General features: G+C 55.2%; 56 protein-coding genes (2 of these 56 running past the window's edge). 25 read left to right on the top strand and 31 right to left on the bottom strand.

Annotation, left to right across the window (positions count from 1 at the left end; translation table 11 throughout):
- A protein-coding gene (locus ACR0CE_RS13810) for a tripartite tricarboxylate transporter permease (protein WP_480546023.1) crosses the window boundary here: on the bottom strand, positions 1–428 show its beginning. 1084 nt of this gene lie to the left of the window's left edge; the window shows 428 of its 1512 coding nt (coding positions 1–428); its start codon is at positions 426–428; its stop codon lies beyond the left edge, outside the window.
- Positions 429–540: 112 nt separating this feature from the next.
- Between ACR0CE_RS13810 and ACR0CE_RS13815 the strand changes: the two genes are divergently transcribed.
- On the top strand, positions 541–1569 hold the full coding sequence (locus ACR0CE_RS13815) for a LacI family DNA-binding transcriptional regulator (protein WP_480559048.1): 1029 nt from the start codon (positions 541–543) through the stop codon (positions 1567–1569).
- A gap of 197 nt (positions 1570–1766) precedes the next feature.
- On the opposite strand, the gene ACR0CE_RS13820 is transcribed toward ACR0CE_RS13815, so the two are convergent.
- Positions 1767–2552 carry a DeoR/GlpR family DNA-binding transcription regulator gene (locus ACR0CE_RS13820; RefSeq protein ID WP_480483469.1) on the bottom strand — a complete coding sequence of 262 codons (786 nt, stop codon included), beginning with the start codon at positions 2550–2552 and terminating at the stop codon, positions 1767–1769.
- 203 nt (positions 2553–2755) lie between these two features.
- On the opposite strand from ACR0CE_RS13820, the gene ACR0CE_RS13825 reads away from it, so the two are divergent.
- The 5 genes from ACR0CE_RS13825 to ACR0CE_RS13845 all read left to right on the top strand — a co-directional run bounded on the left by ACR0CE_RS13825 (position 2756) and on the right by ACR0CE_RS13845 (position 10126).
- On the top strand, positions 2756–3703 hold the full coding sequence (locus tag ACR0CE_RS13825) for an ABC transporter substrate-binding protein (protein WP_480488010.1): 948 nt from the start codon (positions 2756–2758) through the stop codon (positions 3701–3703).
- Between the two features lie 76 nt (positions 3704–3779).
- Complete coding sequence (locus ACR0CE_RS13830; protein WP_480546022.1) at positions 3780–4802, top strand: quaternary amine ABC transporter ATP-binding protein; 1023 nt, start codon at positions 3780–3782, stop codon at positions 4800–4802.
- Entirely contained in the window at positions 4799–6790 is a 1992-nt protein-coding gene (locus tag ACR0CE_RS13835; RefSeq protein ID WP_480773824.1) for an ABC transporter permease, read from the top strand. Before ACR0CE_RS13830 ends, ACR0CE_RS13835 begins: the two co-directional genes overlap by 4 nt.
- Before the next feature lies 1 nt (position 6791).
- Positions 6792–7673 carry a phosphotransferase gene (locus ACR0CE_RS13840; protein WP_480832986.1) on the top strand — a complete coding sequence of 294 codons (882 nt, stop codon included), beginning with the start codon at positions 6792–6794 and terminating at the stop codon, positions 7671–7673.
- Between the two features lie 8 nt (positions 7674–7681).
- Entirely contained in the window at positions 7682–10126 is a 2445-nt protein-coding gene (locus ACR0CE_RS13845) for a GcvT family protein (RefSeq protein ID WP_480488003.1), read from the top strand.
- 225 nt (positions 10127–10351) lie between these two features.
- Here the strand turns inward: ACR0CE_RS13845 and ACR0CE_RS13850 are convergent, their stop codons facing one another.
- Complete coding sequence (locus ACR0CE_RS13850; protein WP_480488002.1) at positions 10352–10846, bottom strand: Lrp/AsnC family transcriptional regulator; 495 nt, start codon at positions 10844–10846, stop codon at positions 10352–10354.
- Between the two features lie 84 nt (positions 10847–10930).
- On the opposite strand from ACR0CE_RS13850, the gene ACR0CE_RS13855 reads away from it, so the two are divergent.
- On the top strand, positions 10931–12118 hold the full coding sequence (locus tag ACR0CE_RS13855; RefSeq protein WP_480833016.1) for a diaminopropionate ammonia-lyase: 1188 nt from the start codon (positions 10931–10933) through the stop codon (positions 12116–12118).
- A 135-nt stretch (positions 12119–12253) separates the two neighbouring features.
- Here the strand turns inward: ACR0CE_RS13855 and ACR0CE_RS13860 are convergent, their stop codons facing one another.
- Entirely contained in the window at positions 12254–13207 is a 954-nt protein-coding gene (locus ACR0CE_RS13860) for a VOC family protein (RefSeq protein WP_480832987.1), read from the bottom strand.
- A 17-nt stretch (positions 13208–13224) separates the two neighbouring features.
- Complete coding sequence (locus ACR0CE_RS13865) at positions 13225–14241, bottom strand: nuclear transport factor 2 family protein (protein WP_480832988.1); 1017 nt, start codon at positions 14239–14241, stop codon at positions 13225–13227.
- Between ACR0CE_RS13865 and ACR0CE_RS13870 the strand changes: the two genes are divergently transcribed.
- On the top strand, positions 14240–15100 hold the full coding sequence (locus tag ACR0CE_RS13870; RefSeq protein ID WP_480616762.1) for a LysR family transcriptional regulator: 861 nt from the start codon (positions 14240–14242) through the stop codon (positions 15098–15100). The genes ACR0CE_RS13865 and ACR0CE_RS13870 overlap by 2 nt on opposite strands.
- A 245-nt stretch (positions 15101–15345) precedes the next feature.
- On the opposite strand, the gene ACR0CE_RS13875 is transcribed toward ACR0CE_RS13870, so the two are convergent.
- Together ACR0CE_RS13875 and ACR0CE_RS13880 are read right to left on the bottom strand one after the other, a co-directional pair.
- On the bottom strand, positions 15346–16056 hold the full coding sequence (locus tag ACR0CE_RS13875) for an MOSC domain-containing protein (RefSeq protein ID WP_480832989.1): 711 nt from the start codon (positions 16054–16056) through the stop codon (positions 15346–15348).
- Positions 16057–16599 carry a MarR family winged helix-turn-helix transcriptional regulator gene (locus ACR0CE_RS13880; RefSeq protein WP_480588122.1) on the bottom strand — a complete coding sequence of 181 codons (543 nt, stop codon included), beginning with the start codon at positions 16597–16599 and terminating at the stop codon, positions 16057–16059.
- An 86-nt stretch (positions 16600–16685) separates the two neighbouring features.
- Here ACR0CE_RS13880 and ACR0CE_RS13885 point away from each other — a divergent pair, with 86 nt between their 5' ends.
- The 4 genes from ACR0CE_RS13885 (at position 16686) to ACR0CE_RS13900 (ending at position 20018) form a co-directional block, all read left to right on the top strand.
- Positions 16686–17435, top strand: coding sequence for a hypothetical protein (locus ACR0CE_RS13885; RefSeq protein WP_480483495.1), 750 nt, complete (start codon positions 16686–16688; stop codon positions 17433–17435).
- Between the two features lie 56 nt (positions 17436–17491).
- Positions 17492–18016 carry a redoxin domain-containing protein gene (locus ACR0CE_RS13890; protein WP_480832990.1) on the top strand — a complete coding sequence of 175 codons (525 nt, stop codon included), beginning with the start codon at positions 17492–17494 and terminating at the stop codon, positions 18014–18016.
- A 343-nt stretch (positions 18017–18359) separates the two neighbouring features.
- Complete coding sequence (locus ACR0CE_RS13895; RefSeq protein ID WP_480832991.1) at positions 18360–19145, top strand: phosphodiesterase; 786 nt, start codon at positions 18360–18362, stop codon at positions 19143–19145.
- Between the two features lie 3 nt (positions 19146–19148).
- Entirely contained in the window at positions 19149–20018 is an 870-nt protein-coding gene (locus ACR0CE_RS13900; protein ID WP_480487995.1) for an EamA family transporter, read from the top strand.
- A gap of 292 nt (positions 20019–20310) precedes the next feature.
- Here the strand turns inward: ACR0CE_RS13900 and ACR0CE_RS13905 are convergent, their stop codons facing one another.
- From ACR0CE_RS13905 to ACR0CE_RS13935, 7 genes are read right to left on the bottom strand one after another with little or no spacing between them, the layout of a single operon-like run.
- Positions 20311–21675 carry an aminotransferase gene (locus ACR0CE_RS13905; RefSeq protein WP_480832992.1) on the bottom strand — a complete coding sequence of 455 codons (1365 nt, stop codon included), beginning with the start codon at positions 21673–21675 and terminating at the stop codon, positions 20311–20313.
- Positions 21668–23242: a trimethylamine methyltransferase family protein gene (locus ACR0CE_RS13910; RefSeq protein WP_480832993.1), complete on the bottom strand. Its 1575-nt coding sequence runs from the start codon at positions 23240–23242 to the stop codon at positions 21668–21670. Before ACR0CE_RS13910 ends, ACR0CE_RS13905 begins: the two co-directional genes overlap by 8 nt.
- Positions 23239–25305, bottom strand: coding sequence for an FAD-dependent oxidoreductase (locus ACR0CE_RS13915; RefSeq protein WP_480832994.1), 2067 nt, complete (start codon positions 25303–25305; stop codon positions 23239–23241). Before ACR0CE_RS13915 ends, ACR0CE_RS13910 begins: the two co-directional genes overlap by 4 nt.
- Before the next feature lie 60 nt (positions 25306–25365).
- Complete coding sequence (locus ACR0CE_RS13920; protein WP_480483509.1) at positions 25366–26427, bottom strand: ABC transporter substrate-binding protein; 1062 nt, start codon at positions 26425–26427, stop codon at positions 25366–25368.
- Between the two features lie 17 nt (positions 26428–26444).
- Complete coding sequence (locus tag ACR0CE_RS13925) at positions 26445–27542, bottom strand: ABC transporter ATP-binding protein (protein ID WP_480483511.1); 1098 nt, start codon at positions 27540–27542, stop codon at positions 26445–26447.
- On the bottom strand, positions 27539–28327 hold the full coding sequence (locus tag ACR0CE_RS13930; RefSeq protein ID WP_480483513.1) for an ABC transporter permease: 789 nt from the start codon (positions 28325–28327) through the stop codon (positions 27539–27541). Before ACR0CE_RS13930 ends, ACR0CE_RS13925 begins: the two co-directional genes overlap by 4 nt.
- Entirely contained in the window at positions 28324–29181 is an 858-nt protein-coding gene (locus tag ACR0CE_RS13935; protein ID WP_480483515.1) for an ABC transporter permease, read from the bottom strand. The genes ACR0CE_RS13930 and ACR0CE_RS13935 overlap by 4 nt, the downstream gene beginning before the upstream one ends.
- A gap of 130 nt (positions 29182–29311) precedes the next feature.
- Here ACR0CE_RS13935 and ACR0CE_RS13940 point away from each other — a divergent pair, with 130 nt between their 5' ends.
- The 4 genes from ACR0CE_RS13940 (at position 29312) to ACR0CE_RS13955 (ending at position 32045) form a co-directional block, all read left to right on the top strand.
- A complete protein-coding gene (locus ACR0CE_RS13940; protein ID WP_480483517.1) occupies positions 29312–29950 on the top strand; it encodes a TetR family transcriptional regulator C-terminal domain-containing protein in 639 nt (212 codons plus the stop codon).
- Positions 29951–30357: 407 nt separating this feature from the next.
- Positions 30358–30750, top strand: coding sequence for a COG4315 family predicted lipoprotein (locus ACR0CE_RS13945; protein ID WP_480832995.1), 393 nt, complete (start codon positions 30358–30360; stop codon positions 30748–30750).
- A gap of 6 nt (positions 30751–30756) precedes the next feature.
- Positions 30757–31302 carry an RNA polymerase sigma factor gene (locus ACR0CE_RS13950; protein WP_480833017.1) on the top strand — a complete coding sequence of 182 codons (546 nt, stop codon included), beginning with the start codon at positions 30757–30759 and terminating at the stop codon, positions 31300–31302.
- Positions 31299–32045 carry an anti-sigma factor family protein gene (locus tag ACR0CE_RS13955; protein WP_480832996.1) on the top strand — a complete coding sequence of 249 codons (747 nt, stop codon included), beginning with the start codon at positions 31299–31301 and terminating at the stop codon, positions 32043–32045. The genes ACR0CE_RS13950 and ACR0CE_RS13955 overlap by 4 nt, the downstream gene beginning before the upstream one ends.
- A 55-nt stretch (positions 32046–32100) precedes the next feature.
- On the opposite strand, the gene ACR0CE_RS13960 is transcribed toward ACR0CE_RS13955, so the two are convergent.
- The 12 genes from ACR0CE_RS13960 to ACR0CE_RS14015 form a co-directional block, all read right to left on the bottom strand.
- Positions 32101–34041 (bottom strand): vWA domain-containing protein, encoded by a 1941-nt coding sequence (locus ACR0CE_RS13960; RefSeq protein WP_480832997.1) that lies wholly within the window; start codon positions 34039–34041, stop codon positions 32101–32103.
- A 13-nt stretch (positions 34042–34054) separates the two neighbouring features.
- The gene (locus tag ACR0CE_RS13965) at positions 34055–35386 is read right to left on the bottom strand and encodes a serine/threonine-protein kinase (RefSeq protein ID WP_480483528.1); all 1332 of its coding nucleotides are present in this window, start codon (positions 35384–35386) and stop codon (positions 34055–34057) included.
- A 286-nt stretch (positions 35387–35672) separates the two neighbouring features.
- On the bottom strand, positions 35673–37307 hold the full coding sequence (locus tag ACR0CE_RS13970) for a formylglycine-generating enzyme family protein (protein WP_480832998.1): 1635 nt from the start codon (positions 37305–37307) through the stop codon (positions 35673–35675).
- Positions 37300–38490: an ABC transporter permease family protein gene (locus ACR0CE_RS13975; protein ID WP_480487982.1), complete on the bottom strand. Its 1191-nt coding sequence runs from the start codon at positions 38488–38490 to the stop codon at positions 37300–37302. The genes ACR0CE_RS13970 and ACR0CE_RS13975 overlap by 8 nt, the downstream gene beginning before the upstream one ends.
- Positions 38490–39221 (bottom strand): ATP-binding cassette domain-containing protein, encoded by a 732-nt coding sequence (locus ACR0CE_RS13980; protein ID WP_480509028.1) that lies wholly within the window; start codon positions 39219–39221, stop codon positions 38490–38492. Before ACR0CE_RS13980 ends, ACR0CE_RS13975 begins: the two co-directional genes overlap by 1 nt.
- A complete protein-coding gene (locus ACR0CE_RS13985) occupies positions 39202–40437 on the bottom strand; it encodes a trypsin-like peptidase domain-containing protein (protein ID WP_480832999.1) in 1236 nt (411 codons plus the stop codon). The genes ACR0CE_RS13980 and ACR0CE_RS13985 overlap by 20 nt, the downstream gene beginning before the upstream one ends.
- Before the next feature lie 23 nt (positions 40438–40460).
- Positions 40461–41555, bottom strand: coding sequence for a serine/threonine protein kinase (locus ACR0CE_RS13990; RefSeq protein ID WP_480483538.1), 1095 nt, complete (start codon positions 41553–41555; stop codon positions 40461–40463).
- Positions 41556–41563: 8 nt separating this feature from the next.
- On the bottom strand, positions 41564–42754 hold the full coding sequence (locus ACR0CE_RS13995) for a PP2C family protein-serine/threonine phosphatase (RefSeq protein WP_480559010.1): 1191 nt from the start codon (positions 42752–42754) through the stop codon (positions 41564–41566).
- A gap of 5 nt (positions 42755–42759) precedes the next feature.
- Positions 42760–43374, bottom strand: coding sequence for an FHA domain-containing protein (locus ACR0CE_RS14000; protein WP_480483542.1), 615 nt, complete (start codon positions 43372–43374; stop codon positions 42760–42762).
- 35 nt (positions 43375–43409) lie between these two features.
- Positions 43410–44882: an FHA domain-containing protein gene (locus ACR0CE_RS14005; protein WP_480833000.1), complete on the bottom strand. Its 1473-nt coding sequence runs from the start codon at positions 44880–44882 to the stop codon at positions 43410–43412.
- Between the two features lie 121 nt (positions 44883–45003).
- Positions 45004–45471 carry a hypothetical protein gene (locus tag ACR0CE_RS14010; RefSeq protein WP_480833001.1) on the bottom strand — a complete coding sequence of 156 codons (468 nt, stop codon included), beginning with the start codon at positions 45469–45471 and terminating at the stop codon, positions 45004–45006.
- Positions 45472–45528: 57 nt separating this feature from the next.
- The gene (locus ACR0CE_RS14015) at positions 45529–46233 is read right to left on the bottom strand and encodes a hypothetical protein (protein ID WP_480483548.1); all 705 of its coding nucleotides are present in this window, start codon (positions 46231–46233) and stop codon (positions 45529–45531) included.
- A gap of 159 nt (positions 46234–46392) precedes the next feature.
- Between ACR0CE_RS14015 and ACR0CE_RS14020 the strand changes: the two genes are divergently transcribed.
- The 5 genes from ACR0CE_RS14020 to ACR0CE_RS14040 all read left to right on the top strand — a co-directional run bounded on the left by ACR0CE_RS14020 (position 46393) and on the right by ACR0CE_RS14040 (position 50684).
- Complete coding sequence (locus ACR0CE_RS14020) at positions 46393–46944, top strand: hypothetical protein (RefSeq protein WP_480483550.1); 552 nt, start codon at positions 46393–46395, stop codon at positions 46942–46944.
- A complete protein-coding gene (locus ACR0CE_RS14025) occupies positions 46941–47684 on the top strand; it encodes an FHA domain-containing protein (RefSeq protein WP_480833002.1) in 744 nt (247 codons plus the stop codon). Before ACR0CE_RS14020 ends, ACR0CE_RS14025 begins: the two co-directional genes overlap by 4 nt.
- Before the next feature lie 235 nt (positions 47685–47919).
- Positions 47920–48483 carry a GbsR/MarR family transcriptional regulator gene (locus ACR0CE_RS14030; RefSeq protein ID WP_480833003.1) on the top strand — a complete coding sequence of 188 codons (564 nt, stop codon included), beginning with the start codon at positions 47920–47922 and terminating at the stop codon, positions 48481–48483.
- A gap of 99 nt (positions 48484–48582) precedes the next feature.
- Complete coding sequence (locus ACR0CE_RS14035) at positions 48583–49200, top strand: DUF4166 domain-containing protein (RefSeq protein WP_480833004.1); 618 nt, start codon at positions 48583–48585, stop codon at positions 49198–49200.
- Positions 49197–50684 carry a TIGR01777 family oxidoreductase gene (locus tag ACR0CE_RS14040; RefSeq protein ID WP_480833005.1) on the top strand — a complete coding sequence of 496 codons (1488 nt, stop codon included), beginning with the start codon at positions 49197–49199 and terminating at the stop codon, positions 50682–50684. The genes ACR0CE_RS14035 and ACR0CE_RS14040 overlap by 4 nt, the downstream gene beginning before the upstream one ends.
- Before the next feature lie 69 nt (positions 50685–50753).
- Here ACR0CE_RS14040 and ACR0CE_RS14045 read toward each other — a convergent pair whose 3' ends face one another.
- From ACR0CE_RS14045 to ACR0CE_RS14055, 3 genes are all read right to left on the bottom strand, one after another.
- Positions 50754–50954, bottom strand: a complete 201-nt coding sequence (locus ACR0CE_RS14045) for a YgaP family membrane protein (protein ID WP_480483558.1) — start codon at positions 50952–50954, stop codon at positions 50754–50756.
- Positions 50955–51019: 65 nt separating this feature from the next.
- Positions 51020–51661: a Crp/Fnr family transcriptional regulator gene (locus ACR0CE_RS14050; RefSeq protein ID WP_480833006.1), complete on the bottom strand. Its 642-nt coding sequence runs from the start codon at positions 51659–51661 to the stop codon at positions 51020–51022.
- Positions 51662–52165: 504 nt separating this feature from the next.
- Complete coding sequence (locus ACR0CE_RS14055) at positions 52166–52498, bottom strand: YegP family protein (protein ID WP_480539187.1); 333 nt, start codon at positions 52496–52498, stop codon at positions 52166–52168.
- Between the two features lie 78 nt (positions 52499–52576).
- On the opposite strand from ACR0CE_RS14055, the gene ACR0CE_RS14060 reads away from it, so the two are divergent.
- A complete protein-coding gene (locus tag ACR0CE_RS14060) occupies positions 52577–52738 on the top strand; it encodes a hypothetical protein (RefSeq protein ID WP_480483561.1) in 162 nt (53 codons plus the stop codon).
- Between the two features lie 9 nt (positions 52739–52747).
- Here ACR0CE_RS14060 and ACR0CE_RS14065 read toward each other — a convergent pair whose 3' ends face one another.
- A complete protein-coding gene (locus ACR0CE_RS14065) occupies positions 52748–54379 on the bottom strand; it encodes an arylsulfatase (RefSeq protein ID WP_480833007.1) in 1632 nt (543 codons plus the stop codon).
- A gap of 19 nt (positions 54380–54398) precedes the next feature.
- Positions 54399–55235, bottom strand: a complete 837-nt coding sequence (locus ACR0CE_RS14070; RefSeq protein ID WP_480833008.1) for a TauD/TfdA dioxygenase family protein — start codon at positions 55233–55235, stop codon at positions 54399–54401.
- A gap of 90 nt (positions 55236–55325) precedes the next feature.
- Here ACR0CE_RS14070 and ACR0CE_RS14075 point away from each other — a divergent pair, with 90 nt between their 5' ends.
- The 3 genes from ACR0CE_RS14075 to ACR0CE_RS14085 form a co-directional block, all read left to right on the top strand.
- Entirely contained in the window at positions 55326–56276 is a 951-nt protein-coding gene (locus tag ACR0CE_RS14075) for a LysR family transcriptional regulator (RefSeq protein WP_480483564.1), read from the top strand.
- 163 nt (positions 56277–56439) lie between these two features.
- Positions 56440–57387 carry a DMT family transporter gene (locus tag ACR0CE_RS14080; RefSeq protein WP_480483617.1) on the top strand — a complete coding sequence of 316 codons (948 nt, stop codon included), beginning with the start codon at positions 56440–56442 and terminating at the stop codon, positions 57385–57387.
- 266 nt (positions 57388–57653) lie between these two features.
- Positions 57654–57671: the 5' portion of an oxidoreductase gene (locus ACR0CE_RS14085; protein ID WP_480833009.1), read on the top strand. The gene runs 2010 nt beyond the window's last position; 18 of the gene's 2028 nt are visible here — the first part of the coding sequence; the start codon lies at positions 57654–57656; its stop codon lies off the right edge, out of view.

Here is a 57671-nt window from a genome sequence, read left to right on the forward strand (position 1 = left end):
AGGTGTGAGGGGCCAAACGCCAGCGCCCATTTGGCCAAAACCGGTGTCAGAAAGATCAATAGGAGCACACCGAAGATGCCGCCAACCGCCGAGGCCAGAAACGACAGTTGCAGCGCCCGCGCCCCTTGTCCCTGCTTGGCCATGGTGTGGCCGTCCAGAGTGGTGGCAATATTGGCTGGAGCGCCTGGGATTTTCAGTAAAATTGCACTCACCGCGCCACCAGCAACGGTCGAGGTATAGGCGGCTCCCAGCAAGATCAGCCCCTGTGCGGCCTCAAGCTGGAAGGTGAACGGAATCAAAAGGGCAACCGCCATCGTTGGTGACAAGCCTGGTGTCGCGCCCAGGATCAGCCCTCCGATCGTGCCGCCCAAAAGCAGCAAGAACGACATCGGTGTGAACACATCCCCGAAGTAGTAAATGAATTCCATCCAGTGCCTCCCAACCCGTTTGTCTGCACTTTTGGTTTGTTGACAAATCAGGTTAGGGGATGAAAATAGTATTGCAAATGTTTTCATAAAATCGACCGGACAGGACGAAATTATGTCTAATTTTCAGCATGGTAAAGTCGATATCGTGGCAGTCGCAAAGGCCGCGAAGGTTTCACCGTCTACGGTTTCTCGTACCTTCAATCACCCTGATCTGGTCAGCCCTGCGACTCGCAAAAAGATCAACAGGGCAGTGCAGCGGCTCGGGTATATCCGCAATCGTGCCGCTCAAACAATGCATGGCAAACGGTCAGGAACGATTGGCCTGGTCGTACCAACTATCAACCATGCCATCTTCGCTGAGGTCATTCAGGCTTTTTCCGACTCTATCGACAAGGCAGGATTCAGCCTTCTACTGGCGTCGCACGGGTATGATCTAGATCGGGAATACGCGATGGTGCGCAAGTTTCTTGAACATCGCGTGGACGGCGTGGCATTGGTTGGCTTGGAGCATTCCGATGCCACCAATCGCTTGATCACGCAGCAGAAAATACCTGCACTTGCGATTTGGAACTACTCAAAGGATTCGGATCTTCCTTGTGTCGGGGCCGACAACCAGTTGGCCGGCCGTCTCGCAACAGAGCATCTGCTGGCCCTAGGGCATCGTGACATTGGGCTGATCTTTCCAAAGACCAATGGTAATGACCGCGCGCAACATCGACTTTCCGCTGTGCACGAAGCGCTACAAAATATGGGTGTCTCCGTTCCGGGCGAGCACGAATCTGAAGCTCCTTACAGCGTTTCGCAGGCCAAGCAGGCTGCGCTGAACCTTTTGGCGGAAACATCTCGACTTACGGCTTTGTTATGTGGAAATGACGTCATAGCGCAGGGCGCTTTGTTTGCGGCCCAGAAACTGGGGTTGAACGTTCCCGGCGATCTTTCAATAATGGGCATCGGAGATTTCAAGGGATCAGCTGATGTTGAGCCGGGGCTCACCACCATTCGAATCCCCGCCGAAGCCATCGGTAAACTCGCAGGTGACAAGTTCACCGATTACATTACGTCAGATGAGTCGGAACATTTTAAAATTTGCTGCGAGCTGGAGTGTGTTGTTAGAGGAACAACAGGTCCAGTGTCAGTATAATAGTCGGCATTGCCAACTTGTTTGCACATTCTGAACGGGGGTGTCGCAAACTATGAGGCCCGGTTGACGAACATGCGCGATTTGACGTTTTTCCTGTCGAATAGTTCGTTAACAGATTTCTACATGATCTCATTAAAAGGCTGCCATCTCCTCAAAGATGCAGTTTTGTACGCTGGGTACATCTATCAGTTCTGACACTAGTCCGACCCTGCGATAACAACTTCGATTTCATTTTTGTCGAGCATGGCCAGGATGTTGGCAGGAGGAACGCGGTCCGTATACAAAACATCAATTCCGGCCATGTTATGGAGAGATATCGGGGCCCGCTTGTTGAATTTTCCGCTGTCGGCTACGACGATGCGCACCTGCGCATTTTCAGCCGCAGCACGCGCGATATTGGCCTCTTCAAGATCATGAAGCATGAAGCCCAAATCGCCATTCACGGCTCCAACTGAGAACACTGCCAGCTGTACGTTGAAACGCTTCACAAGATCTAATGCCTCTGCACCGAAAGCGCCCCCATCATGGGCGCGCAGTTCTCCGCCCGCCAGAAACACCCGGTTGTTGTTGTGCTTTGACAACGTGTAAGCGACGAAAACCGAATTTGTAACTACAAACAGGTCTTTGTGTTTCCGTAGCGCGAGCGCGACGTAGGCGGTCGTCGAACCGATATCCAGAAATAGGGAATCCCCGTCGCTAATTGTATTTGCGACTGCCCGGGCTATTGCTTCTTTCGCATGTGCTTGCGTTCCCAAACGGTTTTCAAAGGGTGGCTCTATGGCGTCTTCGCTAAGATGTACGCCGCCATGCACCTTCCGCACGATCTTGCGCTCTTCCAGCGCCTTGACGTTGCGCCGGATCGTTTCATTGGAAACATTCAGTTTTTGAGCCAGGAGGCTGACCCTGCACGACCCGCCCGCATGTTGCAGCTCGCGAAGGATTTCTTCTTCGCGCTGATTTGTGGTTTTTCGTGGCTTTAACATGCGACCTCCTGAAAGGGGGATACGGCAGTCATCCCAATAAAACAATATTACGTCCAATACAGTGCCGTTCGGGGCTTTTTGTGTGAATTATAACGAATATTCGTGGCGAAGTGTGGTTTTTATTGACGTAGTTGTCAGATTGGCGCAGCATGGAAGTGTAATAAACGAAAAACACTCAAAAAGCCACATTCAGGGAGCACAACATGATCAGGAAATTCAATGCACTACACGCAATGGCATTAGTCGCTGGCGTAACTGCTTCGGCTTCTTGGGCCGCCGAATCGACGGACCCAATCAAACTGACGTTGCATGATTGGTCAGGGCAGCTGATCAACACCAAGATAATGGGATCAATCCTGCAAGAGGCCGGATACAACGTTGAGTATGTACAGGCAGACTATATCGCTCAGTTTGCGGGCCTGAAGACAGGTGATCTACATCTGGCAATGGAAATCTGGGAAACCACCGGGCGTGAAGCGCTGGACGAAGCCACCGCCTCTGGCAATGTGGTGAACGTTGGTGAAACCGGTCTGATGGCGATCGAAGAATGGTGGTACCCGACTTACATGAAAGACCGCTGCCCCGGCTTGCCAAACTGGGAAGCTCTGAAAGACTGCGCAGGGGAATTTGCCACGGCTGAAACCTCGCCAAATGGGCGCTATGTCGGCGGACCCGTGACCTGGGGCGGTTTCGACGAAGAACGCGTCGAAGCGTTAGAGCTGGAGTTTGAAGTTGTCCACGCAGGCACGGATGCTGCGCTTTTTGCAGAGCTGGAATCCGCATATCAGCGCGAAGATCCGATCATGCTGTGGGTCTATGTTCCGCACTGGGCCCCGGCCAAATATGACGGTGAATTCGTGGAGTTTCCGCCATACTCGGCCGAGTGCTACAGCGACCCGTCCGTCGGTGTGAACCCGGCCTTGGCCTATGATTGCGGAAAACCGCGCGGTCCGATCTGGAAGGCTGCTTGGTCTGGCCTGCAAGAAAAGTGGCCGGGCGCGTATGACATCATCGAAGCCTATAACATCAATAACGACGAGATGAGCGCCATGGTCGGCAAAGCCGATCTGGACGGTGTGGATATTGATGCAGTTGTCGCGGATTGGATGGAGACGAACAAGGACCGTTGGTCTGGCTGGATCTCTAAATAATCTGCTTGGCCGAAGCGGTTACCCCGCTCTCCTCTACCGCTTCGGTCTTTTTCCGTCTTAGTCCCGGACACCACTGATGACCCCCACAACAAAACTGTCCTGCCGAAACGTTTGGAAGCTTTACGGTCCAAACGCCGAGACCCTTCTGGCGCAAAATCCGAACCCATCGGCAGATGACATTCGAAATGCGGGTGTGATCGGAGCGGTACGCAACGCCAATATTGAAATCGTTGAAGGTGAAATCTTCATCATTATGGGCCTGTCCGGTTCAGGCAAATCAACCCTGGTTCGTTGTCTATCCAGGTTGATCGAACCCACGAGCGGAGAGGTTCTGTTCGACGACGCCGACCTGCTGCGCGCCAGCGAGAAAGAAATGATTGAAATCCGTCGGCACAAGATGGGCATGGTGTTTCAGCATTTTGCCCTGCTACCGCACCTGACCGTATTGCAGAATGTGATGTTCCCCCTGACTATTCAGGCTACGCCCAAACACGAAGCCGACGCAAAGGCGAGAGACGTGGTGGAACTGGTCGGCCTGAAAGGGCGCGAGGACTACTATCCACGAGAGCTCTCGGGTGGTCAGCAACAGCGTGTGGGCATTGCTCGATCGTTGGTGACAGAGCCCGATCTTTGGTTTCTGGACGAGCCTTTTTCGGCCCTCGATCCGCTGATCCGGCGCGAAATGCAGGATGAATTTCTGCGACTCCAGGAACGGTTGCATAAGACTATTGTCTTTATCACACACGACTTTGAAGAAGCCGTTCGCTTGGCCGACCGCATCGCCATTATGAAAGATGGTGAAGTCATCCAGATCGCCACCCCGGAAGAACTGGTGATGAATCCAGCGACAGAATATGTGGCTGAATTCACGCGCCATATTCCGCGCTCCAAGGTTTTGACGGTTGGTGGTGTAATGACCGTCGGCGCTGCAGGTGAAGGTGAGCCCATTGTGCAATCGACCCGCGTCTCGACCGTGGCGGAACGGATCATCGCCGCAGATGCACCAATTCCCGTGACAGACAGCAATGGTCTGGTTATTGGCGCCATTGATCGCAAGGCTGTGGCCCATGTGCTATTCGGTGAAGGGGACGCGGTATGAGCCGCCTGTCCCGCAGTCAGCTCATCATTCTGCTGCTTGTCGGACTCACGATCCTGCTGGGGTATTTCGGCAGCAACCTGGGAAAAGCGCTCGATGCGCGTTGGATCACCAAATTCCCGTCAGCTTGGGTCGTCCCGTTCAAAACTTATATCTCATCTGCAATGTCCTGGCTGATCGAGGATGCTGCAATCGGCCCAGTTTCGTTCACCGACGTTACCCGCGCTGCTGCTTGGTTGATAGAACAGCCCTATGACCTTGTCTTGTCCCTGCTGGCCGAGGGTTTTGTCACCGGGCAAGGCAACGATGCGCAAGTCATCCTACCTGCGATCAGCTGGATTGTGGTTATCACCGCCGTAATAGCTTTGGGACAGTATTGCCGGGACTGGGGGTTGGCGGCGTTGGTCGGCGGCTGTTTCACTTATCTGGCCGTTTTTGGCCAGTGGGACAGCGCGATGGTAACGCTTGCCTCCGTCCTGATTGCGGTGCCGATTGGCGCGGGCGGCGGGCTGTTGTTGGGGATATTGGCCTATCGCCACCTGACTTTCGATCGCATCATCTCGCCCATTCTGGACCTGATGCAGACAATCCCGATCTTTGCCTATCTGGTACCAATTCTGTTCATGTTCGGCTTTGGACCGATTTCGGCGCTTGTTGCAACTATCATCTATGCGACACCACCCATGGTGCGGATCACCACGCTTGCCTTGAGAGCCGTCGACCCCGAGATTTTGGACTTCGGGCGCATGGCAGGCACGACGCAAAAGCAGTTGATGTGGCGCGTTTTGGTTCCTTCCGCCAGCCACAGTCTGATGGTAGGCGTCAATCAGGTGATCATGCTGACGCTGAACATGGTCATCATTGCCTCGATGATCGGGGCCGGAGGATTAGGGTTTGACGTCCTTGCCGCGCTGCGCCGGCTGGACATCGGCGCTGGGTTCGAGGCCGGTATTGCCATTGTAGTTCTGGCCATTGCTGTCGATCGCCTAAGTCAGGCTTTTGCCGAGCGTATGGGGCAGGTACATCACGAGCTCCCCGGCTCGTGGATCACCCGCCATCGCCGGACAGTTCTGGTAATGATCCTGCTGATTTTGACCTGGGTTCTGGGACAGTTCTCACCCCTGTTGCTGGAATATCCTGAAAGCCAGACGATCACCACTGGCGGGTTCTGGGATGACACGGTCAAATACCTGAACATCAATTATTTTGACACGTTCGAGGCGATCAAGATCTTCTTCCTGACGTGGTTCATGATCCCGATCAAAACGGTTTTGCTGGGAATCCCATGGCCTTGGGCCATTGCCATGCTGACCTTGCTGGGTTGGCACGCAGGGGGCTGGCGGCTGGCGCTGCTGTGCGGAGGACTGGCGTCGCTGATCCTCGTGTCAGGACTGTGGGCCAAGGCAATGGTGACAGTTTATCTCTGCGGAGCCTCTGTGTTTCTTGCTACCCTGATCGGTGTTCCACTGGGTGTTGTGGCTGCACTGAACAAACGCGCCGGGACGGTGATCAACCTGTTGATTGATACGCTGCAGACATTGCCCAGCTTTGTCTATCTGATCCCGGTTGTGATGCTGTTTCGCGTCGGCGATTTCACTGCGCTGATTGCCATAGTCCTTTACGCGCTGGCCCCGGCCGTACGTTATGCGGCCCATGGCGTGCGCTCGGTCAGTGAGGAATTGATCGAGGCCGGATTGGTCTCTGGGTGCACACGCACGCAACTCCTGCGCCATATTCGCTTGCCCATGGCCCTGCCCGAAATCCTTTTGGGTATTAACCAGACCATCATGCTGGCGCTGTCCATGCTGGTTATCACCGCCCTCGTTGGCACTCGCGACCTAGGGCAGGAAGTCTACATTGCCCTGACAAAGGCTGACACTGGTCGAGGTCTGGTGGCAGGGCTGTCTATCGCATTCATTGCCATCATCGCTGATAGGCTGATCAACGCAAGCGCTCGTCAGGCACGCATCCGCTTTGGAATGGAGAGTTGATATGACCCAATCCGACCTGATGACCCGCATTCGCAAGCTACCGATCTGGCAGGGCGAAATCAAAGCCACCCCGTTGACGGGTGGGATTACAAATGTGAACTACAAGGTCACTGACAGCAGTGGATCCTATGTGGTGCGTGTCGGTGACGACATCCCTTTGCACCAGGTGATGCGCTTCAACGAACTGGCTGCCAGTAAGGCCGCCCATGCTGCAGGTCTGTCACCCGCTGTAGTGTTTTCGTCCAACGAATTAACAGTGCTGGAATTCGTCGAAAGCCGCACTCTGACCGAAGAAAACGTACGCGACCCCAGTATGCTGCCTCGAGTGCTGGAGCTCGTGAAAGCTTGCCACCTTGAGGTGCCCAAGCACCTGCGCGGCCCGTCGCTGGTGTTCTGGGTCTTTCATGTCATCCGCGACTATGCCGCCACCCTCACCGATCGTGGAAGTTCGCATAAAGGCCTGATCCCTGAACTTGTGCGAATTGGAAATGATCTGGAAGCCGAGGCCGGGCCGTACGACATCGTGTTTGGCCATAACGACCTGCTTTGCGGCAACTTTCTGGACGATGGCACCCGCCTGTGGCTGATCGATTTCGACTACGCGGGCTTCAACTCGCCATTGTTTGATTTGGGTGGGCTGGCCTCGAACAACTCTCTTTCCAATGAACAAGAGGACTGGGTTCTGGAAACCTACTTTCAGGCACCCGTCACCGACCAATTGCGTCATCGCTATACGGCGATGAAATGCGCCTCGCTGCTTCGTGAAACCATGTGGAGCATGGTGTCCGAGATCACCTCGGATATCGACTTCGACTACGCAGCCTACACAAGTGAAAATCTCGCGCGGTTTCGCACGGCCCTGACCGATTACAAAAACACCTGAGGACAGATATGACCGACCTTCCAAATACAGCCAAAGCCGTCATCATCGGCGGCGGCATCATCGGCTGCTCGACCGCCTATCACCTTGCTAAGCTGGGTTGGACCGACACGGTGCTGCTGGAGCGCAAAAAGCTGACTTCGGGCACCACATTCCATGCTGCCGGTCTGGTGGGGCAGCTGCGTTCGAACGCGAATATCACTCAGCTGCTGGGATATTCAGTCGATCTGTACAACAAGATTGAAGAAGAAACCGGTCTGGGAACGGGTTGGAAAATGAATGGTGGTTTGCGCCTTGCCTGCAACGAGGAACGCTGGACCGAGGTCAAACGGCAAGCCACCACAGCCCATTCCTTTGGTCTGGACATGCAGCTGCTAACCCCGAAGGAAGCGCAGGATCTTTGGCCGCTGATGGATATCGGTGACGTCATCGGCGCGGCGTTCCTGCCCACCGATGGGCAAGCAAACCCCTCGGACATTACCCAGGCGCTGGCCAAGGGAGCGCGCATGGCAGGCGCGAAGATATTCGAGGATACCAAGGCCACCGATCTTGAAATCGAGAACGGCAAGATCCGCGCCGTAATCACTGAACATGGCCGTATCGAATGCGAAAAGGTGATCGTGTGTGCCGGTCAGTGGACGCGCGACTTTGCCGCCAAGTTCGGTGTGAATGTGCCGCTGGTGCCAATGGAACATCAGTACATGGTCACAGAACCATTTGGTGTACCCGGTGATCTGCCTACCCTGCGGGATCCCGATCGGCTGACCTATTACAAGGAAGAAGTTGGTGGGCTCGTCATGGGCGGTTATGAGCCGAACCCAATCCCATGGGCGGTGAATGGCATACCTAAAGATTTCCACTACACCTTGCTCGACAGTAACTTCGACCATTTCGAACAGATCATGGAGTTGTCGCTGGGCCGCGTGCCAGCGTTGGAGACCGCGGGGATCAAGACCCTGACCAATGGTCCCGAAAGCTTCACTCCGGATGGCAACTTCATTGTTGGTGAAGCACCAGAGCTGAAGAATTTCTTTGTTGGTGCTGGTTTCAACGCCTTTGGCATTGCTTCTGGCGGTGGCGCCGGAATGGTGCTGGCAGAATGGGCCGCCAAGGGCGAGCCGCCCTTTGACCTGTGGTCCGCCGACATTCGCCGTTTTGGCCGCCCGCATTTCGACACCGATTGGGTCCGCACCCGAACAGTCGAAGCATATGGCAAACACTACACTATGGCCTGGCCTCATGAAGAACACGAGTCCGGCCGCCCCTGCCGCAAGTCACCGCTGTACGATACGCTTATGGATCAGGGCGCTTGCTTTGGAGAAAAACTGGGTTGGGAGCGTCCAAACTGGTTTGCCGACGCATCGCTGGGTGAAACGCCCAAGGACGAATACAGCTTTGGTCGCCAGAACTGGTTCGCTGCCGTTGGTCGTGAACACAAAGCGGCCCGAGAAGCGGCAGTGCTGTTCGATCAAACATCATTTGCCAAATTCGCGCTGAAAGGCCCGGACGCCTTGGCGGCGATGAACTGGATTTGTGCCAATGATGTGGACAAACCGGTGGGAGCGCTGGTCTATACCCAGATGCTCAATGACAAGGGCGGAATTGAATGCGACCTGACCGTGGGCCGTGTAGCGCATGATGAATTCTACATTGTCACTGGTACGGGCTATGCCACCCACGATTTTGACTGGATCAGCCGAAATATTCCGGACGGGCTGAACTGCCAGCTGTTCGATATCACCTCCTCGAACGCAGTGTTGTCGCTGATGGGGCCAAAAGCACGAGATATTCTGGCGGCAGTTACCCGTGATGATGTCTCGAATGACGGGTTCAGGTTTGGCACAATCCGGACAATCGGCATCGCGGGTTGCCCGGTCAAGGCGCTGCGGGTGACATATGTGGGCGAGCTTGGCTGGGAACTGCACTTGCCTGTCGAATACGCGCAAACAGTCTATTCTGCGCTGATTGAAGCAGGGCAACCGCAAGGGCTGGTTAATGCGGGCTACCGCGCAATTGAATCTCTTCGGTTAGAAAAGGGTTACCGCGCCTGGGGGTCTGATATCGGGCCTGATCACACGCCGTTTGAAAGCGGTCTGGGATGGGCTGTGAAACTGCGCAAAAACATAAACTTCAAGGGTCGCGCGGCAAGCGAGAAGCAAAAGGCCGAGGGCGTCAAAAAGATGCTGGCCTGCTTCACCGTCGACCCCGATGTGGTGCTGTTGGGCCGCGAAACAATATACCGGGATGGAGAACGGGTGGGTTGGCTAACGTCGGGAGGCTATGGCTATACAACCGGCAAATCCATCGGTTACGGCTATGTCCGAAATCAGGGCGGCGTCGATGCAGATTTTGTTACGTCCGGCACGTATGAGTTGGAGGTTGCGACCCAACGTGTCTCCTGCGACGTGACACTTCAACCGCTTTACGATCCCAAAATGGACCGTATCAAATCGTAAGATAAACTCCTGTTACCTTGATGAGGTTGGGGCAAATGTGTCCCAACCTCAATACCTCGGGAAACGTGGTTATTTTCCAGGTAAACCGAGAGGTGTCTCGGCAGGATTTACCGCCCAGATCACCAGGTTTCTGGCAGATTTGGAGTGCACGAGCACTTTGTTTCCAGTTCGCGCCGCGCAAAAGTCAAATACCCCGCCAGACTACATGCTCTGGAGAGGCACAAGTCAGATGTTCAACTGCATGGATGACTTTGTTCGGTCCATTGCAACGAATGTTCTGAACTTTCGGATGTTCTTGTTCGAAAAGAACAACCGTTGGGTAAGCTTTTCATATTCGGACATATCTCGAACGATAACGATCAGAACAAAATCCACTTCACCAGTAACATAGTAGCATTGCTGAACCTCAGGGGCAGCATAGAAGCTTTTCTTGATTTCATCGATTTTTCCGCCAGTCTCGGTTTTTAGTTCGACTTCGACGAAAATGGTCAGCGGCAATCCCACGGCTGCCGGATCAATATGCGCTGACTGCGCGGCAATGACGCCCTCCGCCTCCATGCGTTTGATCCTCCGCTGCACGCTGGGCGCAGACAGATTCACGCTTTCACCGATTTGACGGTGCGGCACCGTATTGTCCTGCTGCAACACCCTAAGAATCGCGAGATCGAAGCTATCCAGACTTCCTGATAAATATTTTTGTTTCACGGCGACCTCATGCAAGTTTGCTTCAAAATTACCAGCAATTCAGAGCGAAAACATCACTGACATTGAATTATATTTGCACCAACAATGGAAGGACCACAAATGCTCGCAAACTTTGAGACAGTCGGAATTGAAAGCCATACAGCCAAGCCAGGCTTTGGCCATGCCGCCACAGCCACCTTACCCCGCGAGGGATTTGACCTCGCACAGAGGGAAATTCAAAGCTGGAGTGGGTACGAAAGAGCGCCAATGCCGTCTCTTCAAGGTCTAGCCGAAGCACTGGATCTGGGCGCAGTCTATTACAAGCATGAAGGGTTAAGATTTGGCTTGGGCAGTTTCAAAGCACTTGGCGGCGCTTATGCGGTTCTGCGAGTATTACAGCGCGAATTAACCAAAAAGACAGGCCGTGAAGTCACTGCCGATGAGATCCGAAACGGCACCCATACTGCCGGAATTGCAGACATAACCGTCATTTCGGCGACAGATGGCAATCACGGTCGTTCAGTGGCTTGGGGTGCCCAGCGCTTCGGCGCGCCATGCCGAATTTACATTCACAAAGAAGTAAGCGCATTCCGCGCCGACGCAATGCGCCAGCTGGGGGCCGAAGTGATCAGGGTTGATGGAGATTACGACGCTTCCGTGGCACAGACCCGGACCGATGCAGCGGCACACGGTTGGTTGATTGTTTCAGATACTTCCTGGCCCGGTTACACTCAGGCACCTCTTGATGTCATGGCTGGTTACGGGGTCATGGCGCGCGAGATCGTGCAGGATTTGGCTTTGCCACCCACTCATGTCTTCCTTCAAGGCGGCGTTGGAGGCTTAGCGGCTGCCGTCACCGCGGTATTCCTCCAGGAATGGGAGCGGAATGCGCCGCGCGTCATCGTGGTCGAACCTGAATTGGCCCCCTGCCTTTTTGCAAGCGCCCAGGCAAATCGGCCTACAGCCGTCGAAGTAGGCGAAGAAACCATAATGGCTGGGCTATCCTGCGGCGCGCCGTCCGAATTGGCATGGAACGTTTTGGAAGAGGCCGCCAGCGGTTTCATGAAAATCCCTGACCAGCTTGTGGCACCGGCCGTCCGCCTATTGGCAAACGGCGCTTTCGGAGATGAGCCAATCGAAGCCGGAGAAAGCGCCGTGGCCGGTCTGATTGGCTTGATCTGCGCGTCGATGCGCACCGACTTGCGAAAACAATTTCAAATTACGCCGCGATCCCGAGTGATGTTGATCGGGTCAGAGGGCGTCACAGATCCGCATGTTTTCGACCGGATCATGAATGATAGCAACTGACTTGCGGAAATGACCCGGCGTGGTATTCCCCCTTGGTGGAAGCCGCGCCCGGCTTCCACCTTCCGGCCACGCCGCAGGAGTTTACCGCTGTCCGGCCTGCAAGATACGCCTTTGTTCTTGGCCAATCATGCAGGTTCACTTCCTTTCGACAGTGAACCGCGTTCCCCAAGGGTCTGTCAGCTCTTGCGGTTGCAATACAGTCCCATCCGTCAACAGCACGATCTCATCCAAGCCGCTGCTGTCAGTTGGACGAGCTTTTGCACCATTGCTGTTCCAGACGTTGCCTGCAAAGTGATGGTGGTACCCACCCGAACTGTAGAACCCTGCTGAACCTTCGTGCAGCATGCGATCCTGCGCTAGATGTCGTGTCATGAATTCGTCGACCGCATTGATATCCCCGACCTGTAGGTGGACATGTCCGACCACCATATTTTCCGGAGCCCCGGACCAGTCTTGACGGGCCGCACCTGCAATGGCCTCCAGGTCCAGATGATGCGAGCCCATGCGGATATACTCTCCATCCATCTGCCATGTTTCAACAGGCCGGTCGGCGTAGATTTCGATCCCATTGCCTTCTGGATCGTTTAGATACAGCGCCTCGCTGACGTCGTGATCCGCCGCCCCGGTCAAAGGGATGCGGTTTTGTGCAGCATAGATCAGCCAGCGTCCCAGGTAATCGCGGTCCGGCATCAGAAAAGCTGTATGGAAAAGACCCGCCGCATGCGGATAGCGCCGCGCACCACGGTCTTGGCGCAACTCGAGCAGAACGTTGTTTCCTGCGCCCAGTTTCAGGGTTTCGCCATCCCGCGCCAATTCCTCAAGGCCAAGCACTTGTTGGTAAAAGGTCCCAACAGTGTCCAGATTGTTCACAATCAGTGCCACACGGCCGATTGACACGGGGGCTTCGCTGCTTCTCATGCCATAGGCTCCTTTTCTGAGTTTCGAAACCCCCTTCCCATCAACCGCGCTGGCGTAGGCCCGCGTTCCCAGCATATCAGCGATCATCGCTGTACCGGCGGCGGCAGTCAAACCTCCGGCCATCCTGTTTAGAAATCCTCGCCTGTGCACATTGCCGGGTTTGACGGTCATGGGGTTTCTCCTGATCCTCAATACTCGAACACGCCGTTGGCGTTTGCGGATTCTCCGGTCTGCGCTTCTTCGATGTCCCAATGCTCTACGATGAAACCATTGTCATCAAAGCGGAAGAAATCGAAAAATCCGATGCCCAGATCGCCCTCAATGTCGAGGTTGGTCTGCTTCGAATGAACCAGCACCATGTCACCCATCGCAATAGTCTTGGCAATTTCTGTTTTTAGGCGCACGTTATCAGCAGCGAGACCGGTCAAGTATTCTGCCAGAGCATCGCGCCCATCCGGCACGCTCGGGTTGTGCTGTATATAGTTCTCGGAGGAGATATACGCTTCGACCGCTGATAGATCACTTGGGTTTTCAAAGCTTTTCAGAACGGCGATGGCACGTTCACGGTTCTGCTCGATATTCTGATCGGAATAAACATCTGCGTTTGGCCCCAGAAACATGGTGTTTTCATTCGCCGCGCTATCGGGGACCTGCTGGTAGTGGTCCCAGTGTTCGACCAGTTTTCCGTCCTCGGCGCGCCAGACATCAACATAGACGTACTGGTCTCCGTTGCTGCCGGTCCAGACAGAATGGATTGCAACATAGGAACCCTCAGCAAGCACGCGGTAGAGATCCACCTGCACATCAGGATCGGCAGTCAGTTCACCGGCAACGGCCTTGATCAACTCAACCGGCCCGTCGCCATATGCGGTGGCATGCTGAACATAGGTATCGCCGATGTACTTCCCGAAATTGTTGAGGTTCCGGTAAACCAAAACATCCCGATAGAACCCTTCGGCCAGTTTGATCGAGGCCTGGGTTTGTGCGTCAATGCTTAGCTTATCAGCATGGAGCGGAGTGGAAAGCGCCATAACCACAGCGGTTGCAGCAAAGAGGACGGATTTTCTAAACGGCATGGGTTTACCTTTTCGGTTGCATGTGGCGACCAGATAGAGATTTTCATTGATGAAAATAACAGAAAGAATAACCATATAACTCATGAAGAAAAACGATAATAAGGAACTCGGCGTCCGTTTGATACGCATGTTTGCCGCGGTCTATGACACAGGTTCGATCACGGCGGCGGCCAGACGTCTGGAGGTCACACAATCCACTGTCAGCCATGGATTGAACCGGCTACGCGGAATTGTGAAAGATGAGCTGTTTGTCCCTATGGGGCGCGGTATCTCTCCTACGCCGCGCGCAGCCCAGTTGTTTGCACAAGCGCAACATATTCTGGAGGCAGTGGACGCATTTACAGAACCCGCGCAATACGAGCCTCGTGATGACAGCGGCCAGTTTGTAATCGCCGCCAATGATTATGAGACCGAAATCGTGCTGAAACCCTTATTTCACGCGTTGCGACACCGCGCACCGAAGGTACAATTGCGCATTTGGCGCGCGCAGTCGCAACAAGACTGGGCCGAACTACTTCGCAACGGGCAGGTAGATCTGGTGCTGGCGCCCGAGCTTACCGGAACCGAAGCCGACTTGATGCAGAAACTGATCCTGACCGACAATGATCTTTGCTATTTCGACCCTGACCACGTGACTGCTCCTGATACAATCGCGGCTTATTGCGCGTTGCCCCACGCGGTCATGATGCCCGGGCAACACGAACTTACCGCTATCGATTTGGCGCTCAGCCACCTGGAAAGGCACCGCCGCATCTCAGTGACGCTGCCTGGTTTCTCGGCAATCGCCTCTCTTATTCGCGGGACCAATACTATTGCGACTATGCCTGCGCGGTTAAAGGACAATATCTTTGCCGGCTTTGCTCATTGCAGCCCACCCGTCGACCTGCCACCCGATAGAATTGCGCAGATCTGGCACATGCGCCAGGCAGCGTCACCTCGCCACCAATGGCTCCGCGCGCTCATCTCGGAGATAGCGACCGCCCGATGAAGGGGCAAAGGAACTTTGATTGCCATCTCTGAGATGGCGCGCAAAAGACGTGGTCCGCCGCATGCGGACCCTCCTTCCGACAACCGGAACCGATATCCTAACTCCGAAAGCGGAACGTTCACTGGAAACTTCCTGGCAGATCAACCGCCAGAAATTCATACAGCCCCTTGGACGTGCCGATGTGCACCGCGCTGGCGACCTGCCCATGTCTTCCAACAAACATGCTGAAGTCTCGCAGTGGGGCCTTAAGGCGATGTGTTCGACATGCTCCCCAATCTCGCGCGCGTATCTTCTTTTACGTCGCCCATCGCCATGCGCGCAAAGGCTTGCCGCCAGCCAGGGGCGAGGTCTGTCAGATTTGCGAGGGCTTCGGCATCCATGCGGGAAACTCGTCGTGTCAGGCGGGCGCGGGTCACGTGCTGCACGCTCCAGTCCGGATTGCGCCTTTCAATCAACGTTATTCGATCTCCTGCTTCGACCTCACCGGTTTCCAGAACACGGTAGTACCACCCAGTGCGACCCGTTTTCTGAAACAGGTAGGGCATCCTTTCATTTCCGGTGTGCAGTCCCAGTTTCCAGCAGGGCTGACGGCCCTGGCTGATTTGAACGATTGCCGTGCCCAGCCTCAGGATGTCGCCAATGCACAGATTTTCCTCAGTCAAACCGGTTGTTGAGATGTTTTCACCAAATGCTGCAGGCTTTGCGCCGGGGGGCAGCTGCCCCTCTCTCTGCCAATCCGCATAGTGATCCTGCGCATAATGGTGAATGGCTTTTTCTGCACCGCCATGCACGGTCAGGTCCGCCTGTGCATCATCTGAAAATCCAGTAAGCGAAATGACCTGACGGCCAGACACCCGGTCCTTCTGAATGGCAGAGGGCGGCTTTGCCTCCCAGCGGTTCGTGACACAACCCAGGAAAATGCCACCTATTACTGTCGATAGTTCAGGAAGGGTCATTCAGGCCTCTTTGTGTTCAATACATATCTTTTCTTCTTCGCCACGCTCGAGGCTCACTTCCAGCAAGCTGCAGAAGCCATTTTCCTGACCTTTCTTATGATAGGCGCAGGTCATGCATTTCCCGAACGAGTGACCACCGTTCGCTGCCAATGCCAACATCAAGCTCTGAAGCAGACCATCCTTGAGAGACACCTGAACGCTGGAGGGCAGATTGCCGATGGCGTCAGCAATCGGATTGGCCTCTGTCAAAACAGAGGCGCCCGCCTTGGACAGTTCGTACGAGATCGACCGCTGGTCAGATTTTTGTCGGTGCTCGGCAGCGTATCCCTTGCGCACAAGCGCTTTCAGTGTCTGGGACATCGTTCCGCGGGTTGTCCCAAGGTACTCAGCGACATGTGACGGTGAACGGGAAAACTGATTTGCCTCGGAAAGGTACTCCAGCGCCGCCCTTTGTGTCGGGTTCAGGTCGCCCGTCCAGCCCGCAGCGGAATCTATCCGGGCAAGACGGTTGATAAGGATACGAATACTGTGGGCGGTTCTCATGCCCAACAAGTAGCGAGTCGAAATTAAAGTTGCAATATGTTTCTCCGTTTGGTAGCGAGTCGATATCACTTTACCGGAGATAAGAAATGACACTCACCTGGAAATCACTTGCTGCAGTTGTGATCGGAGCTTCGTCCGCCGTCGCAGAAGGCGATCACGCGATACATCAGGAGGGGGCTGTTGTCTCTCCCGCTGATGTCGCCAAGGTGGCCGACTTTGACATCCTTGCAGCGCATGCGCATCGCAACGGCAATACCATTACGTTCCACATGACCACCAATGGTACTGCCGGGGCATCGGTGCCGGCAGGAACCGGGGCAGTAGGAGGGTCAGACGTCTGGTCCTATGTGTGGCCTACATCCCTGGATACGTCTGCAGTAGGTTTCGAAGGCGGCGCCGGCATCTTGGCAATGGCTGCAACCAGCCACCCGGATTTTGACGACACCCCGCTGTTTGATGAAAACGGCGATGGCGACCCAGCCAACGACGGTATCGAATGGCACAGCCACTGGGTTGTTCTCGCCCCGACCGAAACTTGCGGCCCGGGCGCCCTTGCAGTGCGCGATATCCCTGAAGGGACGACGCCAAAGCTTCCTGCAACCTGGCCTGGATTCCCAATCTTCCTGGACAGCCCAGGGTTCACACCGCTGTTCGATGGTCCGGAAATTCAAGTCAAAGCCGGATTTTCCAACGACGTTCAGTTGGAAGGCATCGCTTATGATGGCGTAACCTCTGCTCTGCGGGTAAACGCCAACATTCACGCTCCGCTATTGTGCGTCACGGATGTTTTCGACATTGCCTCGGGCGACCTGAGCCTACCGGGCAAGCTTCAGTAACGATGTCAGCCGGTCGTCTCAGGCAGGCGGCCGACCTCTGAACAGGAGAGATCAATATGCAAGCACCTGAACTGCAGGTCAGTGAATGGTTCAACACTGACAAGAGCTTAAAGCTTTCGGATTTCCAGGGTAAGGTTGTCCTGATTGAGGCTTTCCAGATGCTGTGCCCAGGCTGCGTCCTCCATGGCATTCCTCTGGCACAAGCTGTGCGGGAGTATTTTTCCAGCGAACACGTCGCCGTAATCGGTTTGCACACCGTTTTCGAACATCATGACGCGATGACCCCGGTATCACTGAAAGCCTTTCTTCACGAATACCGTATCAAATTTCCTGTGGCGGTCGACAAACAGGGCACCGGGCCTTTGCCGGAAACCATGGCGGCATACGGAATGCGCGGCACGCCCAGCCTTGTTCTGTTGGATCAGTCAGGACGGATTGCAGCACATCACTTTGGCCAGGTCTCAGAGCTGCAGCTGGGTGCAGAGATTGGCAGCCTGCTTGCCCGTAAGGCTGCTGCTGAGGACGCAAGTCGGCACCCCAGTCAGGCCAGCCGGTGTGATGACACTGGCTGCGCTGTGTAAAACGGAAGTGTAGAGAAGACAAACCAAGGCGCACTTCCCTTTCTCGGTTTGTGCGACTTGGGTTCACCCTTTTCTTAACTGTGCAGGTCTGCCCTGGTTTCACATGATCGTTTCGGCCAGGCACTACGCCCGTTTCAGATTTGAATACCGCGATAGCAATACGGCCGGATCATCTGGAATACGGTTTCACACCGGTCGAGGCAAGTTTCGCAAACTCTGTCGTGTTCGGCTGCCAACCTTGTCGTGTATGAGCGAGTGATGCCAGTGAAATTCTTACTAAATCCGTGCGATCGGCAAGCTTCGTCGATACCTTGTTTCTTGCATTACTCGGGGGAAATGGCGGATGAAGTTCATTCACATCACTGATATACACCTCGTCCGCGACTCCGGACCGCTCAATGGCGGTTTTCCGTCCCAACGGTTGGACGCCTGTTTGGACGATATCCTTCAGTGGCATTCCGATGCGGCGTTCTGTGTCATCTCTGGCGATTTGGCTGAATTTGCTGAGGATGAGGCCTATCGGGCGCTCAAGGCGAGACTGGCCGCATTTCCTCTTCGCTCATTTCTGCTGATTGGAAATCACGACGACCGAGCTGTTTTCCAATCGGTCTTCCCGGATCATCCAAAGGATGCCAACGGGTTTGTCCAGCATCGGTTCGAAACGGATGAGGGGGTTTTCTTGTTTCTCGATTCAACCAAAGACGGGCGCGATGTGCATGAAGGGCAGCTTTGCCCTGCCCGGCTGGACTGGCTCAGGCAGCAACTGACCCAGGCCGAGGACAAGCCAACCTATGTGTTCCTGCACCACCCGCCCTTTGACCTTGGCATTCCCCTTGTGGACGAGATCAGGCTGGTCGAAGCGGACGCCTTTGCTGACGCACTCAAACACGGGCGCAACATTCGGCATGTGTTTTACGGCCATGTGCACCGCATGACCTATGTGAACTGGCGTGGCATTCCATTTACCAGCCTGCCCAGTCTCAACCATCAGATTCCGTTGAATGCGGCCAGTGTCGATGGCGAGTTCTGCGACGAACCTCCGGCCTACGGTGTCGTACAGATCGCCGAGGATCAGCTGACGGTGCATTTCAACACTTTCCTGCAACGCAACCCATTGCATCAGACCTGAGGTATGGAAGCCTATTGGATCGCATTGGTTCTGGTTTCGGCGGCAACCCACCCATTGCGCGACCTTACGCTGAAAGGGGTTGCGCATCCGGTGTCGTGCTATGTCGGAGTGTCTCTGACCTGGGTGATCCTGGCGGCGGTTCATACGCTGGTCATGGGTCAGGAATTGAGCCTGCCACTTGAGACCTGGCCCTTTGTCGCAATCTCAGCCCTTGGGTTGACCTTCTACTACTACGGCACATTGTCGGCCCTGAGACGTGGGAACCTGTCGGTTTATTATCCGATTATCCGTTCGTCGCCGATTGCCATTGTCGCCTTCAGCTGGCTGGCCCTTGATCAGCATTACTCGTGGTTCACCCTGCTGGGGATCGCATTGGTCCTGCTAGGCAGCCTGATGATTCAGAAGTCGCCTGGCGGACTGCTGCATGATCACAAAGCATTCGCGCTGGCAAGTATGGCGATGCTGGGATCGGCCGCTTATTCGCTCAGCGATGCCCAAGCGATGAAGCTGACCAATCCGGCACCTTTCCTGTTTTTCACCTATATTCTGGTGACACCGCTGCTTGCTGGCATCAGAGCCTGGGAAGATCGCCACTTGTCAGCCCCGTTTCTGGGGGTCGTGCGTGGCTGGGCGCAGGCACCGGTGCGGATCGCTTTTGCCGGGATTGCGTCCTATCTGTCTTACCTGTTCATCCTGACCGCATTCCAGCTTGGAGCCGAAGCCGCCACAGTCAGCGCGGTACGGCAAGCGTCGATCCCGGTTTCAGTGACCCTCGCGGCGATCATCTTGAAGGAATCCCGTTTTCTGCACCGTATCGGCTGGGCAAGCCTGATCGCATTGGGAATCCTTTTGATTACGCTGTCCCGAGGTTGAAACTGTAGTCACTGTCTTGACGCGCTACGAACTCGTCCTTCGTTTACTGGCCTTGTTTGGGATCTCTCTGGACGTAGATAACCGGTCCTGTAATGACCGTGCACGACAGAATCAAACGACTACAATGATGATCCGAAACGCTCCATCTCTGGAACCAACGTGTGGATGCCATAGTCGCTCGGACAGCGCAAGTACGCCAACTCCTTGACGAAAAGGAACTTGGCAATCCCTAAGATCGAAATGCCGCTACGGTAGCCGATCTCCAGATTATCGCAGCGACAGCCTGCAACAGTCACCGGCCACTGATCCTGCCGAGCCACTCGGATGTCGCTTCTAGCCCTTGTCGCAGAATAGCAAACATATGCTCGATTTCGCTTTTTGTAATGATGAGGGGCGGTGAAAGAACACACATGTTGATCACGGGTCGTACAAGCAGACCGCGTTTCTGACATTCCATATCGATACGACTGCCAATCTCATAGTCGCGCCCAAGCTCGCTCTGTGGATCGCCATCGACTGAGCACTGAACACACCCCATCAATCCCATCCCACGCGCATCGGCCACAATGTCAATCTGGCGCAACTGCTGTAATTGATCCTGAAAAACCGGGCCGACTTTTCGAACGTGTTCGAGTATCTTTTCCCGCTCGATAATCTCGATGTTTTTCAACCCGGCAGCCGCGCTGACCGGATGGCCCGAATAGGTGTAGCCATTCGAAAAGGTGGCATCTTTTCCCGCAACATCCGCTATCAGCCGATCTGAGATAATCGCGGCCCCCATCGGCGCATACCCGGATGTCATCCCCTTGGCGCAGGTGATTATGTCGGGCTGAATGCCAAAGACAGCCTCGGAGGCGAACCAATGACCCAATCGGCCGAAAGCCGTGACAACCTCGTCTGATATATACAGAACATCATACTTCCTGCAGATGTTCAGGCAGCGTGCGTGATATCCGATTGGTGGCACGATGACACCGCCCGAGGCCAAAACTGGTTCAGCGATAAAAGCGGCAACATTTTCCGGGCCAAGTGCCACAATGGCGTTTTCGAGATCGGCAGCTTTCTCGTTCAGAAAGCTCTCATCGCTTTGACCGGGCGCGCGGTAAAGCGGGTTCACGTCCGGCAGGAAATGCGCCAGGTCGTCGGCCTTGTCGAGCCAAAGCCTGTCACGTTCTTTTCCACTGACGCTGGCTGCCAGATAAGTGCTTCCGTGATAGGCTTTTTGCCTTGAAATGATTTTCTTTTTCTCTGGCCGACCCATAAGGTTGTTGCGGAAATGGACAAACCGGATGGCTGTATCAACCGCGGTGGAACCGCCGGTTGTAAAGAAGACATTATTCAGATCGCCGGGCGCACGTTTGGCGATTTCGCGGGCGAACTGTGCCGCAGTCGAGTTGGTGTTGTTGAAGGGTGAGAAATAGGCAAGATTCCGGGCTTGCTCGGCCATTGCTTCGGCCATTTCCGTGCGCCCATACCCAATCTGGGTGCACCACATTCCCCCCGGTCCGTCGATCAGGCGAGCGCCCTTTTCGTTTATCAGATGGATGCCGCTGGCACCTTCGATAAAGGTGCGGTCGTTTTCACCCAAAGCCTCCATCCCTTCCCACGGGTGCAGGAAGTGGTCGTTGTCCCATTGCTTGGCGTTGGAGTTATCCATGGCGGGCCATGCTTTCCGCGCTTAGTACAATAGGGAATTCTTCGCGCACCCGAGCGTCCAAAGCACCAAAATAATTAGGAAAATGGCTGTCGAGGATGGAATTCGCCTTGTTGCGGGCGCGGTCCAACAGATCCGTTTTCCCCTCATTCTCCCAAGTGTCCGTACGCTCGCGGTCCATCAGCTGTGGGTAGACAAATTCGCTGTTCATATAGCTCAGCGTGTGCGGATTGCCGAGGAAATGACCCGGATCTATGGCGCATTGGTGAATCACATCCACAGCCATGGTTTCATCAGTAACCTCTATCCCACGCAACGATCGCAGGATCATGCCGCCCGCTTCGTCATCGATGACCATGCTTTCAAAGCTGCATCCCATCAGGCTACCGATCATGCCACCAAACTCGCACAGGCGATTGGCGCCAGCATGCGCCGCAAGGGTAAAGGTCAGCGCCTTTTCCAACCCGTATTGCGCATCAGGTATTTTTGCATCGGTCATACCTGCACCCACCGAGGTAGGAAGGCCGTAAAAGTTGCCCATCTGAATTGCTGCGGCACCGATCAGCGCCTGTTCGCCGCTGCCGCCAGTAAAAGACCCGCTGCGCAAGTCCGTAATGAAGGGCCAGGCCGCAAAGCAGATGGGGCAACCCGGCGTGATCAGGTTGACGATGGCAACGCAGGCAAGTGTTTCGGCGACGGTTTGAACCAGCGTTCCCGCAAGCGTCGCAGGTGCCGTGGCCCCGGCTTGAGGCGGCACAGCCAAATCGACAGTCAGGCCAAGTTTGGCGGTATCAATCAGGATCTCCATATTTTCCTTGCCGATCCGCAAGGGGGAAACAATGGGGCAGCCGCCGAATATGACGCTTGGCTTTTTCAGGAAAGCCCCCTCGCCCCCTTGGGCCAGATCAAACATGCGGATGGCATGTGGAATGTGGCTGCGGTCACGGAACGTCAGGCAAGCGGGTTTTTGGCTGCCCGCAAGCATGGCATAAATGGTGTTCATGTCATGGGTGAAGTCATCGGTCACATCCGTCGCCAGAACCGTGTCGCCCAGCATGTGAATGTTTTCCAAACAGTCGACCAGGCGGGTGAAATCATAAACATCACGCAGAACCGACGGACGATAGGTTTTGGTTTTGGAATCGAATGTTGTCACGGCGGTGCCGGAATTGGCGAAATAGACGCTTTCTGCCGTGCAATGCATGTCGTCCTTACCTTCGCGCTCCCCTCGGGCATAGACGTAAAACTCCTTGGCGGCACCTGCCAGGATGTCCTCCATCAGGGCGCGTGGGAAGCACAGCCGGTTGAGGTCACTCAGCACTGCACCTTTGGGAAGCACCAGCTCAAGCAACTCCGGGAAATGGTCGGTAATTCCGGTTTGTTCCAGGACGGTCAAGGCCGCATGATGGATGTTCTCCATATCGGTCTGAGTCAGCGGTCTATAGCGTCCGCCGCTCAGACCCCCGCGTACGGCTTCGTTACCCGTGGTCGTCTGTTGTACCTTCAGACGCGCTGCGCGCCCCCCGCCCCCGCGACGACGTGAACGGGGTGCTTCATTGGTGCTGTTCATGTTGCATCCTCTGCCAAATCAATAATCTCACGACGAAACCAGTCATTGTCTGCATCGGCCTTTGGGCGTTCGAAATCGCGGGCGGCGCGATGGCCTGCAAAAACTGCGTCTGCGATCAGTCCCGGCGACGCGGCATCACCAATGAGGTCAAGGGTTTTCAAACCGGCTCCCTTCAGGCTGTCGAAAAGGGCGGTTTCACGCTCGCGCTCGGTCACCAGAACAGTTGAGGCGCACGGGATTTCAGTTTCGCGGTCGGTAAAGGCACAGCCTATCCGCACCGCGTCGCTCTGAACCGCCGTAAGCACCTGATTGCAGCGGATATCGACCGCCAGTTCGATCATGCGGGCCTGGATGCGGGACTGTTCCAAAGTATGAACGGCGTAGGCCGAAACCAAACTCTCAGGCGTGGCAAAAATGACCTGATATCCGGCAGTCGCCAATTTCTCGGCAATCACCCCCGCCAGATAGATGTGATCATCATCATAGATCATCACCGGGCCGTCCGGGGGCAGAACACCTTTCATGATGTCATCAGGCGTCAACACCTTGGCATCCGGCGTGACCCTAGGCAGGCGGCGCTGCGTATTGCGACCCACGCCGTCTGCGCGCCAATGGCTGCCGGTTGCAACAAAGACATGCTCGATGCCAAGCTCGGCGACTTGTCCGGCTTCGAGCTTGCTGTCAGTGAATAACTGAACGTTGGCCCGCTGTTTCAGATCGTTCAGGCGATAGTCAACCACCCGCGACCAGGCGGCGAGGCCGGGAAGTCTGCTTTCCCTACCTACCCGTCCACCAAGTTCGGCCGAGGCCTCGGCCAGTGTCACCTGATACCCGCGCCGTGCCAATTGCATCGTGCATTCCAACCCCGCAGGTCCGCCGCCGATGACCAGCACTTCGGCCTCGCTTTTTTTCGGCGCGATGATCTCGGGGTGCCAGCCACGGCGCCATTCCTCGCCCATCGTTGGGTTTTGCGTGCAGCGGATCGGAATACCCAGATTGTCCGACGACACGCAGATATTGCAGCCGATGCATTCGCGGATTTCGTCGATCCTGCCTTCCTCGATCTTTTTTGGTATGAAAGGGTCCGCAATGGATGGCCGCGCGGCACCGATGAGGTCGACAATTCCCTTTTTGACCATCGACAGCATCATGTCCGGGGACGTCAGTCGGCCAACGCCAACGACAGGTTTTCGGGTGATCTGTTTGACGTGGGACAAAAACGCGTTCTGATAGCCATCTTCGGGCTGAAAACGGGTCGTTGCGCTGTCATTGGACCAATCCGCCACATTCACGTCCCACAGGTCGGGAAGATCGGCCAATAGCTCAACAACCGCGCGGCCTTCTTCTGCTGCCTGCATACCGTCGGCGCCCATCATCTCGTCAATGGCAAAGCGGAACGCAACGGCACAGCTGTCGCCTATGGCATCGTGGGTGTCTTCCAGCAACTCACGGGTCAGCCGCACACGGTTTTCAAGCGACCCCCCATATTCATCGCTGCGCTGGTTCATATGGGCCAGCATGAAATGTTGCGCCAATGTCATGTTGTGCCCGGCATAGACATAAACGATGTCAAAGCCGGCCTCTTTCGCGCGCAGGGCCGCGTCGCGGTGCCAGCGGCGGAGTTCCCGGATATCGGCCTTGTCCATGGCCTGCGCGTGCTTTGGTTGCGTCGTATCCACAGACATCTCGGACGGTGCAAGAACCGGAGCGCGGGTCAGCAGGTTTTGCGCGTGGTTGCCGTTATGAACCAGCTGTATGGCCGCCAACGCGCCATGTGAATGCACTGCATCTGTCATCAGCCGCAGCGCAGGCACATCGCGTGCGTCCCACAATCGCCCTTCGGGGAACGGGGACAAGTCCGAGGTCGGGTGAATCTCGGTCTCCTGATTGGACACCACGGCCCAGCCACCTTCTGCTTTCATTCCCCGAACGGCAGCGTCCGCCCGCGGCCTGAGATGCCCCATCCCGGTGCAATGCGGCACCTGATAAAAGCGGTTTCTGGCTGTGACGGGCCCGATCTGGACCGGTTCGAAAAGCAGAGCATATGGGTTCGCGTTCGACATAATCACGCGTTTTCCTGTAGTTGAGTTCCGGAGCCTAAAGGCTCCGGATAGTGGGTTATGTTAGAAGCCGGCTTTGATCCGCTCGAATTCGGCCAGCATCTTCGCCTCAAGCTCGGGGTTCACAGCATCAAAGAACAAACTGCCTTCGAAGAAGCTTTTGGGATCGGAAAAACCATAGGCTTCTATACTGCCCTGATCGGCGATTTCGAACGCTTTTGCGTTGGAATGCGGGTAGCCCCAGTTGTCGATGATGTACTGACCACTGGCAGGGTCCGTAAGCGCGTTCAAAAGGTCATAGACCTGATCGACCGGTGTCGTGGACGATTTCAGATGCACATAGCCACACGCCCAGGTCGCGATGCCCTTGTCCACGTTGCGCATCATGGCCGCGGGCACTTCGTTCCAGATCAGGTTCAGTTCGGACTGGTTCCAGGCCCACCCCATTTCGATCTCGCCACTGGTCATGGCCTGGTCAAACTGACCCGCATCGGACCAATAAAAACGCATATTCGGGTGGATCGAGCGCAGGAAATCCGATGCTTCCTTGAATTGCTCATCGCTCAGGTTGGTGTAGTCATCCGCGTTTCCGGTGGCCAGCGCGGCCAAGGCATAAGCAGACGATGCGGCATCCGGGATGGCGATTTTGCCTGCATAGGCCGGGTCCGCCATCAATTGCAGTGAGATGTCATCCCCTGATATCTTGTCGGTGCGATAGATAAGACCTGTGTTCCCCCATTCGAACGGCAGCATGTAAAGCTGGCCGTCCAGAACGATGGCGTCGACCTCTTTGATCTCGGGCAGCACATCCGCCCAATTGGTCAGCTTGCTTTCATCCAAAGGCTGAATCAGATCAGCTGCGACCCATTTTCTGACCGCGTCAGAACAAGGATGTGCCAGATCAGCAGTAAAACCGGAACTCAGCTTGGTAAAGGCTTCTTCCTGGCTTCCGAAATAGGAATAGCTTGGCGCTTCATCCCCGTATTTTTCCATGTAGCTGGCAAAGAATCCGGGATCTTCATATCCCGACCAGTCAAAAACCGTCAGATCGGCGCCACCTGCACTGGCACTGCCTGTCGTTATTGCCGTCGCACACGCGAAGGCCGCAATTCCCTGAAGTTTCATTCTATCCTCCCTCTGTTTTATTCCGAGATCGTACCAAGATCGATCACGCTAGCCGCCTGAAGCCCCAGCCAAACGACATCGCCGCGTTTAAAGTCGACCGTGTGGAAATAGTTCGGAACCGAGACCGAGATTGGTTTCTCGGCCCCAGCCACCTGAATGTGGTAGTGAATATTCTCACCGTAGAAGGCGACGTTGCTGACAGTGCCCTGAACCGTTGATGGGTAGTCTTCAGGACGGTCCTCAGCAATCTCCAACTGTTCCGGTCGAATACCGATGTTCATGTTTCTGGCGCTGGTCGCCACATTGGGGTTTCTCTCGATTTCCATCCGCCCGAAGGCAGCCGCATCGATTGACAACATGTCACCGCTTTCGCTCAGTAACCGGGCCGGCAATATGTTCATCTCACCGATGAAGCTGGCCACTTGTTGATCACAGGGACGGGCATAAAGCGTCGTTGGCGTGTCAACTTGTTTGAGTTGTCCGTTGAACATCACGCCGATACGGTCGGACATGGTCATAGCCTCGTACTGGTCATGCGTGACCATCACAAAGGTAATGCCAAGCGACTGTTGCAGATTGCGCATTTCAAACTGCATCTGTTCACGCAGCTTCTTGTCAAGCGCTGACAAGGGTTCATCCAAAAGCAACACCTTTGGCCGCATGATCAGCGCGCGGGCAAGCGCCACCCTTTGACGCTGCCCGCCCGACAACTCGCTTGCGCCGCGATCCTGAAGACCACCCAGTTCGACCATTTCCAAAGCTTCGGCGACGCGCTGGTCGATCTCGGCCTTGGGCGCTTTGCCCCGCAACCCGTAGGCTACGTTGTTCCCGACATTGAGGTGTGGGAAGATTGCGTAGCTTTGGAAGACCATGTTCGTCGGTCGGTTGTTGGCCGGCACTCCTTCCATATCCTGACCGTCAATCAGCACCTTCCCCCTGGTGGGTTCCTGAAAGCCCGCGATCATGCGTAAAACCGTGGTCTTGCCACATCCTGAAGGACCGAGGAGCGAAAAGAACTCACCCTCTCTGAGGTCAAGGTTTATTCCGCTCGCGGCCACAAATGTTCCGTAGCGCTTTTCGACGTCCCTGAGCTCTATGATGTTTCTGTGTGTCATCGGACCTCTGATGCGGATGAACGGCGGCGGAAGTATTCGGCCAGAACCAGAAGCAGAACCGAAGTCAGCAGCAGGATCGACCCCAGCGCCAACACATTTGGAAGCTTGGCGGGGAAACGGATCTGGCTCCAGATGTAAACCGGCAGGGTTGGCTGGTTGCCGGACAGGAAAAAGGCAAGGACGAACTCATCGAAACTGACGGTGAATGTGACCAAAACACTGGCTACGATACCGGGGGCGACGACCGGCAGCGTCACGCGGCGGAAGGTTTCGAACACACCGACGCCCAGATCGTAAGATGCTTCCTCCAGTGATGCGTCGAAGTCATCAAAGGCTGATTTCAAGATCGAGACAGAGAACGGCAGCGCGAGAAACGTGTGGCCCAGAATGACGGTCAGCAATGACGGCTTGAGACCAAGAAACAGAAACAGGACCAGCATTGAAGAGGCGACGATAATACCTGGGATCACCAAAGGCAGCATCACCAGACCTTCTGCCGCGCGTTGACCCCGAAAACGGTACCGAACGAAGGCACGGGCGGCGAACAATCCCATGGCGGTCGACAGAAGGGCAACAACAGTGCCGACAGCAAGCGAATTCCAAAGCGCCTGGATCAACGTGTCCTGCTCGCCCAGCTTCCGATACCAGTCCAGTGTCCAGCCCTTAATCGGGAACGCAACGATTGTGCCGCTGTTGAAAGAGAACAAAGGCAGGAACAAAACCGGCAGGTACAGAAACAGCAGATACACGAACGCATAGGCTGTCAGGGTCGTAGGACGTCTCATCTGATCCGCCTCCCCAGCCGTGTGGCGGACATGACAAACACGATGGCCGCAAAGCCCACCGACAGCATTGCGATCAGCGACAGCGTGGCCCCAAGTGGCCAGTTGTTGGCGGCCCCGAACTGCACCTGAATAAGATTGGCGATCATCTTCCCATCTGAACCACCAACCAGAGCCGGGGTCACATAATCACCGACGGTAGGGATGAAGATGATCAGGCAAGCAGCAATGATACCTGGGATCGTCAGTGGCAGGGTCACCCGCATGAAACGTTGAAAGGGGCTGTTCCCAAGATCTGTTGCAGCCTCAAGAAGGCTCGGATCGATCTTTTGCAGTGAGACATAGATCGGCAGGATCGCAAATGGTGCCCAGGCATGCGCGAGCGTCAGCACGACTGCGAATTCGTTGTAGAGCAGGAAGTCGAGAGGTTCGCTGATCAAACCCAGCGCCAGAAGCGCAGAGTTCATCACGCCGTTGAACCCCAGAATGAGCTTCCAGGCAAATACGCGCAGCAGATAGCTGGACCAAAACGGAATGGTGATAAGCAGAAGCCAGATGGTCTTTTTCTGGGCCTTCATCGCGATAAAATACGCGATGGGATAGGCCAGCGCGACGGTGACTATGGTCACCGCTCCGGCAATCCAGATCGACCGAAGCATCAGGTGCCGGACCAGCGGATCCGCAAACGCATCGCTGTAATTCTTCAGTGTCGGTGTCTTGTCGAGCGTCACATAGGTTTGGGTCCAGAATGAGTAGGCAATCAGGATCACCAATGGCGCCGCGACCAGAAAGCCCACGTAAGCCGTGGCTGGCGCGCTGAGGGTATATCCCCGGGACGCTTCGCTGCGAAAGATCACCCAACCTCCCTTCCCACAATTCACGAGTCACTAATGGACGATCGTCCATTAAATGTTGCGCCAGAATGGCCTTTCGTGTCAATATTCCTGTGAGCTACCTCTATGAGACACTCACAAACGGTTGGTAACATTGAATAAAGCGCAAAGCGTCAAGGAACAAAAACGCGGTTCAAAGCGGGATCCGGAAGCCAATAAACAGCTACTGATCGACGCGACTCTGGACACGATTGCCGATATTGGGGTGACCGATACCTCGGTCAGCCGAATCTGCGAGCGCTCCGGTCTGTCACGCGGAATGATCCATTTGCATTTCGGGGGTAAGGACAATTTACTGACCGCAGCCGCCCAGCATTTCAGCACCGAGTATTATGCCGAGATGGACAGAAGGACAGATCTGGGCCCGAGCGCAAGACCCGAAGACCGTGTTATGGCAGTGATTGAGGCCGACCTGTCAGAAGCACTGCTCAATCCCCGCAGTACTAAAATCTGGCATGCGTTTCGGGGTATCGCAAGCTCTCATCCAGGTATCGCCCGTTACAGCAGCACTCAGGATGACAAACTTGTCGAAACCTTGCGGTCCGCGTTCACAGAGATAGCCTCGGAAAACAGGGGCGACCCGAACCTGGTAGATGACGCAACCAGCGGAACGCTGGCCTTGCTGGAGGGGATGTGGGTGAACTACCTAACCGATATGCAGGGATTTTCACGCCGCCGCTCTGTCAACCTTGTTCGAAGGTTTTTATGCGGACTTTTCCCCGGAAAATTCTAGGTCTAAGCCTAGGCGGCGTCCCAATTCAAATTGGATAGCTCGGAGACAGAAGTTTCTGAGAGATAATTGTTCCGGGCGCATGCAATCAGCTCGCCTGTGCTTTCGTTTTGCAAGATTTGCGATAGCCGTGCCAACACTTAATTGTCCTTACTTCAGATACTGACAGGTGACGAAGCACCCTGCCCCTCGGGCCCTAACGCGCTTGTCCCACTTGTCGAACAGATACAGGTTCTTCGTACCCAAACTGGATATGCGTGACCTTTCCCATAGGCGTGGACTCTGGCTTTACCATCAAAACAATGCCCACACGCCGCCGAAAAAATGTTTCACTTTGGGGAATTTTTTCCAGGTGCCTTCGTAGTTGTATTGTCTGCCATTCGGCAGACCTGAAACAGTCGGAGAATACAATGTCCCTAAAGTCCCTTACTTTTTCTGGTGTCGCGCTGGTTGCGACTGCAACCGGTTCATTTGCGGATGGTCACACCGGTGCGCCAGCCGTAACTGGCAAGCTCAACGGAGAAACCTTCCTTATGGATGCGCACAAGATGACTCTCTATACCTTTGACAAGGACGAAACAGGCGTTTCGAATTGCTATGATGACTGTGCCACCAAATGGCCGCCGCTGATGGGTGATGCCAACATGGAACTGAAAAAAGGCTACAGCCTGATCGAACGCAAGGATGGCAGCGTTCAGATCGCCTACAAAGGAAAGCCGCTTTATCTATGGTTCAAAGACGAAAACCCTGGGGACATGACAGGGGACGGTGTAAAAGGTGTTTGGCATATCGCACGCCCCTGAACCTTGGTGCCGGGGGAAGGTTTCCTCTCCCGGCTTACGTACATGCTTCAGTCATTTGAAAACCAGCTTGAAAACTGCCTCCCCGATCTTTGGCGTTATGCCTGGTCGCTGACCCGTGATCCGGATGCGGCGGATGATCTGGTGCAGGATTGTGTTGAACGCGCCCTGCGCAAACGATTGCTTTGGCTTCCGGGGCGGCCGTTGAAACCATGGCTCACTAAAATATTGTTGAACCTCTACCGGGACAGGTGGCGTCGAGAGTCCAGATTCAACACTGTCGATCTCGACAACATTTCGACGCTGGCAGCTACGACAAGCACGGCCGAAGAACGGTTGGAAATCAAGGCTGTCTGGAAGGCGCTGGATTCTGTTCCTCAAGATCAGCGAGAAGCCCTTCTTTCTGTTGTCATTGGTGGATTAAGCTATGACGAAGCGGCCACAACTTTGTCCATTCCAAAGGGTACGCTGATGTCGCGGATCTCGCGCGCCCGCACTAAAATCAAATCTGAAATGGACGCTTCGGCCGCCGTGAAGATCAGGAGCGTGAAATGACGCACACCCCATCCATCGAAGACCTGGTTCAGCGTAGCATAGACGGTGAATTGACACCGGAAGAAAGCGAACGCCTTGACCGTCACCTTGAACATCACCCGGACGATGCAGCGCGCATCCGTGCATTTCAGCGTCAATCAGACCTGATAAACAAGGCGGTCCCTGTTCCTTCTGCGGCACATCTTCGAAGTCTGCGGAAACAGGCCAAGCCGCCCTCGCCAGTCTCTTTGAGGCTGGTTGCTTCGGTCGCGGTTTTTGCCGTTGGTTTTGGTTTGGGGTCTTATTTGCAACCTTGGGAGAACCGAGCAACCGACGATCTGGCATTGTTCTCGCAACACGCAAAAGCGGCGCATTCTTTGTTCGCCGTTGAAGTTCTTCACCCTGTGGAAGTCGCCGCTACGGAAAAAGATCACTTGCAAACCTGGCTCTCCAATCGATTGGGCTCTGCCATTATCGCGCCACAACTTGGGGAAACCGGGTTTACCCTGATTGGAGGACGCCTTCTGCCCGCAGGCGACCATGCCTCAGCTTTATTTATGTATGAGAATGCAGAGGGTGATCGGTTGAGTTTGATGGCCACGCATGGCGACACAACTCAAACCCAATCGTTTCGGTTTCGACAAGAGGACGGGTATCTTGTCGTCTTCTGGCAGGACGGACCCTGGCAGTATACGTTGGTCGGGGACCAGAAACGTGACCCGATGGAACACATCGCCCGCTTGGCGCATGGTCAAATGATCTAGAAACCGCTTTCGACGGCTTGGCTCGCGCAGAAGATTTGCGACAACACCTTTGGGGTTATGGCAGATCATCCAGCAACATCGGGTACAGCAAGTTTCCTGCCTGCGGCCCGGCCCCAAGGTAATCAACCCATTGATCGGTCGACTCGTTGTACCGCCGGTACCGTTCGATCTTGTCATATAGCCCGTTGACGATGGTTTGCTGCTCTGAAATCGGAAGGCGCACCCAATCATCTTCAGTAATAGTCATGATCTGAGACTTATAGGGCAGGTCAGACAGGTATTCGTCCAACGCCACAGCTTCGGCAAGGCTGGGGTCTGATTGGCGTGATACCTGATCAGGTCTGCGGCTCATGTCTGCGGCAACTCCAAGAACCTGTGCAAAGAACTGATCAGGGTTCACGACGTTCCGCTCGGCCTGGTCGACAATGATCCGCAACGCTTCTTCCAGGTTACTCAGATCCGCCTTCGAGATGAGCAATCTGATAGACAAAGGTTTCAATCCTGGTCGATCAAAATCCCGATCCGCCACATAAGCTTCAAACAAGTCGGGCGCTCGCGCGCCTTCTGTTTTTCCAAGGTAGGCCAGTTGCATAGTCCGGCTTGCTGTACTCAGGCCGGAAAACCTGTTGTCACCTTTGTCAGCAATGGCGTCTTCGTCCAAAATCTCGTCGCCGCCGCTGCGACGATAAGAAGACGTATGCTTTGCCACAATCCCACCCAACGTGCGTGCGGTTTCCTTGTAGACGTCTGGGTCACCGTTCTCGATCGGGAAATACAAGGGAGCAGAATTCGGAAAGGCGGTCAGTTGCTTATAAGCCGCTTCAGCCGAAGGGTGGTCTTTGGCACCTCGCGCGGTACGCAGATGCATGACGGCCATCGCACCACCTATGCGCTCACGGACAATCCTGTTCAGACTTTCGGCGCTCAACCCTGTGGCAGAATACTGATCATCGAATTCGCGTGGACCTGCATCTGTAACCAGTACGATAAACCGTCCCCCAAAGTCGCTCCAGTCCATGTCTTCCAATGCGTATTCAATACCGCGATAGCTGTCTTCGCGAAAATTCTTACTGCTGGATTCCGCTTCTTGCATCTGATCGATGCCACTCAGGAAGTTGTCAACGTTAAGGCCCTGCTGAAGATCCACGAATGTCCGAACGTCATACCCAAGGCCCGGAGCTGCCTCGAGGCTGTCGCGATAGCCAACAAGCCCGAAACTGATCGCGTCTGCTGCCGCTGATCCTGCGGCCTCTCGATAAACCTCTTGCAGTGCTGCACGGGTAGCGCGGATATACGGCTCCATCGATATCGTAGTGTCCACGACAAAGACCACTGCTGTTTTTAAGTCGCCCGAATTCTGACTACCCGATGGCGCCGGGCGGTTCGGGGCGTTGGCACTGGCAACGGCCACTTGCAGCAGATTTACGAACGGTCCGATGTCGAACACAGCCTCTTCCGTTGCCAAGATTGGCATTACATAAAGGTTTTGACGCTGATCAATCGTTTCGCGCGGGCCTAAGGCGATCACGCTTTCTGACGGTTCGCCGCCCTGCTCAGCTGCCAGCGCTTCATCTCTGGCGTTTTTTGCAAGACCGGCGGGGTTTTCGCTTTCGATGATGTCATAGATCGGGTCGATATCATTAAAAAACAAAACGCGTCCGACATTGTCACTGCCTTCCAACGTTGCAACAATGTTCTGATTCCAGGGAATAGCCGCCCCTTCCGGAATCCACATAAGATCGTCGCCTTGATCGCTCGCTCCGATTTGCATCCAGTCGCCGTCACGAGCATAGACAAAAAACACCTGTAATGGAGAAAGAGACGCCGCGGAACTTTCGCTGTCTGGCTCGGGCCTCGCGTCGATCCGCTCACGGATCAGAACCCTTTGATACAGGCTTTCTTTGCCTTCGATTGGAAGCGGAGATCTTGATTGCGCCGTAGCCGGACCGACCATAGAGGCCAACAAGGCAACTAGGGAAATAACTCGTATCAACATCTTCTTCACCTCCTCACTCAGCCAATCGATCCAAAGCCTGACGCGCCGGGTCCGACCCAAGATCAGCTGCGCGCTGATAATAACGCCGTGCTGCCGACGGGTCAGGGCGCGGGAAAGGCGATGTAACGGTGCTGTGCGTTTTAGGATCATACATCTCAGCAATCAGGATATTGGCTGATGCCCGATCCTGTTGGGACAACTCCTGATCGTTGCTGATCGCAATCAGCGCGCCCAAAGCGGCATCCAGATTCTGTGCCCCGCCCACAGCCAAGAGGTCTCGTGCGGCTGTCAGTGGGTTATCGGCAGCAACGGCCTCCTGCGCAATCCCGACAGACTCATTGACCTTGGCTGACGAACCACCAGCTCCTGACAGAAAATACCATGCACCTCCAGCAATTGCGATCAGAGCGACGATACCCGCCGCAATCAAAGGTAGTTTGCTGCCCCCACCCTGGTCGGGCGCGGCAGTCGGCTGACGGGGTACAGCCGCCGAAGTCGGTGCTGCCTTGGCACCGCTCATTGCTGTGCGAAACAAGCCAGGCAGGTCACTGGGACGGTCTTTGGGGTTGGCTTTCAGCAGGTGTTCCAAAACAGATTTCAGACCGGGCGCAACCTTTGGATCGGTTATCTTGATGTCCACCTTTCGGTCTTCAACCGCGGCAAAACCTTTACCTTCACCTGGCAACTCGAGCCCGGTCGTACGCATCAACACAAGACCCAGTGCGTAGGCATCGGTCGCGGCTGAAACACTATTGCCAAACAAACCCAACTGTTCCGGAGCACAATAGCGCAGCTTGCCTGCGAAACTGTCGCCGATAATCGATTTGTCGGTTCCGATGCTGTCAGAGGCCAAACCGAAATCTATGAATTTCGCTTGGTTAATGTCTTCATGCGAGATCATCACATTGTCGGGTGCAACATCTCGATGAACGATGCCAAGTTTATGGATTGCCTCCAGTCCCTGCGCCAGTCGCAACCCCAATTTTAGAACGTCATCGGACGAAAGTCGCGCGCCCTTTTTCAGATAATGTGACAGAGGATGACCTGGTACAAATTCCATGACCAGAAACAAGCGCCCGTCCTTATCCAGCATGGAGGTTTCGAACCGAACCACCGCCTCGCTACGGACAGTTCGCAGCAAATTCGCTTCGCGCCGGAACAGATCAACCGCTTTTTGGTTCTTGGCAAAGCTTGGTGTCATTACTTTGATTGCCACTTCGTGACCGCTGGCCCGGTTCAAACCCCGGAATGTGGCACCCATACCACCTTCACCCAACAGAGACTTGATCTCGTAGGTATCCTGAAGGACGCTGCCGGGTCGAAGCCCAAGTACAGAATGTTCCATAGCTTATGTTACCTCCGGCTCTTCAAACTGATCGCGCTGTGTTTGGAAAAGGTGCGGATATCCATGATTTGAAAACAGATGCCAGCAAAAACAAGCGAAGCGGTAATCCCGAACACCACAGTCAGAAAGGCTGCAATGATGGTCGTTGTATCCGGCCCCAGCGGAGACAGCCGCAACATCGTAATTGCTGTGAAACAGAAAAAGACAATGGATAGACAAGTCGTTATCCAGACCAGTACTTCAAGCGATTTGTTCAATACATCCCGCATAGTTCAACCTTTCCAATTCATTCTTCGACAAACGACAAAGCAACTGCCTGAAAGTCGTTCGCAATCTGATCCAAATCCGAATAGCCAGCTACGCTTCGCGCACCGATATGATCCTGAACCATAGCAAGGCAAGTCGCGCGCTCGCGACCCCGTTCTGCTTCTGTCGGATAGATGAAATCGATCTGCTTGCGCAGCAAAACAGGTGAATACTGATCGACCAACCCTTCGATCAGGTTGGCATATTCGACAATATCAGCCTTGGCCTTGGCCTCAAGTTCGGCCAGCTTGGCCGCAGCGTCCTCTTTGGCAGCAAGCACTTCGTCAAGGAAAGACTGGTCCCCGCTTGCCCGCGCTTCCGCCTCCAGCGCATCCAGCTCAGGTGCAATTGTCAGTGATGAAATCAGCGCATTTAGATAACGTCGAATGCCCTGCCCGCAGACAAGTACACCCGAGGTCAGGATAAGGCGGATCGACTGGTCGCGTTGCGCGTTACGTTCCACACGCCCCCTGTTCAAGGTATCCTTGATCACCGCCAATTGAGTTTTGGTCCGATCCGACAACGTCTCGGCCGATATCACATCCAGAAGGTCCATCGCCTCTTGTTCGCTGGCCGCTACAGCAAGACCTTCGTCCGGGCGTGCCAATTGGTCCAGTCCATCTTTCAGAGCCTGGTCCTGATCAGCCGAAGTAATGGCCAAGCCCTGCAACACAAGACGTGTGCCGGTAAACCGGTCCGCTGAAGAGGTATTGGACAAAATGTCAAACGGCGGCACTTCGAACCGGGTCGAAGAAGTGATGTCCGCCAAGGGTGTGCGTGCATCACCCCCCCGTTTCACAAATCCTCCGGCCTGTCCGTGCAATCGGCCGTGACGGACCAAAGCAAATGGATCGCCAACGATTTCGGCCGCATTGCCCAGCATGTCATGCAGACCCAAAGGGTTGGGGCGCAACGAACCTATAACCTGTAATTTACCGCCCGCCGACGCTGTTCCACCATGTGCTATGAATTCGTCCTGCGGCGTCCCTTCCGGAATCGGGGGCAAGGGCGCCCGGAACAGAGCTTGATCAACGGCCAACCCACCGCGGGCAGAGTATTCCCACTCTTCTTCAGTCGGCAATCGCAGATACCCACGTGTTTCACCGACACGCGGTAACGTATCCGGGGCGTTCTGCATCAACCATAGCGTATAGGCCTCAGCAAAGCGCTGATAGTCGAGCTTTGATTTTGCGACGGCAGGAACAAACTCGCGTCGGCGGGGTTCCTTTTCGGAACATTGACCAGCCATGACCACATCCCATTGTGCCTGTGCCAACTCGTATTTGGCCATGTAGAAGTAGCCCTTGGCCGCACCATCTTCATCCGCGAACGCACCAGATACAAACGCCCGGCGAAGACCGTTCAGATAGGGCTGCTCGCTTCCTTCCTGACCAAGTACAACCGAAACATCGCCAATCACGCCGTCAGTATTAGGAGTTGCGATCTTTCGAAACGTCATCGCTCCGCCGCACGGCATTGGCAGAGTCAAATCTCCCTCGGCGGGTTGCGGATTAAAATATTTCTCGCGCCAAGTGATGTCCTGCGCCTGTGCGGTTGAAGTCAAGCTGAAAAGGCCGATCAGAGTGGCAATCATACTCAGAGGAAGTCTAGGCATGGGTCAAAACCTCCTGTGGTTCAACATTGCGAACGGCAAATACCGCCCAGGCCGCTGCCGTGACAGCTGTCACAGCGCCCAGACCCAGAGTGGCCAGAATGTCACCGGGGTAAAGGCGCGCAATGGCCTCTCCGGGCGCCGTTTCGAAGCTGGCATTGATGGCAAGCAGAAAAGGCAGGATGATAACCAAGGTCGCAATCACACCACCCAGTACAAGCGTCAGGCTTTGCACAACGGGAATGACGCACCGCTGACGATCGGGCATCGTCAACATGGAAAACAAACTGAAGATGACGCGTTGACGCTCGACCATACCACGAAGGTTGGCTGACATTGCAGCCCAAAACCCGAACATCGCCAATGCCGCTACGGCCGTGAAAAGGATGTTTAAATTCCGGCGAAATGACAGCAACAGCGCTGCGTTTTCAGCCCTTGGACGAGATTGCAAACCGATATCCGCCAAATAAGCGGAAAGGGTTGCGATATCTTCGAGAGACCTGGCATACAGGCGATAGCTGGCAAAGCTGTCAGGTTCCGGAACCGGGTCCGTCCAGTTACCAGGTGTCGCGGACAGGTCATCCCGGAACCGCTCAACTGCCAGCAAGTCGGGAACCGACAGGAAGATTGCGGGCCGCGGCCAGATCTCAGGCGATAGCACACCGATAACCGTCAGGTCGCGCCGCGCGTTCTCGCGCTGCCCGTCGACCTCGCGCCCGATAATCATGTCCAGTGTATCACCTGCGGAAACCGAAAGATCACTTGCCAGCGTGTCTGATATCCAGATCCGGCCGGGACCGACGGCCTCGCCCTTGACCAAGGGGTCACCCGCAGATGACGGGATCAATGGCACCGCCCGCTCCAGTTTCCGCTGCGCCTCATTCCGAACAGCGTTTGCGGATGTGTTGATTGAGCGTGTTGCAGGAACAACAAAACCTACATCTTGCCGCGCACTCAAACCTGCAAAGAAGGCAGCATCATGCTGCCCCGCACCGATGGCCAGGATTTCACGGTTCGACGGATCTTCGATCAGACGCCCGACCATTGTGCCGATGACCCCATTCTTGAGCGCAAGTATGATCAGCAGAGGTCCAAGAACACCAGCCAAGGCAGCGACAAAACATAAAGCCGATTGCCAGTCGTGCTTTAACTCTCTGAGGGCCAGTTTGGTTGGTATTTTCAACATCATGCCACCTTGGCCGCTACACGACCCGCTGTGGAAAAGATGGAATAGGACTGCCCCTGATGATCCAGAAGCCGATGATCAGCCCGAGGCGTTTGCGCAAACTCACCGGTCTGCGCCTGATGGCTGGCCAACACGACAGCAGACCCGGCCTCTGCCGCAAGATGCACGATCAAGCCCTCGACCTCGGCGACATTCGCGGGATCCAATGCCGACACCGGCTCATCCAGCAGCAACAGGGCCGGTCGACCCAACAAAGCCCGCGCAACGGATACTCGCTGTCGTTGACCAACAGATAACTGACCCGGCTTTCGCGCCCCATAGTCACCCAGGCCCATCGACCGGATTAGATGGTCCTGCCATTCTGCATCGGGTTCCTGACCCGCAACGCGCACGGGCAGTTCGATGTTTTCGAGCAATGTCAGATATGGAACCAGTGTGTTTGTTTGAAGTACAAATCCCAGCTTGTCCGGCCCCGCAAAATCCGCACGAGGCGTATCCGGCGTCACCGTAACGCCAGCTATCTCGTGGTGCGTATCCGGCAATGCAGTCAACGGAAGCGCCCCCGCGATCAACCCCAGAGCAGTACTTTTACCCGCCCCACTGACAGCATCCAGAACAATGGTCTCACCTGCCCTCAGGTCCAGTTCTTCGATCACAACAAAGAAACCCGGCGCTCGTTCTATACCAAGGTTCCGGATTGACAGGACGGTATCAGGGTCGTTTGAGGACAAGCGCTATCCCTCCCAGTTCAACCCTCGACGTGGTGTTGATCTGCACCGGCTCATTTGGCTTGAGGCGCCGCCCGTCAACCTTGGTCCCATTCGAAGACCCAAGATCTGTCAGCATCATTTTACGCCCTTGCAGAGAGAGGCTTGCATGACGGCGGCTCAAATTGCGATCAGTGACTGTCAGTGTGTTCTCGCTGGCACGCCCGATGGTGACACCGGATTGCAGCTGCCGAGCACTGAACTGCGCAGAATGACCCGCCATGCCCACGGCAAGAATAGACCGCCCAGAGGATTTGGAAGACGCAGCCGACCGCTCGGGTTTGAAATCAGCCTTACCGCGACTGCGCGAGACGACATAGTACATCCCACCGATCACCACAGCGCCTCCACCGCACAATACAGCAAGGATGATCAGAAGGTTGCTGTCTGACGTACCACCGGAAACGACAGTTGGATTGTCAGGATCACAACCTGCCTTGTGACGCGTGAACGGGACATTGCTGTCTTGCAGGAAACCGGCGATGGAATTGGCGGATGGTGCAAAGAACGTGCCGTTAGCAGGAGTTTCACCATCCGAATTCAACATGACACCGGCGGTGTTGATCCCCAAAACCGAACCGCAGAAATCGATCATCGGCCCGCCGGAGTTTCCGGGGTTGATTGCTGCAGTGTGCTGAACAATTTCTTGCGTACCACGATTCCGCTGCGTTTTTCCGGGTGAAACTTTGCTGACAGCCCCTTGTGTCAATGTGGTCTCAAAAAAGGCCAGCTCGTTTCCGCTGTCATTGGATACGTCTGAAGTGCCAGGAAAACCGACTGCGGCAACCTGCTCGCCTTTGTTGATTGTCCCAACACGCACCGCCAGAACGTTCGGTTTGTGATCAAAGGATTCCTGCGGTGTGATCTTCAGGATAGCCATGTCCTTTTCAAAGGAATCGTATGCGACCTGAACGCCGTATTTGTAGATCCGGTCGCCTTTCTTGAAACCAACAAACGCGCTGACACCACCTTCGATCACGTGGTGATTGGTCAGGAAATAATACCCGCCTCCACCCGGCAAAGGCGCAAGCACAAAGCCAGACCCGGTTCCCCATCCACCTTCGTATTGGACAACCACACGCCCAACCGCACCATCAGCCACCCTAACGACTTCGGATTGGATCTGCGCGCATGCAGCTGACACGCCGAAAGCAGCTGACCAAACAACTGAGAAAAACATTGCACGAAGGGCGATCACAACATTCACATCAAAGTTCCATACGCAATTACGGCCACAGCAACGACCAGAATAAACAACAACACCACTAGCGATGCCTTATGCCCAGCACGACCACCGCGCTTATGTCGAGGCGTGCGACCGTCCTGCGGTCGCTTTGGTTTCGGGTCAGGTGGTTCATGTTTCTCGACAGGGTGACGCAAATCGATACCTGAAATCCGGGCATAGTCTCGCGCAGTCTGAATTCGGTCTCGGGGCAACAGCTGACACCCCATGTCGATCGCATTGAGCAGAACGTCATCATATTGGGCCTGCACACGGTTGCGGATCAGATTCTGACGCACGGGCACATAAGGATCACGACCAGTGGCCCGCTTGTCTTTCCAGCGTTCTTCCGCATTTGGCGGCAGGCTTTGCGACACCATTTCGTAAAGAATAACCGACAATGCGAACAGATCGCTCCACGGTCCTTCGTGAACTCCGCCCGCCAACCCGGTTTTTTCGGGCGGAAACTGCTCGATCGCGGCGTATTTCCGTGTGAACATAGAAGCCAACCCGCTGGACTTGCCCATCAGTCGCGCTGCTCCGAAGTCAATCAGGATCGGCTGCCCATCTTTTCGGATCATGACATTCGCAGGCTTCATGTCGCGATGCACAATGCCAACTTTGTGAACCGCATCCAATGCACCAAGCATTGATTGGAGAAACTTTTTTACGAGGTCCTGAGGTACGGAGCCACGTGCCTCGATCATACGGGTCAGCATCCGGTCCAACGGATCGCCGTGGATGTATTCCATCACGCAATAGGCTGTACCATGCTTGCGAAAAGCCGCTCGAACACGCATCAAGCCCTGCTGCTGCGGCAGGTCGCGCAACATGTTAGCTTCCTGCAAAAACGCTTCGAGCCCCATGTGAAAAAGCTGGCGCCCTTCGTTTGTGGGAACGACTGCGTTCTTCGGTCCGCGACTGGCGTAATCCGCCGGGAAGTACTCCTTGATTGCAAATCGTTCACCTGATTCCCGGTTGCGCGATTGATAGGTGATGCCAAAGCCCCCTTGCCCAAGCACGTCCCCTAGGACATAGCCGGCAAAGGTTTCTCCCCTTGGCAAATGAGCGGACACGGGCGGCGCTACTCCTGAACTACTGAATCAGTGGACGGTTGCTCATCCTGATTGGTCACATCTTCACCAGGCTGATCACCCGACGCTTCAGGCGCATCTGACGGAGGGGCTTCTTCACCAGGCGCTTCCGGATCAGCCACCGGTTCCTGAGCATCCGATTCTTCGGATGCGGGGCTCTCAACACCTTCAACAGGCGTTTCCGGCGAAACCGGCTCGGCGACCGAGCTGTCTCCGATACTGCGTTCTTCCTGCTCTACTGGAGCGGGCTCGGGCTTTGTTACCAGATCAGTTTCCGCTGACTTCTTGTCGCCGAAACTCAGCGCACCAATAGTGGCCCCAACGGCTAAAGCCCCAAGTCCGATCGCAATGTATTTCAGTGTTTTCTTTCGATTGTCAGCGGGTGTGAACGCCCACTGGCTGCCCCGCAACATGCTGCTCATGCCTTCCTGAACATGTGCATAAACCACAACAGTCGTATTATCCTGTTTCGGTTTGCCTTTCGCCTCGACGGCATTCAGCAGATCCGAGGCCACACCACGCATGTCGCGACTTTTACCGCTTTGCAACACACCGGTGATCTCGGCTTGCGACAACGTATCAAGCCCGTCAGAACATACCAGTACGACATCACCGGGTTTCAGGTTGATCGCGTTGATATCCGTCAGTGAAATCCGATCTCCCATCAAGGCAGAGCGCAGTGCGTTGCGACGCGGATGGTTGTCAGCCTCGTCCTGAGTGATTTGACCAGACGCAACCATCTGCAAAAGCTCGCCGTAAAGCGAGTGATCAGCGTTGAGCTTTTTCAGCCGTCCGTCGCGTAGCAGAAACAAGCTGCTGTCTCCGACGGACAACCAGACCAAACGGTCACCCAGTTTCAGGGCGGCAACAAGTGTACACCCCATGCCCTTTAGATCCGGTTGGCTGCCAATCTTGTGACGCAGAGCTTCATTGGCCGCGATCAATGACTCCTGCAACCGGTCTCGAGGACGAGGGGCGTTCGAGCCTTCGATGAAATGGGATTTGAAGGTTGACAACGCCATGTTCGCGGCCACTTCACCACCAGCGTGCCCCCCCATCCCGTCGGCGACCAGCATGAGGATATCTGATTTGGGGTCACGTTCATTCTGGAATACGATGTCAAACGCATCTTCCTGGTTCTCGCGCTGGCCCAGGCTTTGCTTGCCGCTGATAATTGTCATCTGAATTAGTCTTCAGAGGATTGGGCCAGTTCCGACCAGTCAAAATCCTCGTTACAGAAAGCAACAAAACGCACATGAGTCTGCTTGGACAATTCAATCAAAGCATAGTTCTCAAGCGGCATTGTCGTGGCGACGATCTGCCCGTTGATCCGACTGATATTGCGGCCTGTTCCGGGGGCTGCAAAGAATACCCGATTGGCGTCGTCAAAAATGATACGCAGATGATCCTTACCAGAAATCAACTTGTCACCAAAATCCAGTGACACACGCTCTCCTCCCTCGCGTCCCAGCGTGTTCATACCTGAACCCAGGTTTACAGACTGTCCCAGTCCGGGGCCCTTCACCACGACCAACCACCCTGTAATGGGATCAATCATTGGATCAAATTCGGCTTTTCCGGAAAAGCTCTTGGACATACCTCCGTGGTAGATCTGCGTCTTGTCAGATTCTACATATTCGGTCGGGGCTTCGCTGTAGGATGATCCGCCGATTGCATGTGTCGGTTCATTGTTCGAAGGGGCAAGGCTTTCGGTAAAACCGTCATCTCCTTCTATGTCCAGATCGTTCAACTCTTCGTCATCCTTATCGAACAACCAGCTAGTCTTGTTATCGTTACCCATTTTCATCACCTTTCCTGTTCAGATGATCTGGCGGATTAACCGCGGACCAGTTTCAGGCGCACGGGCCCAAGGCCCACAGTGTCACCCACATTTATTCTTTGCGTGCCTTTGATCTTGCGATCATTGACCAGCGTCCCGTTCAGACTATCCAGATCACTGAGTGTGAACTTGCCATCCAGCGATCCGCTCAGTTCGGCATGAACACGGGATACGCCGCTATCGGGAACGACCACGGCGTTAGTGCTGCTGCGGCCCAAGGTCGAACGCCCTGCGGGCACCGGAAACCGATGTCCATTGTCAACACGCACAAGAAAGGCAACCGGAGGTGGTACATGCGCAGCCGTCGGTGCTGCGTCGCGGTTCGGCACTTCCTCAGCATTTGGGATATCCCCCAGTTCGATCTCTTCCAGATCATCATCAAAACCAGAGCCCCCGCGACGCATCAGCAAGAACGCCAGCAAAAGTACCAGCAATGCCAGAACACCGGCACCGACATAGACATACAAAGCCGGCAAGCCGAAAATCAGAGTTTCATCCACTTCCGGTTCAGCCGGTTCTTCCGTTTGCGCCGCCGCTACATTGACAGGCTGAAACTCTGCCGAGTAGCTCTTGGTCTGTGTCTGACCAGGTTGACCAACAACAGGTTCGATCATGTCAATCGTGATACGCGCTGGCGCCGCATCGCCTACGGGGACGATCAGGCCTGAGCCCTTGACCGAATTTCCATAAGTTCGAATGAAGCTTGAAACTACCGTGTTTGCTGTTTGTTGGTTCTGAAGAAACACTTCTTCCATTAGACCTTGTTGAGGATCGGTCAGGCGTTTCAAAACATCGATGCCGCGCGTGGTACGGGCATTCCCCTGTGCCCGCCAGAACATCCCAAGAGCTGAGACAGACACCCCTGCCTTTTCCGCAGCCGCTGAAATCTCTTCAACGGTGGCCAACCCTTCCTCGTCGCCGTCGGTGATCAGGATCAGGTTTTTCAACAGCACATCGTCCTGCTCGCTGAGCAATTCGATTGCCCGGGTCGAGTTTGCAACAAGGCGCGTGTTCTGTTCTTTGATTTCTAGAGATTTGACCACGTCTTCCGCGCGCGAGCGGCTGGTGGAGAATGGTGAGAGTTCGACAATATCGTTACCGAAACCGTAGATTGCAACTTTCTCATCTGGCGGCAGGTTCGTCACCACGCGCGATATAAGGTCCCTCTCGCGGCTCCAGCTGCGCACCCTGCCACTGCGATCCCCGACAGAAAGGTCAATCAGAACCATTGTAGCAGAGAGGGTCAGGTTACCGGGCAATTCGTCGACATCTTTGACGAACTCGAAATCAGCTTGCGTATCACCAAGGGATCGAAAGCTCATACCGCCGCGTTCGTTGCCTGACGGTACCCGCACCAGACAACTGTCTTCCGGTGCAGGTTTTGCCGGAGCGCAATCCAGAATGGCAAGCCCAGTCGCAGGCGCACGCGTCTTACCGTCCTGCGCCTGGGCTGAGCTTGCAAAAACCATTGCAGCCGCAACCGCAATAAATGTGCGTGATATTCCGTAGGTCACGATCCCAAGACCCCCCTCAGGCAAGTTGTCCCGGTCGTCGCATGCGTCGACAAGCGCCGACCTGGCGTGTTTCTTATCAGATCGACAGCGCGCGATAGGCCGACTTAATCCGGTTCAGTTCGTTCCGTACAACAGACGGATCAGCGCCGCTTGATACGTCCCGTTCGACGGCCCCCAGTTGATTGTCCAAAGCCTGAACTTGCTGCAGTTTCACCGGGTCCGAAGCTGACGCTGCGCGGGCTTTGGCCCCTTGGGCTTTGACTTCCGCAATCTGCTGACGCAATGCGTTGATCTCGCTTTGATTGGCGTTGCGCTGCGACGCTAGCTGAGCGTTTCGCTGTTCAGCCGCCTTGTTCTGAGCAAGAATGGCATCCGCCTGTGCCTTATTCTGCGCAATCTGGCGATCGTATTCCCCGGAATTCAGGTTAGCTATATTGTCGAAGAGAGTCGCGGTGGTTGGGTCCGTAGATCCTGTACATCCCGCAAGGGCGATCAATGAGACCAGCATTACCGGTTTTGAGAAACGAAAAAGATCAGAGGTCATGGTACACACTTACTATTGGAAATCCCGCGTCCGGTAACGAACGCGGGTCAAAGAAACTTAAAGAAGATTGATGGATGCCCGCGTCCGCGCCAGACGATTTTTGTTGCTGACGGCTGCATTCGTGGCTCCACCCAGACCAGGCTGGCCTTTGCTCGAAGCCGCGCGCAACTCGGAAATCGTTCCATCCATGTTCTTTTCGCTGCGCTTTAGCTCATTCGAAACAACCTGGCGGTTTGACTTGATAGCCTTGACGCGTGCGTTGTACGCCGATTGAGAAACCTGGCCGCCATCCAGTTGACGACGAAGCGACTTCAGTTCCGCGTTTTGCGATGCCAGAACTGACCGCAGGTTTGCTTCGACCGAATTCAGTTGCTTACTGACGTTGGACAGATTGGCCAGAACAGCCTTGCTGTTGACGATTTCAACATTTTTGGCTGCCGCTTTCTTGCCGACCTGATTGCCGCCTACGCCGCCGATCAGGCCACCTGCTGCTGCACCAGCGGCACAATCGCTGCCACTGCCACCCAGCAACAATCCGATCCCACAACCAACGACTGCACCAGCCAGGGCACCCTGAATGGTATTGTTGACGATGATATCTTTTGAAACCTGATCCAGGCTTCGAACCTGCTTTTCAAGTTGCTTTTCCTGCTGCGTCTTGCCAGCGACTGCCGATGATGACGCAGATTGAATTGTTTCTTCTGTACAGGCTGAAAGTAGAAGAGAAAAAACCGCAAAAATAGAAATTGCTACTGAACGCATCAACAAACTCCGTACTCATAATTTTCTTCGTAGTTGATTATGAAGTCACATACTTTTTATTTTCAATCAACGATTCGCATGTGTGCAAGTGAAGAATGGTAATATCGTCTCACGTCGCCGAACACGTGAATTCCTTATTTATCAAACTCGAGATTTTCAATGAAATTACCCTTTGATATCAGAGATAAACTCTCACTCGCAAATGATATTTTTACCTTCCTTGGGCACCTCGGTGCCGGAGTTGGCGCATTTCTTGCGTTTCTCGGTATTACTTCCAATTTGACGAACAATACGTCCAGTATTGTGTTCAATGTTCAGGTTTCTTCACTGTCTTTACCTGTCCGCCTGACATTATTAGTTTTAGTCGCTGCGGCATTGGGATGGGGATTGGGTGCACTTGTCGGAAAGCTAAGTCAGCAAAGAAATGAGTCTCTTGGCTTTGCAGCTTATGTCGTCGCGCTTTTGTGGGGCGGCCTTATGGTGGGGGCCGCTGACTGGCTTTCTATTGCGCCCCACCAACAGGTCTTGCCGGAAGTCCTGTTATTCACTGTCACAGGAACGGGTCTTGCCGTGTGGGTCGCTGGATTCCATTTTCAAAGCGCTGGTGCAGGTGGGAGACGAGCACTGCGGATCAGGTGCGACGCGCTGTTCCTATTCTCGATCGGCGCGGCCCTTTTTATGGTGCTTACTTTGTTGGGGGCGCGGACATGAAGCTCGGTGGACCTCTGGATTCAAAAAACGCCGCCCGCCTGCTGAGCGCCGCCGCTGTCCTAGATTTTTTGTTTCTGGGTTTTGTATTGGTCACTTTGGAACCTGTGTTGCGTCAGGAACTACGGTTGGGAAATACCGGACTGGCCTTGCCGGCGGGGCTTTATCTGATCCTTGTCCTTAGCTACTGGTTGATCTGCGAAGGTTTTCTTGGTGGACACAGCCTGGGACGATATGCCTTACGTCTGAATATGCGCGACAAACGCGGCAATCCGGTATCTCATATGCGGCGCTCTACCCGCGCGTTGAAAAAGATCATGTCGTTTGGCTTAACCGGAGCGAATCCGAACGTCGCATCCCGATATGACAGGGCAGCCGATGTGACATGGTACAGCCCGATGGCTCCCCGCGCCTTAGCCTTTTGGCAACTGGTTGTTCTGAACGGCCCGGATCGCGGCAAGTTGGTCGAATTTCGCAATGTTAAAGGCTTGTCTAACTCACATCAGATCAAAATCGGACGTGACAAGAACTGGGCTGATCTTGCGCTTTCTCGCAGCGAAAGAACTTCGGGTCAGCATTGTGTTTTACGCGTAGAAAAAACGGGCGATCTTTTTATTCGCGATATGGGCTCAACGAACGGAACCTGGACAGGTGGACGGCGTGTCGGTCCTGAAAAATGGGTACCGTTGGCCGCGGATGGTCGGTTCCGTGTAGGAAATGTCCAGATTGCCACGGTCCGGTGACCAGTTCGAGCGCACCGCGGGTTTTAGCATAGTTTGTTAGCTACAAATGCACGGCAGGTATTTCGGCTGGTTAATTTCCTAAATTTGACTTTGGAATTGGTTAATCACTCAGGATTCCACGGTCATCAATTGCGATCCGGTTGCGACAAGACCTCGGTACAGGTTTCGGGCGGATCACCCTGACGTCATGGTAAATTTGTTTGACATTAGACTACCGGTATCTCATATTTCTGTCATGACAGAAACAACTGACTTATCCGAATCCTCGGCCCGTTCACAATTCATCCTCTATTGGGGTGATATGGGCAGCCAGTGGGGCGTGAACCGATCCGTAGCGCAGATACATGCGCTTTTGTACCTCAGCACTTCGCCCATGAATGCCGAAGAAATCGCAAACGAACTTGGCATCGCCCGGTCAAATGTTTCAAACTCGCTGAAAGAGCTGGCCGGATGGCGTTTGATCCACCGCGTGCCCGTCCCCGGTGATCGTCGCGAGCACTTCGCAGCCGAAACTGATGTCTGGAACATGGCCCTTCTGATTGCAAAAGGCCGCAAAGAGCGCGAGATCGACCCCGCGATGCGGGCGTTGGACATCTGCGTGCAACAAGCCTCGGACGAGGCTGATCTGTCCCCTGTCGTATTGGAGAGAATGCAAAATATGCAACAGTTCCTGACTACGGCCGACCAATGGTCCGAGCAAATGCTGTCGGTCCCTAAGTCCAAGCTTTCGGCTCTTATGAAGATGGGCGACAGGATCATCATGCTCCTCAAGATCGGGAGCAAGAAAGGCAAGTCGTAAAAAATTTTGAGAATATATTTCTCTTCCTACAGAAATAACAGCAACTACAGCATATGGTGTGATATGAAACTGAGCAATTTCTCTCCGCATGTTATGGACATGTCCGATCAAAGGTTTCGCGACTTGGTTGGCCCCGCAGCTTGGGCCGCCCTGCCCCATCAGGTCCGCGCGCGGTTTGGTCATTGCCTAGCGAACGGCGCCAGCGTGGTCTATCAGGGCAAAGTTGTAGCAATGCGTCTGACGCTGGCCGGGCAACTGCTGGCGCATCTGGCCCGTCTGATCGGCGGCCCCCTACCCTTTGATACATCCAGCGTGGATCAGCCCGCGATTGTCACCGTGACCGAGGATAGTTCCGTTAACGGACAGTTCTGGATCCGCCAGTATGGGCGCGCCGGAGGGTTTCCTCAAGTTATCCACAGCTCAAAACGGTTCTCTGGACCGACCGGGATCGAAGAATACATCGGCGCCGGTATCGGTATCGCATTGCGCGTTCAAGCAGACCGCACCGGTCTCCGCTTTCTCAGCGATCATTACTTCGTTCAATTGGGTGATAGGAAACTGCGCCTCCCGCGCTGGATTCGCCCTGGCGTTCTGACCATCACTCACACCGATCTTGGCGACGCGCGGTTTCTGTTTTCCCTAAGCCTTCATAGCCGCCTGTTCGGAGAGTTGATCCACCAGGACGCCATTTTTTACGACAGAAAGGATCCGACATGACTGACCCGCTGCTTTGGACATTGATTGCCCTTCAGATCTCGATGGGTGCATTCGACACGCTGGTGCACCATGAAGGCACCGAGCGGCTGGCCTGGCGCCCTTCGCAACAGACCGAACTGCGCCTGCATGGGGTCAGGAACGCTTTCTACGCCGTCATCTTCCTGTGCCTTGGATGGTTCGAACCCCACGGCACGTTTACCATTGCTCTGACCATAATCCTGGGCCTTGAGGTCCTGATTACCCTTTGGGATTTCGTTGAAGAGGACCTGACCCGCCGTCTCCCCGCCAAAGAACGGGTCAATCACACTTTGCTGGCGCTGAATTATGGTGCGATCCTCGCGCTGGCTGCCCCATACCTTTGGACTTGGTCTGCCCTGCCGTCAGAGATGGTACCCGTCCATCACGGCGGTTGGAGCATCATGGCGACCCTTGCCGCGATTGGTGTGGCGCTGTTCAGCGCGCGCGATTTGGTGGCGGCCGCACGCAGCACGCGGTTGAATGCTGTCAACGCGACCTCTCTGGTCGCGCAACTCGCGCCCCGACAACATCTGCTGATCACGGGTGGCACCGGTTTCATCGGACAACGCCTGGTCGAAGCCCTGGTTGCTGGCGGCCACCACGTCACCGTCCTGACCCGCAATCTGCAAAAGGTCGACGCTTTGACCCATCCGGTACGCCTGATCACCTCACTCGAGCAAATTGACAACACAGAGCGTTTTGACGCCATCGTCAATCTGGCGGGTGAGCCGGTAGCAAACGCGCATTGGACGCCTCGGAAACGCGCGCGCATCCTGCAGTCTCGGGTCAAGATGACGAAAGATTTGGTCGCACTGATCCGCAGGCTGGATCAAAAACCATCTTGTCTGATCACCGGCTCCGCCGTGGGCTGGTATGGGCTGCGGCAAGACGAGACCCTCACCGAAGACGACACGCACTGCCCCGCCTTCATCCATGAGGTGTGCGACACATGGGAGCGCGCCGCTGCGCCAGTCGTGGATATGGGCGTCCGGGTTGTGCAACTGCGTATCGGTCTGGTGCTGGGGGTTGAAGGCGGCATGCTGGCCCGAATGCTGACACCTTTCGAGTTTGGTGCCGGTTGTCAGCTGGGGAATGGACAACAGTGGATGCCCTGGATCGAACGGAATGATCTGATCCGCGTCATCGCATTCGCCATGTCGCATCCGGATATCAACGGCCCGCTCAACGCCACTGCTCCAAACCCGGTGCGCAACGCAGAGTTCACACAGGCTTTGGCAAACGCATTGAACCGCCCTGCCCTGATACGTCTGCCTGCTTGGCTGATCACAAACGTCGCAGGGGATATGGGACGTGAAACGATACTGGGTGGCCAGCGTGTCATTCCGGCAAAACTGCTACGCAGCGGGTTCCGTTTCAATAGCCCCGAGCTGGCCCCCGCCCTTGCCAGGATCACGGGCGCTCGGGCCGCCTCAAACAGCGTCAGCTCTGAGAAACGCCGCGCCTGACCCGCGCCCGCTGCGCAACGCCGGGATCCAGACGAATCCCGGTGTTGCACGAGGCAAGGGTTGGTCGTGTTACGGCTTGGCTTGCTTGTTGGTGCACAGACCCAGAAGCGCATAGATCGGACAGAATTTCATGAATGCCGTCACCACAAACACAGCCCCAAGCCAACCCCAGGGGCCGATAGTACCGGTCAGTGCCAGAAGGATCAGCACACCACCGAGGATCAGGCGCAGAATCCGGTCGACAGAACCAACATTAGACGTGAATTGCATGGTCGAATCTCCTTGATTGTCTGGTCCAAGATTCACTGTTTTCCAAGCCATGTTATGTGACGAGGTCACACAACCCCCGTTCTTGCATGGTGGTGCAGGGCTGGGCGGTCCTGCAGATAAATCACACCTCGCTCAAGCCTGACCCACCCGCGATGTTCAAAATCCTTGAGAATACGGGACATAACTTCTCGTGCGCTGCCCAGTTCGGCCGCAATGCGCTGGTGCGTGATGCGGATATCGCCCGAAGGTGCGCCCTGATCCAAAAGCCACTGCGCCAATTTCAGGTCCATCCGGTTAAGTAGAAGATCATCGATAACCTCGGACAGCTCAACAATGCGTTGTGAAAACGCCATGAAGACCGCGCCCCGAAACTCGGCATCTGTAGCCAGCAACGTGTTGAACTTGTCCCGCCCGATGGCCAGCGCCGTCACCGGCCCCTCGGCATAACCGAACCCTGAATAGGGGATGTCCGACAACATGCACGAGGTCGTCATAACGCAACTGTCGTACGGGCCAACCCGATAAAGAACAACGGTGCGTCCCGACGGACTGGTTTGTTCCACCCGGACGTTGCCCGAACGGACGATCAAAAACATCTCACCGTAAGCGCCCGGTGCAAACAGTTGGGATCCGTCTGGTATAGTCAGATTACTTCCTGCGGACTTGAGCCGGTCGAGAATGGCCTGGCTCCAGTTCTGTTGGGTCACCGCTTTACCTCCGTCTCACACTCACTCCCGGATTTTTAGCCTTGGGGACCTCGCGAGCAAACCCAATTTGCCTGTGACAAACCCACCCGCGCGGAACCAAAGTTGACAATTCTACTACGGTCTTAATAGCGGCGGCATCAGTGGAGATGGCGACTCGATTGGCCTGCCAGTTGGGCGAAGTGCTGAAATGGCCGGAGTCCAGGGGAGATCTGCCTTTAGCGGATCATGTTTTTCAGTTTAATGGTCGTCAGGGCAAATGCGATTGAAGCGAAGGATTTGATTGCCAGCATGGGTCTGGATCCTCTGTCGCTAAAACGCCGTTTTGTTCGGTAGGCGCGGATTTGAAACAGAATCGAAACGAAGCGCTTCACGATGCGTTCGCGCCTACGGGTTGATTGATGTGTGCTTTCGGCTTGGTTGTTCTAGCCTTTGTGCGAGATGCGTCCATGCATCTCGCCTTCGCAGTTTACACAAATGGAAGTGGTAAAAAGTTACCGTGTCAGGTCACGTCAGATCGTCGACACGTGCGTCAGGTGCGTTCCGTTTGACGGAATCGATCCCGTTATCCCGCCCTGAAGTGCTGGTATAGCTCTCGCTGGTGCCGATCACCTGACCGTTGCTGGCCTTCAAGTTGAACATATGACCGCCGGATTTGGTTTCCTTGCGCTCGTACCGGCTGTCATCCGGCGCGTTCTTTTTGACAGACTCGATCCCGTTCGTGGCACTCGCCTTTTGAACATATCCTTCACTGGCCAGAATGATTTCACCATTCCCGGCTTTCAGACGAAACCGAAATTCACCAGCCTTGTCTTTATATATCTCGAACTTCCCGGCCATTTGACGCCTACTCCTCTGTTCTACTTTCGGTTTTTTCAAATACATTCCTATAATTAAACATTCGTCTCAAGAAAAAAGATGAGGCGAGCAATCTACCCAGAGCAAGATACCCCCAAAGTCACAGGTAAGATCGAAATGGATGATCTGATGCTGGCTTCGGTTCCATTCGTTACACCTCGCCTGAACTGGCAGGATGCGAGCAAACCCGTCCTTTACCAAGGGACCTCAGCGACCACCTAGCGATCAGCTTCAGCCATCCGCGTTCTCCATCCCCCACGCCGCCAGCAGTTTCGGCAACGCTTCGTTCCAGTCCATCACGCCGACGGTTTCCGCCCAAGCCTGGTATTGATGGATCATGTCTTTCTCAAGGGCGGCGTTGCGGCCCGCAAGGTCGGTCAGCTCGGTACGGTCGGCCTCGATGTCGTAAAGCTCCCAGGGGCGGTCATGCAGTCGAACCAGCTTGAACTGGCCCAACCGGATGGCGGCATTGCCCTCGTGCTCCCAGAAGATCGGCTGCTCGCGCTGCCAGTCCTTGCCCTTCATAAGACCTAGCAGAGATTCCCCTTGCAACGGTTGGATATCATGACCGCCCACCTCTGTCTGATAGGCGCCTCCGGTGGCTTCCAGGATGGTCGGCAGAATATCGACCACATGGCAGGCTGCATGAGCCGTGCCGCGCGGTTCGAACCCATTTGGCCAATGGGCCACCAGTGGGGTGGAGATACCGCCCTCGTGGACATAATGCTTGTAAAGCCGGAACGGCGCATTGGAGACATTGGCCCACGGTTTGTCATAGCTCTGGAAGGTTTGGGCATCGCCGGGGCGCAGACCGGTCACATTGCCCATGGTGATCTGCTTGCCGTCATGGGTGCGGTCGGGATAGAACTTAGCCCAGCCGTCCTCGGCCATGAATTCGGCGCAGCCGCCGTTGTCTGACAGGAACAGGATCAGCGTGTTGTCGAACTGACCGAGCCGTTTCAGGGCCGCAACCAGCGTGCCGATCGACTGATCCATTCGGTCAACCATCGCCGCGTAGGTGGCCATCTTGCTGGCCTCCCAGTCCCGGTTCTGTTCCTGCTCCCAACCATGTACAGTGCTGTCGCGGGGCGAGATGTCCCAGCCGCGCTGGAACACACCCTGACTGTTCATGGTTTCATGGCGCGCGGTGCGAATATGGTCCCAGCCTTTTGAATAGACCCCATCGTATTTTGCGATGTCCTCAGGGTGGGCGTGCAACGGCCAGTGCGGCGCTGTGTGGGCTAGGTAAAGGAAGAAGGGTTTTTCTTCCGCCACAGCGCTTTCGATCATACCAATAGCCTTTTGGGTGATGGCGTCGGTGAAGTAGAAGTCATCGGGGAAGGTTTCGACCCGACTGTCATCCTCCAGCATGTAATGCGGCGAAAAGAAATGTGTGGCCCCATCCATGATCCCGTAAAACCGGTCAAAGCCGCGTTGGCGCGGGGTTGGGTGTTCGACGTCGCCAACCCGCCAACTGTCCACCTTACGGGCTTCAAAATCGCCCGCCACATGCCATTTCCCCGACATCAGCGTGGCATAACCGCTGGCGCGCAGATGCTCGGCAATCGTGGCACTGTCATTGCGCAGGAAGCCCTGATAGGCAGGGGTGCCCAGATTGGCGCCCATGTGGCCAACGCCTGCATTATGCGGATAAAGCCCGGTCAGAAGCGAAGCACGGGTGGGGCAGCAGCGGGCGCAGTTGTACATCGCCGACAGCATAACGCCGCCCCGCGCAAGGGCGTCGATGTTGGGGGTCTGGATTTCAGAACCGGTGCAGCCAAGATCGGCAAATCCCATGTCGTCCGCAAGGATCAGGATGACATTGGGCCGGCTGGTTGCTGCCTGTGAGTTGAGGTGGGTCATTGCGATACTTTCGCTAAGGTCAGGCCGCAGCAGCGGGCGCGAGGGGCACGCCCTCAACAGTGACACGATGCATCAGGCGGCGGAAGCCGTGATAATCATTGATCGCCTTATGCCAGGTGGCGCGGTTGTCCCACATGGTAATGTCACCGGCCTGCCAGCGCACACGGCATTGGAACTCGGGTTGCTGGCAATGGGCATAGAGCATGGCCAGAAGCGCCTCAGACTCAGCCGGGGCCAAACCCTCGATACGGGTTGTGAAGACCGGGTTCACAAAAAGGCCACGCCGTCGGCTCAGGGGATGCGTGATAACGACCGGATGCCGGGCGTCCTGGATTGCGGCCTCTGCATTGCCCAGACGTCCTGACTTTACTGCCTCGCTATCCATTACGGCAGCGCCGAACACATGCCGCGAGGAATGCACGGCCGTCAGCTCGCCGAGAAACCGGCGCATCGGGGCCGAAAGCGCCTCGTAGGCGGCCCCCATTGAGACAAACAGCGTATCGCCGCCGTAAGGCGGCATTTCGATCGCATGCAAAATCGAGCCCATCGCCGGTTCCTGATCGTAGGAATGATCGGTATGCCAACCTTCTCCAACGGCTTCTTTCTGGTTCTTCTCTTTCAGCACCATGGCGATCTCGGGGTGCCCTTTGACCTGCTTGAAGAACCGGTTCACGTTGACCGGCCCGAAACGGCGGGCAAAGGCGAGGTGATCTTCCGGGCCCACATCCTGCCCCCTCAGCACAATCACCGAGTATTTGGCAAATGCGCGCTGAATGGCGTCAAAATCTGCATCGCTGCGGACATCCGCACCCAGAATTTCGGCACCCAGCCCCCCCGTCAGTGGAAGAATCTCCATGTGAGTCTCCTGTTTGTCCCAAAAGCAGCATAGGGCTTGTCAAAAGGTCGGTAAAACTGATTTAATACACCTCAAAAGTCAGTTTTTTAGATGATTAATTTCACCCTTCGCCAACTCGCCTACCTGTCAGAAACCGCCCGGCGGGGCGGTATTGCCCAGGCTGCTCGGCAATTGAATGTTTCTCCCGCCGCGATTGCCTCAGCGGTGGACAAACTGGAGGCGACCACCGGCCTGACCCTGTTCGACCGCTTTCCGGCGCAAGGTATGCGGCTGACGCCTGCGGGAAAGGAGTTTTTCGCCCAGGCTGAGGCGCTGCTGGCGCAGGCCGCGGCGCTGGACAGGCAGGCCGAGAACCTGGCGTCAGGACGCACTGGCAGGATCCACATCGGCACTCATCACGCACTGGCACAGCGCATCGTCCTGCCTGCGGTGCTTGCCTTCCGCGAAAGCTACCCAGACGTTCGTGTCGAGGTGAAGGAAGCGGATTATCCGACCTTGGTGGACGCACTGGATGGTGGCGAAGTGGATGCGCTGGTGGTTTTTGACCAGGGGTTCGATCTCAAGCGGCATGAGGCAGAAGTGCTGCTGGAGCTGCCGCCCCTGGTTCTGCTGTCAGGCGAACACCCTTTGGCAGCAAAAGCCCGGATCAGCCTGTCCGACCTGATCGGACTGCCCTATATCGCTGTATCACCAGCCGGGCCTGGCCCTAGCTATCTTCAACTGCTGCAGGCCGCAGGCGTTCACCCCGAAGTGCCATTCCAATCCCAATCACGCGAGCTTGTTCAGGCCTACGTCGGCAAGGGGTTCGGCTTCACCCTGGCAGGCTTCCCGCCCAAGCAGGATCGCACGATTGAAGGCGACCCCATCGTTGCGCGACCGCTCGAGGAAAGCATCGGACACTACAGGGTGGTGATTGCCCGCTCTCGCCAAGCAGTGCAGACAGCGTTGATTGACCGGTTTCTAGAGATTTGCAGGTCGCCGATCTCTGTGCCTAGCCTTGCAGGTAAACCGTTGAATGAAAAGGCCAGTACATCTCGTTAGCGAATCCTGAAACAAGGCAGTTGATGCTGCCGTGCGGGTCATGGAACCTGCGGTTCGCTGCATGAGCAAACTCCTACTCTTTCCGAGCTCGGGAATATCGGGACTTTTGCCTGGCGTCGCATTGAGAACAGACACGCATTTGGCGACAGTTCTTCATGATGGGATGACCTCAGCTGATTCCACACCTCAATCCACGGATCGCACCCTTGCGGGCGTTGCACTGATGCTTGGATTTTGCCTGACTGCTCCCTTGCTCGATGTAGCTGCCAAGCTCGCATCGGCCAGTGTGCCGGTTGGGCAGATAACGGCCGCTCGCTTTGTATTGCAATGTGCGTTGATGGGACCGTTTGTCTGGAAAATGGGACTGTCATTGCGTGTCGCGAGCGGTGAATTGATGGTACTTGTATTCCGCTCAATACTTTTGCTGTTCGCGACTTTTTGTTTCATTACGGCTATCCGAGTGATGCCGCTTGCTGATGCCCTTGCCATCGTGTTTGTGGCACCGTTCATTGTCTTGCTGGTCGGCAAGTTTTACCTTGGTGAAGATGTCGGTCCTCGTCGCGTCGGGGCAGCTCTTGTAGGGTTTGTCGGCGTATTGTTCGTCATCCAACCCAGCTTCGCGGCTTTCGGCGCAGTGGCAATTATTCCTCTCGGTACGGCTGTTGCTTTCGCTTTCTACATTCTTGTGACGCGGGGCTTGTCGCGACGGATGCACCCGGTGGCTCTGCAATTTCACACTGGCCTGGTTGCCAGTCTGTTTTGCATTCCAATCTTATTGGTTGCGCAAGGTTCTGGTTCCGAACTTTTCGATCCCGTTTGGCCGAAAGACATTGCACTGTTGTGGCTTCTTGGGACCGGTTTTTTTGCGACGGTAAGCCACATGATGATGACTTATGCGCTGTCATTTGCCCCGTCTGCCACATTGGCTCCTTTGCAGTATTTTGAGCTGCCGGTAGCAACCTTGTTTGGCTACCTTGTCTTCAATGACTTTCCGAACAGGCTTAGCCTGCTTGGCATTGCCATCATCATCGGTGCAGGTCTGTACATGATACATCGCGAAAGAGTTACTGCCAGACAGTTGATCACAGCGCGCGCAGCACCTCCAATCTAAGATTGCACGTGATTGCAACCTTGTGCAGACCTTGATGGATCGAGCGGCCCCTGCCAGGTTCCCTTCTGTACTCAAAGGGTGTTCCACCATTGGATTTCCTGGTCGGGTCGCCTTTTCATACAGCAATGTCGGAAGCAGTGAATTCTTACGCATAGCTTCCCAAGTAAAGTGCTTTCGACAACCAAACTCATCAGGTGTTGAAACTGACCAGCGGAGCCGACCCTGGACAGTTTTCAAACAGCAGATTTGGCCGAAGGGGCACGAAAGTGGCGCACCTACTCGAT

It is taken from the genome of Ruegeria sp. L11, from assembly GCF_056531755.1.

Coding starts and splice junctions, on each gene's coding strand:
- ACR0CE_RS13920 (WP_480483509.1), bottom strand. CDS start 26,427: ATGAAACTTCAGGGAATTGCGGCCTTCGCGTGTGCGACGGCAATAACG.
- ACR0CE_RS14045 (WP_480483558.1), bottom strand. CDS start 50,954: ATGCAATTCACGTCTAATGTTGGTTCTGTCGACCGGATTCTGCGCCTG.
- ACR0CE_RS13845 (WP_480488003.1), top strand. CDS start 7,682: ATGACCGACCTTCCAAATACAGCCAAAGCCGTCATCATCGGCGGCGGC.
- ACR0CE_RS13870 (WP_480616762.1), top strand. CDS start 14,240: ATGTTTGCCGCGGTCTATGACACAGGTTCGATCACGGCGGCGGCCAGA.
- ACR0CE_RS14060 (WP_480483561.1), top strand. CDS start 52,577: ATGAGGCGAGCAATCTACCCAGAGCAAGATACCCCCAAAGTCACAGGT.
- ACR0CE_RS14065 (WP_480833007.1), bottom strand. CDS start 54,379: ATGACCCACCTCAACTCACAGGCAGCAACCAGCCGGCCCAATGTCATC.
- ACR0CE_RS14080 (WP_480483617.1), top strand. CDS start 56,440: ATGACCTCAGCTGATTCCACACCTCAATCCACGGATCGCACCCTTGCG.
- ACR0CE_RS14020 (WP_480483550.1), top strand. CDS start 46,393: ATGAAATTACCCTTTGATATCAGAGATAAACTCTCACTCGCAAATGAT.
- ACR0CE_RS13995 (WP_480559010.1), bottom strand. CDS start 42,754: ATGACAATTATCAGCGGCAAGCAAAGCCTGGGCCAGCGCGAGAACCAG.
- ACR0CE_RS13865 (WP_480832988.1), bottom strand. CDS start 14,241: ATGCGTATCAAACGGACGCCGAGTTCCTTATTATCGTTTTTCTTCATG.
- ACR0CE_RS14010 (WP_480833001.1), bottom strand. CDS start 45,471: ATGACCTCTGATCTTTTTCGTTTCTCAAAACCGGTAATGCTGGTCTCA.
- ACR0CE_RS13965 (WP_480483528.1), bottom strand. CDS start 35,386: ATGGAACATTCTGTACTTGGGCTTCGACCCGGCAGCGTCCTTCAGGAT.
- ACR0CE_RS13925 (WP_480483511.1), bottom strand. CDS start 27,542: ATGACACACAGAAACATCATAGAGCTCAGGGACGTCGAAAAGCGCTAC.
- ACR0CE_RS13930 (WP_480483513.1), bottom strand. CDS start 28,327: ATGAGACGTCCTACGACCCTGACAGCCTATGCGTTCGTGTATCTGCTG.
- ACR0CE_RS13860 (WP_480832987.1), bottom strand. CDS start 13,207: ATGACCGTCAAACCCGGCAATGTGCACAGGCGAGGATTTCTAAACAGG.
- ACR0CE_RS13910 (WP_480832993.1), bottom strand. CDS start 23,242: ATGAACAGCACCAATGAAGCACCCCGTTCACGTCGTCGCGGGGGCGGG.
- ACR0CE_RS13960 (WP_480832997.1), bottom strand. CDS start 34,041: ATGTTGATACGAGTTATTTCCCTAGTTGCCTTGTTGGCCTCTATGGTC.
- ACR0CE_RS14000 (WP_480483542.1), bottom strand. CDS start 43,374: ATGGGTAACGATAACAAGACTAGCTGGTTGTTCGATAAGGATGACGAA.
- ACR0CE_RS13830 (WP_480546022.1), top strand. CDS start 3,780: ATGACCCCCACAACAAAACTGTCCTGCCGAAACGTTTGGAAGCTTTAC.
- ACR0CE_RS14070 (WP_480833008.1), bottom strand. CDS start 55,235: ATGGAGATTCTTCCACTGACGGGGGGGCTGGGTGCCGAAATTCTGGGT.
- ACR0CE_RS14075 (WP_480483564.1), top strand. CDS start 55,326: ATGATTAATTTCACCCTTCGCCAACTCGCCTACCTGTCAGAAACCGCC.
- ACR0CE_RS14035 (WP_480833004.1), top strand. CDS start 48,583: ATGTCCGATCAAAGGTTTCGCGACTTGGTTGGCCCCGCAGCTTGGGCC.
- ACR0CE_RS14015 (WP_480483548.1), bottom strand. CDS start 46,233: ATGCGTTCAGTAGCAATTTCTATTTTTGCGGTTTTTTCTCTTCTACTT.
- ACR0CE_RS13840 (WP_480832986.1), top strand. CDS start 6,792: ATGACCCAATCCGACCTGATGACCCGCATTCGCAAGCTACCGATCTGG.
- ACR0CE_RS14040 (WP_480833005.1), top strand. CDS start 49,197: ATGACTGACCCGCTGCTTTGGACATTGATTGCCCTTCAGATCTCGATG.
- ACR0CE_RS14025 (WP_480833002.1), top strand. CDS start 46,941: ATGAAGCTCGGTGGACCTCTGGATTCAAAAAACGCCGCCCGCCTGCTG.
- ACR0CE_RS13855 (WP_480833016.1), top strand. CDS start 10,931: ATGCTCGCAAACTTTGAGACAGTCGGAATTGAAAGCCATACAGCCAAG.
- ACR0CE_RS13875 (WP_480832989.1), bottom strand. CDS start 16,056: ATGACCCTTCCTGAACTATCGACAGTAATAGGTGGCATTTTCCTGGGT.
- ACR0CE_RS14005 (WP_480833000.1), bottom strand. CDS start 44,882: ATGGTTTTTGCAAGCTCAGCCCAGGCGCAGGACGGTAAGACGCGTGCG.
- ACR0CE_RS13820 (WP_480483469.1), bottom strand. CDS start 2,552: ATGTTAAAGCCACGAAAAACCACAAATCAGCGCGAAGAAGAAATCCTT.
- ACR0CE_RS14055 (WP_480539187.1), bottom strand. CDS start 52,498: ATGGCCGGGAAGTTCGAGATATATAAAGACAAGGCTGGTGAATTTCGG.
- ACR0CE_RS13815 (WP_480559048.1), top strand. CDS start 541: ATGTCTAATTTTCAGCATGGTAAAGTCGATATCGTGGCAGTCGCAAAG.
- ACR0CE_RS13880 (WP_480588122.1), bottom strand. CDS start 16,599: ATGAGAACCGCCCACAGTATTCGTATCCTTATCAACCGTCTTGCCCGG.
- ACR0CE_RS14030 (WP_480833003.1), top strand. CDS start 47,920: ATGACAGAAACAACTGACTTATCCGAATCCTCGGCCCGTTCACAATTC.
- ACR0CE_RS13835 (WP_480773824.1), top strand. CDS start 4,799: ATGAGCCGCCTGTCCCGCAGTCAGCTCATCATTCTGCTGCTTGTCGGA.
- ACR0CE_RS13970 (WP_480832998.1), bottom strand. CDS start 37,307: ATGCCTAGACTTCCTCTGAGTATGATTGCCACTCTGATCGGCCTTTTC.
- ACR0CE_RS13975 (WP_480487982.1), bottom strand. CDS start 38,490: ATGTTGAAAATACCAACCAAACTGGCCCTCAGAGAGTTAAAGCACGAC.
- ACR0CE_RS13900 (WP_480487995.1), top strand. CDS start 19,149: ATGGAAGCCTATTGGATCGCATTGGTTCTGGTTTCGGCGGCAACCCAC.
- ACR0CE_RS13895 (WP_480832991.1), top strand. CDS start 18,360: ATGAAGTTCATTCACATCACTGATATACACCTCGTCCGCGACTCCGGA.
- ACR0CE_RS13825 (WP_480488010.1), top strand. CDS start 2,756: ATGATCAGGAAATTCAATGCACTACACGCAATGGCATTAGTCGCTGGC.
- ACR0CE_RS13985 (WP_480832999.1), bottom strand. CDS start 40,437: ATGTTTTTCTCAGTTGTTTGGTCAGCTGCTTTCGGCGTGTCAGCTGCA.
- ACR0CE_RS13945 (WP_480832995.1), top strand. CDS start 30,358: ATGTCCCTAAAGTCCCTTACTTTTTCTGGTGTCGCGCTGGTTGCGACT.
- ACR0CE_RS13915 (WP_480832994.1), bottom strand. CDS start 25,305: ATGTCGAACGCGAACCCATATGCTCTGCTTTTCGAACCGGTCCAGATC.
- ACR0CE_RS13890 (WP_480832990.1), top strand. CDS start 17,492: ATGCAAGCACCTGAACTGCAGGTCAGTGAATGGTTCAACACTGACAAG.
- ACR0CE_RS13905 (WP_480832992.1), bottom strand. CDS start 21,675: ATGGATAACTCCAACGCCAAGCAATGGGACAACGACCACTTCCTGCAC.
- ACR0CE_RS13885 (WP_480483495.1), top strand. CDS start 16,686: ATGACACTCACCTGGAAATCACTTGCTGCAGTTGTGATCGGAGCTTCG.
- ACR0CE_RS13955 (WP_480832996.1), top strand. CDS start 31,299: ATGACGCACACCCCATCCATCGAAGACCTGGTTCAGCGTAGCATAGAC.